At 29.1% G+C, this 45704-nt stretch carries 41 protein-coding genes (1 of these 41 only partly in view); 37 read left to right on the forward strand and 4 right to left on the reverse strand.

The features are described 5' to 3' along the window. From ACY1IQ_RS14280 to ACY1IQ_RS14380, 21 genes are all read left to right on the forward strand, one after another. On the forward strand, positions 1-745 hold the 3' end of the coding sequence (locus ACY1IQ_RS14280) for a phage tail protein (protein ID WP_461614580.1). Its footprint begins 2612 nt before the window's first position; the window shows 745 of its 3357 coding nt (coding positions 2613-3357); its start codon lies off the left edge, out of view; it ends in the stop codon at positions 743-745. A 14-nt stretch (positions 746-759) separates the two neighbouring features. Beyond that, complete coding sequence (locus ACY1IQ_RS14285; protein WP_461614581.1) at positions 760-1158, forward strand: hypothetical protein; 399 nt, start codon at positions 760-762, stop codon at positions 1156-1158. A gap of 32 nt (positions 1159-1190) precedes the next feature. After that, positions 1191-1367, forward strand: coding sequence for a hypothetical protein (locus ACY1IQ_RS14290; RefSeq protein ID WP_461614582.1), 177 nt, complete (start codon positions 1191-1193; stop codon positions 1365-1367). Between the two features lie 76 nt (positions 1368-1443). Further along, positions 1444-2946 (forward strand): hypothetical protein, encoded by a 1503-nt coding sequence (locus tag ACY1IQ_RS14295; protein ID WP_461614583.1) that lies wholly within the window; start codon positions 1444-1446, stop codon positions 2944-2946. A 34-nt stretch (positions 2947-2980) separates the two neighbouring features. Beyond that, a complete protein-coding gene (locus ACY1IQ_RS14300; RefSeq protein WP_461614584.1) occupies positions 2981-3628 on the forward strand; it encodes a hypothetical protein in 648 nt (215 codons plus the stop codon). Positions 3629-3695: 67 nt separating this feature from the next. Continuing rightward, positions 3696-4280 carry a hypothetical protein gene (locus ACY1IQ_RS14305; protein WP_461614585.1) on the forward strand — a complete coding sequence of 195 codons (585 nt, stop codon included), beginning with the start codon at positions 3696-3698 and terminating at the stop codon, positions 4278-4280. A gap of 31 nt (positions 4281-4311) precedes the next feature. Continuing rightward, on the forward strand, positions 4312-4584 hold the full coding sequence (locus ACY1IQ_RS14310) for a hypothetical protein (protein ID WP_461614586.1): 273 nt from the start codon (positions 4312-4314) through the stop codon (positions 4582-4584). Positions 4585-4603: 19 nt separating this feature from the next. After that, positions 4604-5686 carry a hypothetical protein gene (locus tag ACY1IQ_RS14315; protein WP_461614587.1) on the forward strand — a complete coding sequence of 361 codons (1083 nt, stop codon included), beginning with the start codon at positions 4604-4606 and terminating at the stop codon, positions 5684-5686. 160 nt (positions 5687-5846) lie between these two features. Then, positions 5847-7301, forward strand: coding sequence for a hypothetical protein (locus ACY1IQ_RS14320; protein ID WP_461614588.1), 1455 nt, complete (start codon positions 5847-5849; stop codon positions 7299-7301). Between the two features lie 261 nt (positions 7302-7562). Beyond that, on the forward strand, positions 7563-8234 hold the full coding sequence (locus tag ACY1IQ_RS14325) for a discoidin domain-containing protein (RefSeq protein WP_461614589.1): 672 nt from the start codon (positions 7563-7565) through the stop codon (positions 8232-8234). A 43-nt stretch (positions 8235-8277) separates the two neighbouring features. After that, positions 8278-8988, forward strand: a complete 711-nt coding sequence (locus ACY1IQ_RS14330; RefSeq protein ID WP_461614590.1) for a discoidin domain-containing protein — start codon at positions 8278-8280, stop codon at positions 8986-8988. Between the two features lie 215 nt (positions 8989-9203). After that, on the forward strand, positions 9204-10979 hold the full coding sequence (locus ACY1IQ_RS14335; RefSeq protein WP_461614591.1) for a discoidin domain-containing protein: 1776 nt from the start codon (positions 9204-9206) through the stop codon (positions 10977-10979). Between the two features lie 14 nt (positions 10980-10993). Further along, positions 10994-11575 (forward strand): LamG domain-containing protein, encoded by a 582-nt coding sequence (locus ACY1IQ_RS14340; protein ID WP_461614592.1) that lies wholly within the window; start codon positions 10994-10996, stop codon positions 11573-11575. Between the two features lie 57 nt (positions 11576-11632). Continuing rightward, positions 11633-11896 (forward strand): hypothetical protein, encoded by a 264-nt coding sequence (locus ACY1IQ_RS14345; RefSeq protein ID WP_461614593.1) that lies wholly within the window; start codon positions 11633-11635, stop codon positions 11894-11896. After that, positions 11889-14168, forward strand: a complete 2280-nt coding sequence (locus tag ACY1IQ_RS14350; RefSeq protein WP_461614594.1) for a hypothetical protein — start codon at positions 11889-11891, stop codon at positions 14166-14168. Before ACY1IQ_RS14345 ends, ACY1IQ_RS14350 begins: the two co-directional genes overlap by 8 nt. Before the next feature lie 15 nt (positions 14169-14183). Beyond that, positions 14184-16034, forward strand: coding sequence for a DNRLRE domain-containing protein (locus ACY1IQ_RS14355; RefSeq protein ID WP_461614595.1), 1851 nt, complete (start codon positions 14184-14186; stop codon positions 16032-16034). A gap of 94 nt (positions 16035-16128) precedes the next feature. Then, positions 16129-16353, forward strand: coding sequence for a BhlA/UviB family holin-like peptide (locus ACY1IQ_RS14360; protein WP_461614596.1), 225 nt, complete (start codon positions 16129-16131; stop codon positions 16351-16353). 11 nt (positions 16354-16364) lie between these two features. Continuing rightward, a complete protein-coding gene (locus ACY1IQ_RS14365; protein WP_461614597.1) occupies positions 16365-16634 on the forward strand; it encodes a phage holin family protein in 270 nt (89 codons plus the stop codon). Beyond that, a complete protein-coding gene (locus ACY1IQ_RS14370; protein WP_461614598.1) occupies positions 16631-17371 on the forward strand; it encodes an N-acetylmuramoyl-L-alanine amidase in 741 nt (246 codons plus the stop codon). Before ACY1IQ_RS14365 ends, ACY1IQ_RS14370 begins: the two co-directional genes overlap by 4 nt. A 538-nt stretch (positions 17372-17909) precedes the next feature. Next, positions 17910-18104, forward strand: a complete 195-nt coding sequence (locus ACY1IQ_RS14375; RefSeq protein WP_461614599.1) for an antitoxin VbhA family protein — start codon at positions 17910-17912, stop codon at positions 18102-18104. A 10-nt stretch (positions 18105-18114) separates the two neighbouring features. Beyond that, positions 18115-18765, forward strand: a complete 651-nt coding sequence (locus tag ACY1IQ_RS14380) for a Fic/DOC family protein (protein ID WP_461614600.1) — start codon at positions 18115-18117, stop codon at positions 18763-18765. A gap of 214 nt (positions 18766-18979) precedes the next feature. Here ACY1IQ_RS14380 and ACY1IQ_RS14385 read toward each other — a convergent pair whose 3' ends face one another. Next, a complete protein-coding gene (locus tag ACY1IQ_RS14385; RefSeq protein ID WP_461614601.1) occupies positions 18980-20704 on the reverse strand; it encodes a glycerophosphoryl diester phosphodiesterase membrane domain-containing protein in 1725 nt (574 codons plus the stop codon). A 372-nt stretch (positions 20705-21076) separates the two neighbouring features. Between ACY1IQ_RS14385 and ACY1IQ_RS14390 the strand changes: the two genes are divergently transcribed. The 7 genes from ACY1IQ_RS14390 to ACY1IQ_RS14420 all read left to right on the forward strand — a co-directional run bounded on the left by ACY1IQ_RS14390 (position 21077) and on the right by ACY1IQ_RS14420 (position 29867). Further along, complete coding sequence (locus ACY1IQ_RS14390) at positions 21077-22612, forward strand: FAD-dependent oxidoreductase (protein WP_461614602.1); 1536 nt, start codon at positions 21077-21079, stop codon at positions 22610-22612. Between the two features lie 159 nt (positions 22613-22771). Beyond that, positions 22772-23338, forward strand: a complete 567-nt coding sequence (locus tag ACY1IQ_RS14395; protein WP_461614603.1) for a glycerol-3-phosphate responsive antiterminator — start codon at positions 22772-22774, stop codon at positions 23336-23338. 239 nt (positions 23339-23577) lie between these two features. After that, positions 23578-25080 carry a glycerol kinase GlpK gene (glpK, locus tag ACY1IQ_RS14400; RefSeq protein ID WP_461614604.1) on the forward strand — a complete coding sequence of 501 codons (1503 nt, stop codon included), beginning with the start codon at positions 23578-23580 and terminating at the stop codon, positions 25078-25080. Between the two features lie 231 nt (positions 25081-25311). Next, positions 25312-26751, forward strand: coding sequence for an FAD-dependent oxidoreductase (locus tag ACY1IQ_RS14405; RefSeq protein ID WP_461614605.1), 1440 nt, complete (start codon positions 25312-25314; stop codon positions 26749-26751). 14 nt (positions 26752-26765) lie between these two features. Continuing rightward, positions 26766-28025, forward strand: a complete 1260-nt coding sequence (locus ACY1IQ_RS14410; RefSeq protein ID WP_461614606.1) for an NAD(P)/FAD-dependent oxidoreductase — start codon at positions 26766-26768, stop codon at positions 28023-28025. Positions 28026-28027: 2 nt separating this feature from the next. Continuing rightward, positions 28028-28375, forward strand: coding sequence for a DUF1667 domain-containing protein (locus tag ACY1IQ_RS14415; protein ID WP_461614607.1), 348 nt, complete (start codon positions 28028-28030; stop codon positions 28373-28375). A gap of 16 nt (positions 28376-28391) precedes the next feature. Continuing rightward, positions 28392-29867 (forward strand): FAD-dependent oxidoreductase, encoded by a 1476-nt coding sequence (locus ACY1IQ_RS14420; RefSeq protein ID WP_461614608.1) that lies wholly within the window; start codon positions 28392-28394, stop codon positions 29865-29867. A 48-nt stretch (positions 29868-29915) separates the two neighbouring features. Here ACY1IQ_RS14420 and ACY1IQ_RS14425 read toward each other — a convergent pair whose 3' ends face one another. Beyond that, positions 29916-30653, reverse strand: coding sequence for an AAA family ATPase (locus tag ACY1IQ_RS14425; protein WP_461614609.1), 738 nt, complete (start codon positions 30651-30653; stop codon positions 29916-29918). 590 nt (positions 30654-31243) lie between these two features. On the opposite strand from ACY1IQ_RS14425, the gene ACY1IQ_RS14430 reads away from it, so the two are divergent. Both ACY1IQ_RS14430 and ACY1IQ_RS14435 read left to right on the forward strand, forming a co-directional pair. Then, the gene (locus ACY1IQ_RS14430; protein WP_461614610.1) at positions 31244-33976 is read left to right on the forward strand and encodes a heavy metal translocating P-type ATPase; all 2733 of its coding nucleotides are present in this window, start codon (positions 31244-31246) and stop codon (positions 33974-33976) included. Between the two features lie 300 nt (positions 33977-34276). Continuing rightward, positions 34277-34468, forward strand: a complete 192-nt coding sequence (locus ACY1IQ_RS14435; protein ID WP_461614611.1) for a ferredoxin — start codon at positions 34277-34279, stop codon at positions 34466-34468. A gap of 535 nt (positions 34469-35003) precedes the next feature. Here the strand turns inward: ACY1IQ_RS14435 and ACY1IQ_RS14440 are convergent. Further along, the gene (locus tag ACY1IQ_RS14440; RefSeq protein ID WP_461614612.1) at positions 35004-36110 is read right to left on the reverse strand and encodes a Na+/H+ antiporter NhaC family protein; all 1107 of its coding nucleotides are present in this window, start codon (positions 36108-36110) and stop codon (positions 35004-35006) included. A gap of 142 nt (positions 36111-36252) precedes the next feature. Next, positions 36253-36432 carry a hypothetical protein gene (locus ACY1IQ_RS14445; protein WP_461614613.1) on the reverse strand — a complete coding sequence of 60 codons (180 nt, stop codon included), beginning with the start codon at positions 36430-36432 and terminating at the stop codon, positions 36253-36255. 285 nt (positions 36433-36717) lie between these two features. Here ACY1IQ_RS14445 and ACY1IQ_RS14450 point away from each other — a divergent pair, with 285 nt between their 5' ends. The 7 genes from ACY1IQ_RS14450 to ACY1IQ_RS14480 all read left to right on the forward strand — a co-directional run bounded on the left by ACY1IQ_RS14450 (position 36718) and on the right by ACY1IQ_RS14480 (position 45479). Then, entirely contained in the window at positions 36718-36948 is a 231-nt protein-coding gene (locus tag ACY1IQ_RS14450) for a DUF1450 domain-containing protein (RefSeq protein WP_461614614.1), read from the forward strand. A 177-nt stretch (positions 36949-37125) separates the two neighbouring features. Further along, complete coding sequence (locus ACY1IQ_RS14455; RefSeq protein ID WP_461614615.1) at positions 37126-38604, forward strand: SEL1-like repeat protein; 1479 nt, start codon at positions 37126-37128, stop codon at positions 38602-38604. A gap of 310 nt (positions 38605-38914) precedes the next feature. Beyond that, positions 38915-40105: a DUF3798 domain-containing protein gene (locus ACY1IQ_RS14460; protein ID WP_461614616.1), complete on the forward strand. Its 1191-nt coding sequence runs from the start codon at positions 38915-38917 to the stop codon at positions 40103-40105. 80 nt (positions 40106-40185) lie between these two features. Beyond that, positions 40186-41781 (forward strand): sugar ABC transporter ATP-binding protein, encoded by a 1596-nt coding sequence (locus ACY1IQ_RS14465; protein WP_461614617.1) that lies wholly within the window; start codon positions 40186-40188, stop codon positions 41779-41781. Next, a complete protein-coding gene (locus tag ACY1IQ_RS14470) occupies positions 41782-42831 on the forward strand; it encodes an ABC transporter permease subunit (protein WP_461614618.1) in 1050 nt (349 codons plus the stop codon). Continuing rightward, the gene (locus ACY1IQ_RS14475; protein ID WP_461614619.1) at positions 42824-44101 is read left to right on the forward strand and encodes an ABC transporter permease subunit; all 1278 of its coding nucleotides are present in this window, start codon (positions 42824-42826) and stop codon (positions 44099-44101) included. The genes ACY1IQ_RS14470 and ACY1IQ_RS14475 overlap by 8 nt, the downstream gene beginning before the upstream one ends. 631 nt (positions 44102-44732) lie before the next feature. Continuing rightward, positions 44733-45479, forward strand: coding sequence for a Bax inhibitor-1/YccA family protein (locus tag ACY1IQ_RS14480; RefSeq protein ID WP_461614620.1), 747 nt, complete (start codon positions 44733-44735; stop codon positions 45477-45479). Positions 45480-45704: the final 225 nt, after the last annotated feature.

The raw sequence follows: 45704 nt of genomic DNA on the forward strand, positions 1-45704 counted from the left end.
TAGATTTAGAGTACTGAAAGATGCAGCCTTAGGTAATAAGGATGGAAATATATTATGTGATATGTATAAGGACAATAGCAAAGGTGGAAAATTACTTATCAATGATTGGAATGGTAAAAATAACGTATTCTTAGGGTCATCACCAAATGCACAGTATAATGGCGGCTTTTTAAAATTATATAATAATCAAGGTGAAGAGCGAGCAGAACTTGGTGTATTTACTGGAGATGATGCAGGAACTTTAAACTTAAAAGGAAAAGATAAAGTTTCAAGAGCTATATTATCAGCAAAACATGGTAAAGGAGATTTTGGAGTTCTAAAATTAACTAATGAAAAGGGCGAAAATAGAATGTTGATAACGGCTCAGTCCGATCATGACAATGTTGCTAGTAGTAATAGAAAAGTAGGTGGACAAGTTGAGTTAACTAGCTTTGATGGAAGCACAAAGGGGTGGTTAACTGTAAATGAAGAAAATGCCTTTGGAATATATAACGAGGTAGGAGCAGTAGAGTTAAATAAGAGGACAAATACTGTAAGATTAGCAGGTAAATCCTTTAAACGTTACATGGCATTAGGAAGTAGTGCAATAATTATTTCCTATGATAGCAATGCTAATGGAGATCCAGCAAATGCCAATATAAAAATTGAAAATGGTAAAATTTTATTAAAGGCAAATGATAATAATTATATAGAGATATCAAGTAGTGGAATAAGACTAAAAGGAAGTAAAATTGACCTTAACTAAAAGGAGGTGATTTTATGCCGCAGGTTGCTAGAGTAGGTGATAGTATAGAAGGGATTGCACATTGGCAAGGTAGAAGATGGTATAGTCCATGGAAAGATGAAGACGGATATTGGGGAGATTGGGAAAGTAATACTAGCATTGCCACAGGAAAAATTGAAAATGGTAGTAATAATATCTCTGTTAATGGGAATCCTGTTGCTTATGTCGGTAGTACAGCTACACTAAGTTGGACGATGAGAGGATATCATGAGTATTATCCATCTAATACTTCTACTGTTGCGACTATAGTAGATGGAAAAGAAACAGTACTTGTTAATGGTAAAAAAGCTGCTTATGTAGGAGGCAGCTTAAGTGCAAGTGGCTGTACTGGTATAAAAATTACTAGTGGAAGCTCTAATGTTTCCACAGGATAAAGATAAGAAAAATAATTAATGGAGGATTTTCTATGCAAAATTCACAGAAAAAAGCAGTTAGATATGAATTTACAGAGGAAATGGTGAATAATTTATTTACCTTATTAGATAGAGTAGAAATTAAAGGCTTTAAAGAATTACAAGTAATGAATAATATTTTAGATACTTTAAATAGTCCTATATTAGAAGATAATAAAGATCATAAATAAATCACTAAGTTCTAATTTAATTAGTTCTTAGTGGTTTTTTATTATAAAAATCTAAGTGAAAGGAGGTGAAAAGTATATGTTAAAATTTAAGTATTTTCATACTATAAGGTGGAAACTAAGAAGTGGCCAAGATGATGATCCCTATGAAAAAAAAGTTGAGCAAATTAAAATAATAAACAATAAATCTCAGTTGCAAGAAACTCCAGACGCTTCATATCATGTTAGAATTGAAAATTTTTATGAAATCTATAAAGAGGAATATAGTGAAATTCCTAAATTAGAAGAAAATCAATTCTATGTAGACTATGAAACAGGTATGATTGCATTCCATCCAAGCCAAGAAGGCAAAACATTAAATGTAGAATACATGGGACGTGGAATAGTACAATATCCTGCAGATAGAATATGGGTTCATAGTCCTAACCCCTATGCTGTAGATAATCTTCAAGAGTTGATTGATGCTATGCATTTAAAAACTGAAGAATTTATTAAGTGGTGCGATGAGAAAATAAAAGAATTTACAGATCATTTAAAATCCGAATACGATAGATTTGAAAAGTTTGTAGAAGGAAAAATAGCTTATGCCGATGAGAAAGTAAAAGATTTTACTAAGTTTGTATCTCAAAAATACAATGAATTTAAAGAATATGTAGATAGCTACATCAAAAAAGCAGATGAAAAAATTTCTGAAATAGATAATCATATAGGACTTGCTGAAATTGCTACAAGGGAAGCTAAGGCTGCTACAGAAAGTGCTAAAGCTGCCGCAGAAAATGCAGAATTTGCAACAGAAAAAGCAGAAAGTGCAACATATGAAGCTAAAAATGTCATTGATATAATGAGAGAAAAAATAAAAGAATGTATAGAAGCTATAAAAAATGCTGTTAAAGAAACTGAATTAGCTCATATAGACAGATTAAACACTAGATTAATTTGGCAAGAACCTGTTGAGACTTATGTGGATATTTTACAAGTTTATAATAAACCAGAAATAGGCTGGACTGTTCAAACAAAATTAGATGGCAAATGTTATAGATGGAATGGAGCAGAATGGAAATATATTTCTAATTTAACAGGGGCAATACCAGAAGTTACATCGGAGCACTCAGGCTTAATGAGAGCTAAAGATTATGTTAAGTTAAATGGTATAGAAGAAAAGGCACAAAGAAATCTTGAAGGTGAAGATGCAAAGAATGTACTTCCTGAATACTTTAAAACAAAAACAATGGTATTTTACTTAGGGGAAAAACCAAAGGAAGGATTACAACCTATATTACTTCAATTCCCTTGTAATGGTAAAATTGAAGATATAAGTGCCTTTTGTAGATTGGCAGGAGATGACCCTACATCATTATACTTAGAAAAAATTGATAAATATTCTTTTGAAAATAATTTGGAGAATTGGGACTTAGTAACAGATACTAACTATCCAATTCTCTTTAATTATGGAAAGAAGAGAGCTGAAATTACATCAATAATTAATAATAGAGTTAGAGAAGGGGATTATTTTAGACTTAGGATAGCTTCTTTAAGTAAAAATATAAAAAATATAACTATTGAAGTCACGATAAAAATATAAGATAAAAGTTATAAATTTAATGGAGGAATTTAATATGGCAATGAGTAAACCAGATGTAAAATGGTACTGGGATTATATAGATCAGGATAGCAAGATATTAAAATACGATAAAGTTGGACTTAAAGATGGTAAAGGTGAACTAAATATGTGGGATTTAGGAGTTATAAAAGCTGGTAATGAAGCAACTTCTGATGATACCATTCAAACTTTCTATATTTGGAATAACAAAGGTGGAAGAGAAGCATCACAAACTATGACTAATTGTGAGCTAACAGTTAGAGATGGAAGGTATACTGATGGCTCTTATAATGAAGGTAATGCAGATAGTCCACTTGTAAGGGGAGGTAATGAAGAAAAACCTTGGATGAGAGCAAGAGCTTTTAAATCAATAAAAGGTGAAGAGAGAGAACAAATTAGCGGATGGACAACAGTAGGGTTAGATAAAGATACTGGTGAAATTTTAAAACTAAATTTTGAAGCATTAGGTAGAAAAGACAAAGATACAACAGATACTTTTGGTACACAAGAAATTAGTGGAGGAATTAATACAGGTAATTTTGAAGATGATATTTGTAGAAATAATTATGCTAAGGTTCAATTAAAGATGATTGTACCAACCACTGCTGATGCTGGAGAAGTAGCATTTATAGTAAGAATTTATTATTCATCAAGAACAGTATAGATTTATAAATAAATATACTTAAGGAAGTGAGAAATTTCACTTCCTTTTATTTTAAGGAGGTAAATCAATGAATACAATCAAAGATATTAAGCTCTATAGTATAAATGGAGATAATGGCTTTATGTGGGTTGCAGAATTCACAAATGGTAGGTTAATTAATGAATTAGAAAATAATAGTTTTGATATAGATAGAAAAAGATTATTAAATTTTGGAATTGTAGGTTGTGGTGTAAATCTGCACTATCAAATACCTACAGGAATATTTGATTTAAATGGAAGAATAGTAGAGTTTTTTTTAGTTGATGATGAAGGAAAGGAATATGAATTAACTAATACTTTTAATTTATATAATGACTGTATATGTTACCACAATTACTATGCAGATATAAATACGGAAGATTCAAGCAGTCATTTATGTGGATATAGTTTTGGATATAAGACTAAGTTAGATTTAATGGACTTAAAATTAAATTTTCAACCACTGCTATCAGTTAATCATGATGATGTTCCAGTGTTTAAATTTAAATTAGTAAGCAATAAAGATATAGATAATGGTAAGTTATTAATAAAAGTAGACAGGAAATATATTAAATCTATACCTATAAAATTAGTTAATAACATTAGAGCTGAGGTTCAGTATAAATTGAAGTAACGTTAATATTAATAGTAGAGAAGGTGTGTAAATGAGGTATGGAATACAATGGGATAGTAAAGATAATGGTAGCATTCAGTACTTAAAATATTCAAATATATCCATACATGATACAACAATATACAAAAATATTTATATAAAAGAGCATAAGGTTCCATATAAAATATCAAATTCAAAACACAGTGAAAAAGTAACACAATATAATGAATTTGAAATTTTAGAAGATGGAAAGGTGTTTACTATGAAAATTAGTGATTTAGGAAAAACGGACAAGTTTAAAATTAGAAAAATTGAAATGGAATAATTAATGGAGGGATTTTATTATGTCTTTAATTTTAACTGACAATAGACCTTTTGATCCAGATAAATGCTTACCTTGGAAAGGAATGAAAAGATGCGCTTTAAGACAAGATGGAACAGTATATAAATATCATCACCCAGAAGATACAAATAAATGGGAAGATGGTTCTAATGTGGATTGGAATCAATATGAAAAAGATGGACTAAATTGTATGGTTGAAATACCTAAGTTTTATTACACTAAATATCCTTATAATATGGATGGAACATATGATCAAGGTCACATATGGGTAATATCTGATACTTTAGAAGAAGGTTTTGAATTACATCCAGCCTTTTACAGATGTAGAGATAAAAGATGTGATGACTCAACAGGTATAGCAAAAGAAGTTGATTATAGATATAGAGCTGCTTTTTTAGGATGGAAAGATAATAATAACATGTTAAGAAGTCTACCAAATAAGCTACCACTAACTCAAATACAAATTGGCGATAGTAGAAATTATGCTAAGAATAACGGTTTTGGTTGGGGAATTTTAGACTATAACTTATTTTATGCTTGCCAATTGCTATTTGTGGTAGAATATGGTAATTATGATAGTCAAACTATCTTAGGAAGAGGATATGTGGATGGCAATAGTGACAAAGCAAATACTGGTGCTACATTAATTAAAGGTAATTATAGCTATGGCGAAACTACAGGAAAGAAGCAAATGTCTTATAGAGGAATAGAAGATATGTGGGGGAATTGTTCTTATTGGGTGGATGGAATTTTAGGTGATGGTAGTACGAATATAAAGATAGGTAATAAAGGCTTTAATGATAGTGGTAATGAGTATTCTATATATTCTACGGGCTTAAGTAGTACTGTAAGTGGATATATAAGTGAAATACATTCAGCAAAAAGCTTGGGGTTTATAATTAAATCTAGTGGTGTCTCAGGTACATCCAAGTTTTATGATAGTGGAATTTTAAATCCAAGTTATAAGCTGGCGTCTGGAGGAGCGGCTTACAATGATGGAGATGCAGGTGGTGTTTTTACATTTAGAAAATATTACAACATTCAAGAAAGACCGTCTTCTATTAGTTGCGTAGTTACTTTCTAATTAAAAAACTAAGAATATATGCACTAATACAAATATAACTTATATAATATTTTTAGTTATATACATTATTTATTTAAATATATAAAAGATTTTAGCATACAAAGCTTGTATTATACCATAAATTTTTGCAATAACTCAGATATAGAGGGAGGTGGTATAAATGAAATATGGAGTGCAATGGAGTAGTAATGGTTATGGTAGTATCAAATATTTAAGTTTTTCTAAAATTATACTTAAACAAGACCTTAAATACTATACACTACAAAAGGTAGCTAATAGTGAAACTTTTGAGGTTTTAGAAATTAAAACTCAAGTTTTAACGAAGAGACATTTTGAAACTCATGGATTTGAAGATATCCTATTTATTAATAATAGTAACTTAGGAAAACTAGCTGAAAATGAATTTGAAATTTTATTTTATACGCCTTATAAAGATATAAATACAATATCATTGTGGTTAGAAAAAGCTAAAGGTGATAGACAAAAATATGGAATACAGTGGAATGGAAATGGCCGTGGTGATACTAAGTATTTAAGTTTTTCTGAATTTATTCTTAAACAAGGATCCAAGTACTATACAATAAAAAAAGGAATCAATAATGATAAGTTTTTTGAGATACCAGAAATTGAAAGAGAAATTTTAGCAAAGAAGCATTTTGAAGACTACGGATTTAAAGATATTTCACTTATTAATACTAGTAATTTAGGAAAGTTAAGTAAAAATGAAATTGAAGTTCTATTATATATCCCTTATGAGCATTTTAATAAAGTATCATTATGGTCAGAAGAGTTTAAAGGTGAAGATTTTAAATATCAAATAAAACTAGACAATGAAATTATAAAGGATTACAGCCTATTCGATTATAAGGAAGTTAATGAAGAAATTACAATACCACAGGAAATTATTGATGTGGTTAAAAAAGGTGATAAAACACATACTCTAACTGTGAGTATACAGGATAGACAAGGTAGTGAGGCATCTGAAACTTGCAATGTTAATATAAAAAATCAACGGAGCTTTAGTAGATATTTTAAGCCTAATGTAGATTATGTATATATTTCTGGCTTTCCTAAAACTCTATCAGAAATAACTATACAAATAATAAAAAGAGCTAAAAATGAAAGAGAATTTACTTGCATGACTAATAATACTTTAGTAAGTATGCAAGGTAATGAACTAAAGATATGTGGTAATTCCTTTGAAGGTTGGATTTATGAAGTAAGAGTATGGGAAAAAGATAAAGAACGACAATGGACAGGCATTCCTCTAAAAGGTGATGAGGAAGGCTTAATTGTGCTTTATAGAATGAATGAACTAGAAGGAAATATCTGTTTTGATAGTACAGATAATAAATTACATGGAACATACTTAGGCACTGAATGGAGTGAAATAGTACCAACAGGTGTTAAAGAAGGAATAAACAGAGAAATCCTAATAAAAGATGAAAATGCTATTGTCCCGCAAGGAAAAGATTATCCCTATGAATATAAAATAACAGCCCCATATATGACGGTTAATGAGATACATGAAAACGATATTGAAAATGATATTGTTGAATTCAAAGTTGATAATGATGAATACAAAGATATAGAGAGTATAAATTTAATAGGGTAATAGATATAGAAATGAATATAATTTGCCATATAAAAACAGATTAGATTTGAAGGGTTTTAAATTCTTAGATGACTTTAATTGTTAATCAAAGATCATTATTTAAATATAAAATTAAATTCATTTATATTATAAACATTAAAGGACGGCTGTTAACAAAAATTTATGGAGTCTATATTAATGATATAGATATAAATATGAAATGAAGTATAAATTAATATAAAATCAGTATTCTGAAAGTAAAAGAAGGTGACATATAGAATTATGAAAAGTTTAATACCAAAAATGAACTCTGATACTCAAGATGGATTTGAAATACTTACAAGCAGTATTTTCTCTAATGATTATAAAGGTTATAAAGCATTTAACAAACAACCATGTAGTAGTAATGGAAATAGTTGGGCATGTGCTGATAATGTAAAAAAAGGATGGATACAAATTAATCTGCCTAAATGTGCATTTGTCAACAGATACTCTATACAAAGTAGAAATTTATATGATGCACCAACCACAGCACCTAGAGAATGGATTTTCGAAGGAAGTAATGACGGTTTTAATTGGCAGGTATTAGACAATAAAATCGAACAAAGTTTTACACAGGCAGAAAATAAAATATTTAATATAAAAGGTGGATATTTTAAATGCTTTAGAATTAATATAAGTAAAAATAATGGAAGTAGATATTTAGTTATTGATGAAATTGAATTGTTTGGTAATTATGCAATAGATATTCCAATTAAAAATAATATTTATAAAAATATTTATATAAATAAAAATTATAAAATACCATATAAAATATCAAATATACAAGATAAAAAAGAACAATTACAAAATAGTAACACATTAGAAATGTCAGAAGGAAAAATGTTTAACATTTCCATAAGTGAATTAAAAAGATATAGTGAATTTAAGATAAAGAGTTTAGCTTTAGATTAAATAAAATAATCATTGTAAAAAGCTTAGTAAAGAAGGTGAGATAATGGCAAATTGGAAGAGTGTAATGCCTACAATGAATGGATATACAGATGAAAAAACTGATACTGTTGTAAGTGCCAGTAGTGAGTATGATACTACTAATTCAGCATGGAAAGCATTTGATGGTATTTATGGGGGAGGCAATTATTGGTGTACGAAGACTGGCGAAAATACAGGTTGGTTAAAGGTAGGGTTCAATTTTAATAGATATATAATTAAAAGATATGGAATACTTTCGCATGCCTCATTCTATCCTGTAGATTGGAATTTTGAAGGAAGTAATGATGGAGAAACATGGGTTGTACTTCATAGTATTGTAGGAGGGAAAGATGGGAGTAAATGGAGTTATTATGAATTCGATAATAAAAGACCATATAGATATTACAGGATTAATGTAACAAAAGGGGCTGGTGCTTTACTATATATATTTGAAATGCAGTTATTCGTAGATTTAGATGCTCCATCAGTTAAAACATTATTTTTAATTGGTGGTGGAGAAAAAGTCTATGACGATGATGGGCAAGTAGGAGCTTATCCTCCTAGTGAAGATATATTTAAAGAATATGGACTAGAGGATATTGAAGATTTATTTAATGAAGAGAGCTCAAATATTAAACTAAAAAAAAATCAGATATTAGAAAATGGTATTGTTTATAATACAAAAATAAATAAGAAAAATTGGGAGAACATAGAGTTTATTAAGAGTTCTATATAACAAAAGATAATAATTTTTAAAATAAAGGTTTTTATAATTTATTTTTATTAATTGAGAAAGTAACTTTATAAAAAGTATTTAAACTTTATAGATACTAATAAATAGATTTAAATTAATAAATAATAGTAAATTTGAGGCATTAATAAGAGAATTTTAATATTAAATAACTTTAACCTCTTAAAATATTCATTTTTATATGATTGGAGAGTGAGAATATGATAAGATGGTCGGATGATTTGACGGATAATTTAAATAAAGAAAATTTTACAGCTTCTAAATGGCATAATGGTGCCAAAGAATATTATCCTTATCTAGCATTTGACAATCATCAAGAATTAGGGGGACAAACCGGTTTTCAGGTCAGATATCCTTCTTTCAATGATTGGCTAAAAATAGACTTTATTACTAAAGTAAGCCCCTCTAAAGTAACAATACAAGGAAACAAAACAGATAGTCCTAATTTACCTAAAAAAATAAAAATATTAATGAGTAATGATGATACTAACTATGATGAAATAGATATTATAGATAATATAAAAAGAGATACAAATATAAATGAATATACTTATAAAAGACCAGGCAAAAAATATAGATATTTAAAAATTGAATTTATGGAATTTTATGATAGTGAATGGTGCACAATAGGTCAAATGCAATTCCTTGAAAAAGTATTTATTAATAAATATTTAATTAAACAAGATAAAGACTACTATTCTATCAAACATAACTTTTATAATCTTGGACAACCTGTTGATAATATTCAATTAGAGCAATGGTATGAAAAATACGGTGCAGATGATATAAGTATTTTAACTACATTATTAAATAGTAAAGAAATGGTCATGAATTTAGATGATACTTCTAAAGTATGGAAAACTAATAAACCTATAGATTTTAATGATATTAAAGATAATATTGATTTAATAGACTGTGAAGAGAGTAAAAGTATTAAATATAGTATAGAAACCTATAAAATTTATGATTTACTTGAAGATGAATTTGAAATAATGATGTATGAACCTAATGGAGAAAATATTGATAATACTAAACTAGAAATTAAAGGTAAAAGAAAAAATATATTTGATAGATTTAATCTTCAAAACCCAGAATTGTTAGTTTATACTGATAACAAATATGTAGAAGGTGCTTCATTAGAGATTGAAGGTATTAAGCAAGAGGATTTTAAATATCAAATTAAACTGGACGATGAAATTATACAAGATTATGGTCAATTTGACTATAGAGAAATTAATAAAGAATTTATGATACCAAAAGAAAAAATTGATGCAGCTAAAAAAGGAGATAAGACGCATATTTTAACTGTTACAATGCAAGATAAAGAAGATAATGAAACAGTTGCAAATTGTGATATTAATATAAAAACTCAACGGAGCTTTAGTAGATATTTTAAACCTAATGTGGATTATGTGCATATTTCTGGTTTTCCTAAAGTTCTATCAGAAATTACTATACAAATAATAAAAAGAGCTAAAAATGAAAGTGAATTTACGTGTATAACTAATAACACTCTAGTAAGTATGTTAGGTAATGAACTAAAGATATGTGGTAATTCCTTTGAAGGTTGGATTTATGAAGTAAGAGTATGGGAAAAAGATAAAGAACGACAATGGACAGGCGTTCCTCTAAAAGGTGATGAGGAAGGCTTAATTGCGCTTTATAGAATGAATGAACTAGAAGGAAATATTTGCTTTGACAGTACAGATAATAAATTACATGGAATATACTTAGGTACTCAATGGAGTGATATAATACCTAAAGATATCAAAGAGGGTATTAATGCTGAAATTACAATAAAAGATGAAGATATTATTGTACAACAAGGAAAAGATTACCCTTATGGATATGAAATAACAACCCCATATATAATGGTTGATGAGATACATGAAAACAATATAAATAATAATATTGTTGAGTTTGAGATTGACAATGAGGAATACAATGATATAAAGAATGTAAGCTTGATAGGGTAAAGAAGGTGATAAATGTGATTGAACAGTACAACCATAAAGAAGATTATAGTAATAATTTAGTAGGTAAATACAATTTTAATGATAATGATAATACATGTAGAGATATAAGCAGAAGTGCAAATAATGGTACTTATATTGGCGTTAATAAACTAAATGAAAATAATTTAAGATTCGTTAAATTTAATGGTACTGCTGGTAGTTGTATTAAATTTAATAACCATATAATTCCTAAATTTAATAAAAGTATATATTTTGAAATTAGAAAGAATTCTAAACCAAATAAATATGAATGGATATTTGCTCAGCATACTACCAATCCAGGAACATCTGGGTATGATTGCAATATTAGAGCTGATGGCACATTATCATTTAATATAAGAAATAAAGACGAAAAAATGTCTTTAAGTGCACCTACTTCAATATGCGATGGTAAATGGCATAGAGTATTAATAACAATTGATTCAGATAACTTGATACTAAAAATTTTCATAGATAATTTAACTATTTCTAAAGATGAAATTAAAATAAATATGTCTTTAGATTTTACACCAACAAATTTTCTTCTTATAGGTAAAATACATGATAATGATAATTAAAATTTAATTGGCGATTTATCTAATTTAGAAATATATAATAGAGTTATTGAATTCAATATGTATGAGTTTTCCTTAATTGATGGACAATTTAAATATGTATATGAAGATAATTTATTAAAAAGAAATACAAATTTGGGCACAATAGATGGAACAAATTTAAATTTTCTAACAGAAAAACAATTAACCCTAGAACAAGATTACGCTAATATCATAACAACAGAAGATAACAAAAAAATATATAGTTTTAAGTTAAAAGATAAATCTTATAAAAGTGTATTAGAAGGGAAATGTATAGAGAGTGGGGGTGAAAGTGATGTTTAAGGAATTAAAAAGAATAGAATATAGTAATTGGAAAAAGGTTGATGAAAATTTGAGTTATAATGAAAATAACTACATTCATGATCTTAATAGTATTATATTTAATAATATACTGTATTTATTTTGGAGAGAAAGAAATGGAACTGTTGAGCAATTAAGATATAGATATTATGATGGAGTCAAATGGAATAACGATAATGATTCACTAAATTATGATGCAGGTAAGCATGCTGAAAGTCCTAATAGTATAATATATAATAATAAATTATATGTATTTTGGCATGAGCGTAATGAATTTGTGCATCAACTAAGATATAAATATTATGATGGATATAAATGGAGCAATGATGTTGATAGTTTGAACTATGATAAAAGCAAATCTGCTCAGTATCCTAATAGTATAATTTATAATAATAAATTATATGTATTTTGGATAGAACCTAATGGAAGCATATATCAATTAAGGTATAAACATTATGATGGAGAGAAATGGCATAATGATAATGGTAGCTTGAATTATAAAAACTCTGCAGCTTATCCTAATAGTATAATATATAATAATAATCTATATGTATTTTGGTATGAATGGAATGGAACTAATGATCAAATAAGATATAAATACTATAATGGAGAGAGATGGAATGATGATTTAGGTAATTTGAATTATAACGTTAATAAAAGTGCTAAATATCCTAATAGTATAATTTATAATAATAAATTATATGTATTTTGGAATGAATATAATGATAAAAATTTTCTTCAAGTAAGATATAAATATTGCGATGGCAGTAAGTGGTATAGTGACAATGGTAGTTTAAATTATGATACAGGTAGACCTATTTATTATACTTCTAATAGCAAAATATATAATAATAAATTATATATATTTTGGTATGAATATAATGGAAATGACTATCAAATAAGATATAAATATTATGATGAAAATAAGTGGAATAGTGATGATAATGGCTTAAATTATAATAATAGTAAAGGTGCTTATACTTCTAATAGTGTTATATATAATAATAAATTGTATGTATTTTGGTATAAATGGAATGGAACTAATGACCAATTAATTTTTTCTCAATTAAACTTTAAAAATTACCTTATAAGTGACAATAACTTTATATATCAGATGAACCCACTATCAAAGCTAAAAGGAATAACACAATCAAATTTAACATCAGAAACATTTATGGAATATGGAAGTAATAAACTCACATTAAACGAAAATGAATATAATGAATTATCAGAGGATGCAGAGGTTTTAGTTTATAATTCATCCCAAGAAGAATTAAAACTTCATAAAAACATAACATATGATAAAAGATTTATTATGACCTTAGATAAACCTAAGATAAGGATAAAGCCAAATAATCCTGATTCAAAGCCTAAGCTAATGTTAAATGCTCATAGGCTTATGGAATATAAATATGATGTAAAAATTAATACTTTAGAAAAGCCTATTAAAGAAGTAATTGAAATTAAATATGATATTGATGATGAAGCTGTTATAAGAAAAGATACCTTTAAAACATCAGAAAATCCATATGTTGCAACTATTACAGTTGAGCAGGAAAATGGAGATATAGTTAAAAATAGTGGAAACTTAACTCTTTATAATAGAGAGCCTAAGCTATTAATTACAATGACAGGAATGTTAATGAGGTTAGAAATAGGCGATGATGATAAAAATAAAATTAAATACAGAATGTTACTAAATGGCAAGCAGATATATCCATTAGATGGAGATTGGTCAAATTACTTTGATACCCCTTATTCTATAGCTAGAAAATTTAAAAGTAATGAAATCAGTGTAGGACGTAATAATGTCATTCAAGTATTTGTTAAAGATGAATATGAAAAGCAAAGTTCACTTACTTACAATTTTATTGGAGAGTATAGTGGACTATTATTTTGTGATGAATTAGGTGGATATTATTCTGATGACTTAGGAAATATTGTTAAGAGGTTAAACTTTGGAAATATATTAGCAGGAAAAACAAGTGAAGTAAAGACTGTTTATTTAAAAAATGCTTGTGGATATAATATAAAAGATGTTGTTATTAAAGTAACAGAAAATTTAATACCTAGTGGTTCAGATATATTAATTGATAGTGAAAAAGATAATTTTATAGGTTCTCATGAAATTAAAATTGACAAATTACCTAATGAAGAAGTAATTCCTTTTTATATTAGAGTAAAAACTGATATAGAGCAAGAGCAGGGTGGAAGATTTGAGATTACTGTAAATTCCACTTCAAGTAAAATTTAGAAGGGAAGTGGGGTTGTGAGTAATCAATGCAATGATGAAACAGCTAAAATAAAAACTAGGCAAACAATGCAGGATTTTAATAAAATGGAAGGTAGCTATAATCTTGCATGGTTTAATTATGGGGTAAGTGGTAAGAGTAATATATGGTCTGCTACCACTTTTTTAGACGGGTTTACCGGTAAAGTGGAAATAGGAACTTTAATAAGTGATGGAGTTAAAGGTAAGTTGTTTATTAAAGGCTATCCATCAAATAAAATGGAAGGTTCATTTGGAATACAGGCTTACCCTAGAGAAAGTTTTAAATTTTCACCAGTTGAAGATACTTTTGTTAGTGAAAAGCAAAAGTCACTATCCTTTGGTGAATATCCTTATATAAGAGTAGGAAGAGATAAAGAAGGATTTAGATATAGAAGTTTTATTAAATTTGATATATCCAAAATGCCATTAAATTGTCATATTACAAGAGCTAGCTTAACCTTGTACTCACAGGATAAAAAGGCTTTTGAAGGGTTAGAAATTAATAGTGCAGATAGAAATTGGATAGAAAACAGTATTACATGGAATGGACATCCGCAAAGAAAGAAATTAATAAGTATAGAGCAAGTCGAAGAGGGACTATTTAAATATACTTTTGATGTTAAGTCCATAGCAAAAGATTGGTATTATAATATTGAACGCAACTATGGATTTTTACTGAAGGCTTTTGATGAAGAACAGGTGCAATTTAAAAGCTTTTTATCAAAAGAATACTATAATAGATTGTATGCTCCAGAGCTAGAAATAGAAGTATTTGACCCTGATACATTTATACTGCCAGCAGATAGAATAGATGGTAAAGTAAGCATTGAATCTATACAAAAAGCTTATAAAGGTATTGAGGGTAAAGCATATATTGATAAAGATGAAATGTATAGCAAAATCCGTGCAAAAGCTAGAATATATCCAGATATGATTGAGGGTATTGTTAAAATTAGTAAAGCTAATGACTCCTTAAGAGCTAAATCTGTTATAAGGAACTTTGATGAGAAATTGCAAGGAAAAGTAGAAATAATACATGATATAATTGATGAGCAATTAAGAGGTAAGGCAATTATTAGTCAAACTGCTATTAAAGGTAGGGTAAGAATAGCTTATACTAGACGTATTAAAGGCAAAGCAAATATACAAACTTTTAATGATAGTTTGCAAGGTATATCTAATATTATAGGTGGTTGGAAATATAGAATAAATGGTAAAGCAAGTATACGAAATATCGATGATATTTATGGAAAAGTAAAAATTACAAGTTTAGATAAAGATGATAACTTAAAAGGTACTGCTAGTATTATTAAATTTAATGATACACTTAGGGGTATAGTTAAAGTTAGATATGCCAATGAAAAATTAGGAGGTAAAGCATTTGTAGCTAAATCCAGCAAAATAGATGGAAAAGTAAGAGTAAAAGTAAGAAAAGAAATATTCAATGGTAAAGCATTAATTAGATATACTAATGAAAAATTGCATGGTGGGGCTAACATAATAGCATTTAAAACGATAGATGGTAAAGCTATTATTCAAATTAAGAAACAGTTATTTAAAGGTAAGGCGCATATTGCAAAACAAAGAAATATATTTGAAGGTAAGGCGATTATAAGCCAAATTCAAATTGGTGGAAAAGCTTTAATACTAGTAAAAGATGATAACTTAAGAGGTAAGGCAATTATACCAATCCAAAAGGATTTGAAAGGTAAAGCTACTATTAGAGAGTTTAGTTATATAAAAGGTAAAGCTTCCATAACTTCATTAGAGTTTAGCGAAATTTATGGTGCTGCTATTATTAAAAATGAGAATTTAGATGAAAATACTGCTTATGGATTTATAATGTAAAAGTAATGTTATATATTAATGGATTATATAAACAAAGCTAAAAGATTTAGAAAAATCTTTTGGCTTTGTTTTATTTTGAAAGCGAGGCGTTGAGATGGAGGCAGAAATAATAAAAGTAGCAATTAGTCAAGGACTAGGGTATACAATGTTTGTATTTCTTTTAATTTATGTGCTTAAGACTACACAGGAGAGAGAAAATAGACTAAATCAAGCTATAGAGAAGAATCAAGCTATAATACAAAACTTAGCAGAGAATAATAAAAAATTTGAAAAAGTAGAAAAAGATGTAGAAGAAATAAAGATTATATTGAAAAAGTAGAGGTGTTTTTTATGGAATTTAAAGATTTTATAGTAGAGCAGGCATTAATATTAATACCAGTTTTATATATTATAGGGATATTTTTAAAACAATCTAATGCTGTAAAAGATGAAATAATACCTCTAGTGTTATTATCTTTAGGGATTTTATCCTCTAATTTGCTTTTAGGTTTTGGCATACAGTCAATTATACAAGGAGTTTTGGTAACAGGAACTACTGTATTAACTAACCAAGTAGTTAAACAAGCTGATAAAACAGGCGGAGGGAGATTAAGTAAATGAGAATAGGCAATAGATATGGTCATACAAAAGCTTCACCTGGCGCGAGGGGAATTATTGATGAGTTAACAGAAGGAAAAAAAATTATTAAGGAATTGAACTCTTTGTTAAGTGTTCAGCACAATTTAACTGACTGTCAACCACCAGAGGATAGTTTTTATCCACAGGAGTTAAACTATGGTATTAACAAAGCCAACTCAAGTAATTTAGATATATATTTTTCTATCCATTTTAACAATGCATATGAAAGATATGATGGAGCGCTAGGCAGTGAAATTTGGGTATATGATAGAAATTCAAAATTAGCTATTGAAAAGGCTACTACAATATTGAAAAATCTAGAAAACCTAGGTTTTAAGAATCGTGGTATTAAATATTTAGTTGACAGTGGTAGATCACTAGGAGAGCTAGAAAATACTAGTTGTGAAGCTATGATAATTGAGGTATGCTTTGTTGAAGCTACAAAGGATGTAGAGATATATAAAAGAGCAGGGGTTAAAAATGTAGCTAAAGCAATAGCAGATGGATTTGAAAATAAAGTTAATAAGAATCTTAAATATGGAACTGTAACAGCAGATATCCTAAATGTAAGAAATGGTAGAAGCATAAACCATGATATAATTGGGGAACTAAAATATGGAGATAAGGTTAGACTATGCTATTTATTAAACGGTTGGTGGAGCATAGATTATGGAAAAGGTGTTGGATATATAAGTGGAGATTTTATTAAATTATTATAATGTATAAGAAGCATATAGTTGCATAACTACAGGAGTATAATATTAGAACTCAAAATAGAGATTCATACAAAATAGCTTAATTTCTTGAAAATTAAGGATTAATAGTTAAGAATAGAGAATTTAGGATAAAATTCATTTTAATGAATTTCTTTAAATAAAATATACTCTAGAAAACTCCAAAGGTTTTGGCGTGGAGTTTTAACCATAATTCTTCATTTTTCATTCTTAATTTTTAATTCATGGATAAGAATTTTTTTATTGGAAATAAAAATATTTTACTAAGTTACTCCCTAAATTTATAAAAGTACATTCTAAATATATATAAAGTCCTTATATTATTTAGAATGTGTTAAAATTATAATATAATAAAGATAATCTATTTAGATTATTAAAATTACATAAATTTTCAGAATAAACTGTCAACATTGAAGCGAAAAATAAATCTTTTATATTTTTAAACAGTGAGGTATATGATTTTATATTTTTATTTTGTAGAAAGTATATGAGTAAATATATTATGAAGTTGGAGTGATAGAAATTGAGTACAAGTAAAGATGAAAGAAAAGAAAGATTAAAAAAAGTACGATCAGCAATTGCAATTAATTCGCTAGATGGAGTTGAGCCTTCAGAGGAATGTAAAGTGATGCTAGAAGACTATATAAAGGGCAAAACTGAGATTGAAGATAATATCAAGAAACTAATTCAAAAGTATAAAGTACCTGAAAGCGAATAGAGGTGATACTATGGCAGATTCATATTTGTATAAAGGTACAAACGTACTTATTAATAAGTTAAACATAAGAGATTTAGAAACATTGAATCAAGCAGAGGCAGATTTTACAGTACAGAGATTAGTTACTGTTGATGATGAGGTAGATATCAAGGAATTTGACTTTGAACATATGAAAAAAATCCATAAGCATATTTTTCAAGATTTATATCATTGGGCAGGGGAAATACGAACTATAAATATGAGAAAAGCAGAATTTGTTTTAGATGGGATGTCAGTAGAGTATTCAGATTTTACTTTAATTAAAACTGATATAGAGAAAGCAATAAATAAATTAAATCGTATCAATTGGGGTGAAATGCCATTAGATCAAAAAGCAAAAGAATTTACAGAAATAATAGCTGAAATTTGGAAAGTTCATCCTTTTAGAGAAGGCAACACAAGAACAACAATGAAATTTGCTTGTCAGTATGCAGAACATCATGGCTTTCCAATGAAAGAGACATTATTTGAAAAAAATAGTAAGTATTTAAGAGACTCTTTAGTATTAGCTTCAATAGGACAGTATTCAGAAAATGATTATTTAGAGAAAATAGTAAAAAGATCTATGGAAATAGGAGCGAAAGAGAGTAAAAGAACTCTAGAATATGATTATGATAGATAAATAATTAATCTTGATTCTTTAAAATAATATATAACGAATTTTTAGTATATTTTTAATATTAAAAATATAATTTGGTTTCTTAATGCCATTTTATAAAAACTCAGTTATAATTAAATTTATACTAGTATGAATTTAATTTTGTGGCTATCCATTTTGGATAGCCCAAAATTATTTTAGTAAGAACCTAGTTTCTACCTTCATATATAGTAAAAAATCATTTTTCTTTCATTTCAGCTACTACTTCTTTAGCAGTAGGAACATCATCCGTAACTATTCCATCTACACCTAGTAGATAAAAGCCTTCCATAGAACTCTTACTATTTACAGTCCACACATATATAGGTTTATTTAGTAATCTAGAAGCATGTATAATTTTATCTGTTACTAAGGATTCTTCTATTGTTAAAAAGTCAACTTCGATAAATTCAACTTTAGGAAGTCCAGCATATATTATATATCCTACTTTAAGCTTAGGTTCAGCTTTTTTTATTTCTTTTAAAATAGGAAAATCTGTAGATTGAACTACACATTGGTCTATGAAATCATTATCTTTAATAATTCCTATAAATTTATTAACAAAGTCTTCTTCTTCTCCATGTAACTTTACTTCTATATTTAGCTTTATTTTTCCCTTAGAAAATTTAATAATTTCATCCAAGGTGCTAATTTTACCTGTAAAATCACCTTGCTTTAATGTTATTTCTCTTATTTCATCTAAGGTAAGTTCGTAGATATTAGCATTAACTTTCCCAAGCCTTTTTAAATTAAAATCATGTATTACTACAAGTTCATTATCTTTAGTTTGAATCACATCTATTTCAGCATAATCAGCTTTTTCATTTATAGCTCCTTCTATTGCTTCTAGAGTATTTTCCACACCATGTAAAGAACTTCCTCTATGTGCCATAATTACTAAATCTGTATAGCCACCTTCAAAAGGATCTATAACTATAGGTAGAACAAAAGAAATAATTACAAATGGCAATAAAAGAAAAACAACAAAGGATTTTTTATATTTAACTAAAAAGCTTTTTGTATTGTCATCAGCAGTTTTTATATTCTTCTTTTCAATATTGATTTTATTTTTATCACATCTATCTAAATACAATTTAGTTATAAGATTTATATAGAAAGGAGTAATTATTGATGTAGAAATATAAAAAGCAATAACCACTAATGCAAAGAAAATGGACGTTATCACGGAAGAAATAATACTTTCTTCTGCAATTATATTACTTAGTAAAAGGTAAATTAATATTAATACAAAGGCTAATAGAGATATTAATAAAAGCATAAATAATACATATATAAATATACTTACTAACACTCTTAGCGCAATTTTAAAGTAACTCCCTTTAACCATTTTACTGCTTTTTTTAGCAGCAGCTCTAAAATTGTTATTTCCTTCAAGTACTATAATATGAAGAGAATAAATCCATCTAATATTTAAATATATAATAATAGCAAAAGTTATTGTATAAGATATTATCCCAGTTGTAGTTTTAAATAACTCTCCTGATATAAAATTAGGTATTTCTATAGAAGGTAAAAGAGTAGAACCTATGCCTATATTTAATAATGGAACTAAAAGAAGAAGGTATGTTGCTATTCCTAAAATTCCATATTTAAATATAGAAGGTAAATATCCAAGAGATTTTATAAAAGCATCCCCTATGAGAACCCTTTTTCCTTTATTACTATAATAAGAAATTATAATTAGTATAGAAAATTCTAAGAAAATAAGAATTATAGCTATAGGAAGTAGTATTAAAACACTTAAAAAGCCATATCTACTAAAACCAAATCTTAAAAGTTCATTATTAGTGATTGCTTTAAAACCTGCAATAGATAATAGTCCATTAAATATCATAGAAATCATAGGAATAAATACTATCATAGCTAAAAGCTTATATATCGTTTCAAAATAAGATTTTCCCAATAGGTAAACATCAATCTATTGTAAGAATGTAAAAATAATTTAAATGCAGAAGTTTCTCTTATGTTTTTTTGATTTTTCATCTGATACCCCACTATATAAATATTTTAATTCATATTTCATAATTTATAATTATAGTTGAAATTAATTCAAAACTTCTCCGTTATAGGAGAAGCCTCCACAATTGTGAAGTGTGAATTATTAAAAGAATATCTTTAATTATAACATTAAAAATGTAAATTATTTTAAGATATTCATCAACTTTAAAGCTAGCATCATCATATTATAATTATAAACATATAATAATTATAAAATTAGCATTTTGTAAATAATAATCCTCTTATTTGTAAAAATTAATATATAGGAGGGAATATTATGATAAATATAAATAAATCTCTATGGTTAGACACTACAAAAACCACGAATTATGAAAAACTAAATGGTAACTTTGAAATTGATATTGCAATAATAGGTGGTGGACTTGCAGGGATTAGCACTGCTTATATGCTAAAGAAAAGTGGATTTAATGTTGCCGTATTTGAAGGAAATAGAATTGGTGAAAATACTACAGGAAATACTACTGCAAAAATAACTTCTCAGCATGATTTAATTTATGATAAACTCATTAACGATTTTGGAAAAGAAAAAGCTAGACAATATGCAGATGCAAACCAATCAGCAATTAAAAAGATAAAGGAGATTATTGAAGAAAATAATATTGATTGTGATTTTGAAGAAAAAATAGCTTGTGTTTACACAGAATCTGAGAAATACATAGATAAAATAGAAAGGGAAGTAAAGGCTGCTGAAAGTTTAGGAATATCTGCTGAGTTTGCTAAGAAAGTAGCTCTTCCTTTTGATATAAAGGCAGGAGTGGTTTTTCATAATCAAGCACAGTTTCACCCTAGAAAATATCTTTTAGCTTTAGCAGAAAAGGTAAATGGTGATGGATCGTACATATTTGAGCATACTAGAATTTTAGATGTGGATAAAGAGGATAAAAAACTAATTCTTTCAACTAAAGATGAAAAGATAACTGCAAATAAGGTTATAGTTGCAACTCATTTCCCTATTTTAAATAGTCATGGTCTTTATTTTGTAAGAATGCATGGAGAGCGTTCCTATGTATTAGGATTAGATACTAAAAACATAAATGTAGATGGAATGTATATAAGTGCAGAGAAGCCTAAAAGATCTTTTAGAACACAAAAACTAGGTGACAGAGATGTATTGTTATTAGGTGGAGAATCTCATAGAACTGGAGAGTTTTACAATACTGAGAAATGCTATGAGGCATTAAAGAAATACGGAGAAAAACTTTATGAAAGTATGGAGATTATATATAAATGGTCAACACAGGATATGACACCATTAGATGGAGTACCTTATATAGGCCAATACTCTGCTAATACAGAAAATTTATATGTTGCTACAGGATTTCAAAAGTGGGGAATGACTAGCTCAACTGTTGCAGCAATGATTATTACTGATTTAATAAGTACTGGTAAAAGCCCTTGGATAGATGTTTATACTCCTTCAAGATTTAATGTAGCATCATCAATTAAGGAACTGGGAGGGAATGCTTCCAAGTTCACACAAAGATATACTAAAGGAAAATTAGATTATCCTGAAAAATCTATTAAGAATGTAGGTAAAGGTGAAGGTAAGGTAGTTGAATATGAGGGAAGAAAAATAGGTGTATATAGAGATGAGCAAGGTAATTATTATGGTGTTGAGATAATATGTACTCATATGCAATGTGAGCTTCAATGGAATAATAGTGAAAAAAGCTGGGATTGTCCTTGCCACGCTTCAAGATTTACTATAAAAGGTGAAATAATAGAAGGACCAACAGTAAAACCTTTAAGGGTGGTAGACATAGATAAAGAGAAAATTAAAAATAATGGTTAATAGCATAAATATATAAGTAAAAATTAACAGTGCTATTGAGAAAAATTGCATAAATTCACAATAATTTATGCAATTTTTTAAAAATATGAGGAAAAACCTTTTCATTTACTTTATTTTATGTAACAATTATATTATAATAAATAGTAAGAAGGTATTAAGATGGGAAAGTTGTTTTATGAAGCTTTAGAGGATGTACCTGTAGTATCTGCTGTTAAGGATATGGAAGGACTTGAAAAAGCATTAGAAGCGGATTCGAAGGTTGTGTTTATTCTATTTGGTGATATATGCAACATTAGAAACATAGTTAAGAAAGTTAAAGATAGTGATAAAATAGCCATTGTTCACATTGATCTAATTGACGGACTTTCAAATCGAGATATTATAATAAATTTTCTAAAAGAAAATACAGAAGCTGATGGAATTATAAGCACTAAAGCTAGTATGATAAAAAATGCTAAGGAACAAGGGCTTATAACAGTACAGCGATGTTTTATACTAGATTCATTGTCCCTTGAGGGAAGTAAAAAACATATGAATTCTGGATATGCGGATGCTATTGAAATTTTACCTGGTGTTATGCCAAAGATTATAAAAAGAATAGTTAGTTTTTCTAATCTACCAGTTATTGCTGGAGGATTAATTGAAGATAAAGAGGATATAATGATGGCACTTCAAGCAGGAGCCACGGCAGTATCTTCAACAAAAAATGAAATATGGTTTATGTAGTAAGAGATTAAGAGATAAACTACAAAAACAAAACGCCTTTTTAGGTGTGTTGTTTTTGTAGTTTTTTGTTTTCTATTTATTGAATAATTGGTGAAAAATAAAAGGATTATTTTGTGACATAATTGTCCATTGTCAATTCTCAATTATTTCAGGTTGCAAATTAAAATACATAAGACCGCAGTTATATTTATCTATACATTAACTTTGTAAATTTAACATATATGATGGGGGAGTATCACATGGAAAAGTATATTGTAGCACTAGACCAAGGGACGACTAGTTCAAGAGCAATAATTTTTGATAAGGAGCAAAATATTCTCGAAATTGCTCAAAAGGAAATTACACCTATGTATCCTCAAAAAGGATGGGTGGAGCAAGATCCTATGGAGATTTATGCATCTCAATATGGAGTTTTAACAGAGGTTTTAGCAAAGACAGGATTACTAGCAGAGAATATAGCCGCTATAGGAATTACAAATCAAAGAGAAACTACAATTTTATGGGATAAAGAGACAGGAAGACCGGTTTATAATGCTATAGGTTGGCAATGCAGAAGAACAGCAGAAATATGTGACAAACTAAAAGCAGATGGCTGGGAATCATATATTAGAGAAAATACAGGCCTTGTTGTAGATGCATATTTTTCTGCCACAAAAATTAAATGGATTCTAGATAATGTTGAAGGAGTTAGAGAAAAAGCTGAAAAAGGAGAAATATTATTTGGAACAGTAGATACTTGGCTTGTTTGGAAACTAACTAATGGAAAAGTTCATGTAACAGATTATACTAATGCATCAAGAACAATGCTTTTTAACATTAGAACATTAAAATGGGATGAAAAAATATTAAAAGCTTTAAATATACCTGAAAGTATGCTTCCAGAGGTTAAAAATAGTAGTGAAATTTATGGAAGAACTAACCTTGGTGGAAAAGGTGGTACAAGAGTACCTATAGCAGGTATAGCAGGAGACCAGCAAGCAGCACTATTTGGTCAAGCTTGCTTTGAAAAGGGATCTGCAAAAAATACATATGGCACAGGATGTTTCTTACTAATGAACACTGGTGACGAAATAATACAAAGTAAAAATGGACTTATAACAACAATTGCAATTGGAATTGACAATAAAGTCCATTATGCTCTTGAAGGAAGTGTGTTTGTTGGAGGTGCAGTTATTCAGTGGCTTAGAGACGAGCTTAGAATAGTAAATGAATCAAATGATACAGAGTACTTCGCTCAAAAGGTTAAAGACAATGGCGGAGTTTACATAGTTCCTGCATTTACTGGACTTGGAGCACCTTATTGGGATATGTATGCTAGAGGGGCTATTTTTGGATTAACAAGGGGAGCAAATAGAAACCACATAATAAGAGCTGCTCTTGAATCTATAGCTTATCAAACTAAGGACGTAATTGATGCAATGATAGAGGATACAGGGCTTGAACTTGAAGATCTAAAGGTTGATGGAGGAGCAAGTTCAAATGGATTTTTACTTCAATTCCAATCAGATATTTTGGGGAAAATCGTAAGAAGACCACTTATAAGAGAAACTACTGCTTTAGGTGCAGCTTATTTAGCAGGGCTTGCTGTAGGCTTTTGGAAAGATAAAGAAGAAATTATGGATAAATGGAATATAGATAACGAATACACACCAAATCTTGATGATGAAACAAGACAAAAGCTTTACAAAAGCTGGAGAAAGGCAGTTATAAGAGCACAAGAATGGGAAGAACATGATGCTTAGAAATTAAGAATTAAGGATGAAGAATTTAAAATTATGGTTAATTTTTAACCTATATTGAAGATTCAAAAACAAATGTTATTTAAAGATGAAAAATTAGGTTAAATATTATTTTGAGAAAATTAGTTTATAAAATATAGTTATTAATTTCTCAGTTATGCTGAGAAATGTCCACAATTGTCCATTGTTAATCCTCAATTGTCAATTGAAATAACGCTTTGGGAGGAATTGTTTATGTATGATGTAGTAGTAATAGGAGCGGGAATAATAGGAGCTTCTGTAGCAAGAGAACTTGCAAAGTATGACTTAAATGTAAAGGTATTAGAAAAAGAAAATGATGTTGCAAATGGGACAACGAAAGCAAATAGCGCTATTGTTCATGCAGGTTATGACCCTAAAAATGGGACTATGATGGCTAAAGTTAATGTTAAGGGAAATGAAATGTTTGAAGGGATTTGTAATGAACTAGATATTCCTTTTGAAAGAATAGGTTCACTAGTATTAGCTTTTAATGATGAGGATTTAAAAACAATAAATGCACTTTATGAGAATGGTATAAAAAATGGAGTGCCAAATCTTCAAATATTAACTAAGGAAGAAACTTTGAAATTGGAACCGAATATAAGTGCAGAAATAGCAGGGGCATTACATGCACCTACAGGAGGAATAGTAGGACCATGGGAATATACAATTGCACTTATGGAAAATGCAGTTGTTAATGGGGTAAGACTTCAACTAAATGCCGAGGTTACTTCAATAGAAAAATTAGAAGATGGATATAAAATAATTATTAATGATTCAGATATGCCAATTTATACAAAATGTATAGTGAATGCTGCAGGGATTTATGCAGATAAAGTTCACAATATGGTAGCTAAGCCTGCCTACACTATTAGCCCTAGAAAAGGACAATATTTTGTAATGGATAAAACACAGGGAGAATTAGTAAAGAAAACAATTTTCCAATGTCCAAATGAACATGGTAAGGGAGTACTTGTTACACCTACAGTTCATGGAAATCTTCTTGTAGGACCAGACTCAGAAAGCATAATAAGTAGAGAAGACTTTTCAACCACAAGTGAACAATTAGACTTCGTTAAAGGAAAGGCTACACTATCAGTTAAAAATATTACTTTTAGAGATAGTATAAGAAATTTTGCTGGGCTTAGAGCTTATTCTGAAAGAACTGATTTTATTATTGAAGAAGCAGAGGATGCAAAAGGATTTATAGATTTAGCAGGTATGAAATCTCCAGCATTATCCTCAGCACCAGCAATAGCTTTAGAAGCTATTAAACTTCTAAAAGATGGCGGCTTAGAATTTAAGGAAAATAAAAATTTTATAAAAGAACGTAAGCAAATAGTATTTATGGAGCTTTCAGCAGAGAGAAAGGCTGAAATAATCAAGGAAAATCCGAGCTATGGAAGAATCATCTGTAGATGTGAAAACATAACAGAAGGAGAAATAATAGACAGTATAAGAAGACCGGTAGGGGCAACTACTCTAGATGGAGTTAAAAAGAGATGCAGACCAGGAATGGGAAGATGTCAAGGTGGTTTCTGTGGCCCAAGAGTTCAAGAAATTTTATCAAAGGAACTTGGAAAAAATCTTGAGGAAATACTTCTAGATAAAAATAATTCTTATATTTTAACAGGTGAAACTAAAAAGAAATAGCAGGAGGCGTAAAAATGAATTACGATTTAGTAGTTATTGGTGGAGGTCCAGCAGGGCTTGCAGCAGCATTAGAAGCACATAATAATGGAGTAGAAAATATATTAATCATTGAAAGAGATAAGGAACTTGGAGGAATATTAGAGCAATGTATTCACAATGGTTTTGGGCTTCATACTTTTAAAGAAGAACTTACAGGACCTGAATATGCTCAAAGGTTTATAGACTTATTAGATAAAACTACTATTGATGTTAAGTTAGATACAATGGTTTTAGATGTAAGATCAAACAAAGAAATTCATGCTATAAATTCAGAAGATGGATATATGATAATTAACACTAAGGCTATAATTTTAGCAATGGGATGTAGAGAGAGAACAAGAGGGGCTATAGCAATTCCAGGAGATAGACCTGCAGGAGTATTTACAGCAGGAGCAGCTCAAAGATACGTTAATATGGAAGGTTATATGGTAGGAAAAGATGTTGTTATATTAGGTTCTGGAGATATAGGGCTTATAATGGCAAGAAGGATGACACTTGAAGGAGCTAAGGTTCATGCTGTAGTTGAACTAATGCCTTATTCAAATGGATTAAATAGAAATATTGTTCAATGCTTAAATGATTATAATATTCCATTATATCTTTCACATACTGTAACCAATGTAAAGGGTGATGGTAGAGTTCAATCTGTTGTCATTTCAAAAGTTGACGAAAATAGAAGTCCTATAAAGGGATCAGAAATAGAATTTAAATGCGATACACTCTTACTATCAGTAGGATTAATACCAGAAAATGAAATATCTAAAAAAGCAGGCGTTGAAATAGATAGAAGAACTAGTGGCCCTGTAGTAAATGAAAGTATGGAAACTAGTGTTGAAGGTATTTTTGCTTGTGGAAATGTAGTTCATGTGCATGACTTAGTTGATTTTGTTACTTCTGAAAGCCAAAGAGCAGGACGTAATGCAGCAAAATATATAAAAGGGGAAATTAAAAATAGCGAAGACTATATTTATATTAAAAATGGTAATGCTATAAATTACACAGTACCACAAAAAGTAAGAGTAGAAAATCTTGATAAGGGAATAGATGTATTTATGAGAGTAAATAATGTCTATCAAGATGTTGTTATCAAGGTAAAAGCTGATAATAAAGATCTTTTAAGCTTTAAGAGAAAGCATATGGCACCAGGAGAAATGGAAAAAATAATGATTCCTAAGAGTATTCTCGAAAGTGTTAATAAAGATGAAATAATAATTTCTGTGGAGAAGGAGAGTTAATTATGACTAAAGAATTAATATGTATAGTATGCCCAAGAGGGTGTCATCTAGAAATAGATGTAGACAATGATTATAAAGTTAGTGGTAATTTATGTCCAAGAGGTGCAGAATACGCGGTTAAAGAATTAACTTCTCCAACAAGAGTAGTAACTTCAACTGTTAGAATAAAGGGAGGAATTCATAATAGACTTCCTGTAAAAACTAATGGTGCAATACCTAAAGATTTAAACTTTCAATGTATGAAACTTTTAGATGATATTGAAGTATTTTCACCAATTAAAGTTGGAGATGTAATAATTAAAAATGTACTAGGAACAGGGATAGATTTGATAGCAACAAGAAATATGTAGCTTAGGGGAGAAGAGTATGATTTATGATGTAGCAATTATAGGGGCAGGAATTGTAGGCACAGCAATTGCAAGAGAGCTTTCTAAATATGATCTTTCTATTGCACTAATAGAAAAAGATGTGGATGTTTCTATGGGTGCTACAAAGGCAAATAGTGCTATAGTTCATGGAGGATATGCAGAAAAACACAGTACTCTAAAAGGGCAGCTCTGTTACAAAGGCAGAATGATGTATGAAGAGCTTGATAAAGAATTGAATTTTGGATTTAGAAAAACAGGCTCATTAGTAATAAGCTTTGAAGAAGATATAAAACCACTAGTAGGTCTTATGGCAAATGGAATTATGAATGGATGCCATGATTTAAGCATTATAAATAAAGAAGAAATATTAAAAATTGAACCTAATATTAATCCTAATGTAAAATATGCTCTTTATTGTAAAGGAGCAGGAATATGTTCTCCTTATGAGATGGCAATTGCACTTGCTGAAAATGCTATAACAAACGGTGTGGAGTTATTCTTAAATAGTATGGTTTTATCCATAGAAAAAGAAGATAATATTTTTAATATAAAGACCAATAATGGAAATTTTTCTTCTCGATTTGTAATAAATGGAGCAGGCCTTTATAGTGATGAGATTTCTTCTATGGTAGGGGAGGATTATTTTAAAATTCTTCCTAGAAGTGGTGAGTATCTACTATTTGCTAGAGATACGGGAAAAGTTCTTAATACAGTAGTGTTTCAAATGCCTACCGCTTATGGCAAAGGTGTTTTGGCAACAAGCACTTATCATGGCAATTTATTAATAGGACCAGATGCTTCCGATGATTCAGAAAAAGATGATACTTCTACTCATATAGAGAGAATGAATAAAATATTGGAACTTGCTAAAGAAACTACAGATAAAATTGATATTAATAAATTTATTAGAAGTTTCACAGGGGTGAGAGCTAGAAGTAGTACGGATGATTTTATAATTGAAGAAACTTCTACAAAGGGATTTATAAATGTGGCAGGAATTCAATCACCAGGACTTACCTCATCACCTGCTATAGCCTTAATGGTTAAAGACATATTAGAAAATGCAGGATGTATTCTTAAGAAGAAAGATAATTTTATAGCTTATAGAAAACCTATAATTACTAAAAAAGATCTTGTGCCTTTTAAGGAAATAAAGGATAAGATAGATATAGATTCTTGCCCAGAAAAGATTATTTGTAGATGTGAGCAGGTAACAGAAGGAGAAATTGTAGATTCACTTCATAGGGGTATTAAAGTAACTACTATCGATGGAGTAAAAAGAAGAACTAGAGCATCCATGGGATGGTGCCAAGGAACCTTTTGCAGACCTAGAATAAAAGAAATAATTGAGAGAGAATATAATATTAAAATTGATGATAAAGAGGATATTGAATATAGTGGAGTAAATAGGGTAGGCAAATCAGAAGTATTAAAACAGTTAGGAATACAAGATAATACAGACAATAATTTATAAAATAGAAGCCGTGAGATGTCACGGCTTTTTTATTTATTAAGTTGTATATTAAAACAAATATTTAAAATATCTTTCTCTATTATCTAAAAAGTCTTTAGTAAGTTTAAAATGTTCAGTATCTTCATAGGCTATCTTCTTTATAAAATCACCATTAAAATCGTATATAATTGCATTTGGATAAGACATTATTATTGGTGAATGAGTAGCAATTATAAATTGAGATTTTGTTTCATTTACGGTATCATGAAGTATTTTCAAAAAAGCTATTTGTTTTTCAGGTGACAATGCAGCTTCGGGCTCATCTAAAAGATAAATTCCTTTTCTAGAGAATCTATTTGTTATTACACTTAAAAAAGATTCACCGTGGGATTGAGCATAAAGCTCTTTATTTCCATAAGCGGCATATACTTCATCTCTAGTTATATAAGGATCATCTGTCAAATCCTCAAGATATTCAGCATAATTAAATAAGGTTTCTGCTCTTAAAAAGAAGCCATTATTAATTTTAGGTAGCCATGATAAAGTCATAATAGAACTCAAAGATAAATCATCTAAAGTACTATTAAGTATGGAATTTTGGCTTCCACTTTTTGTTGAAAATCCAATTTTATGAGCAAGAGACTCTAATAATGTTGATTTCCCAGACCCATTTTCCCCTACTAAAAAAATAACATTATGTTCTGTATCTATAAAATCAGTATTCATTAACGATTTTATATTAAAAGGATAGATATTCTTATCTTTTACTTTATTCCAATGAAAGGTTATTCTTTTTAAGCAACTCAATTTTTACACCCCAATAAAATTTCATAATTAAATATTATTATAAGTGTTAAGATGAATTTAATAAAGGTATTCAAATTAATAATTAATTCTAAGATGAGATAATTAACTACAGTTCTTTAGAAGAGGCAAAAATTATAATTTTAGATGTGCTTTATTCTTCTAGTATTTCTATTTCTTTCAGTACATTATAAATTCTTTTATCACCTATTAATTTGTTAGTATTAGTATTATCATTGTTGATAATACTAATAGTGGTTTTAAAAAGTATTAAAAAACATGATTTTTAGGGAAGATGTGAATAATGATATTTTAATTATAAACTATTTTTTAACTGTAATAGCTAAAAAATAAGAAATTTATCAATATAAGTATTAAAGAAATAAAAATTAGAAATATCACTAAAGTAAAGACATAAATAAATATTGTTACATTTTTAAAATATTTGAATTAATTACAAGCAACAAAAACTTGTTAAAAATCTATTAAAAATATACTTTTTATCTATATTGACAGTAACAAAAAACAAGAGTATGATTATAATATAACATATGAATGATTGTTCATATGTTCAGATTAAAGGGGGTAGTAATATGGGTAAAAAGCAATTAATACTTGAAAATCTTGATTGTGCTAATTGCGCCTCAAAAATAGAGAACAAAGTAAAAGATAATAAGGACATAAAAGAAGTAACAGTAAATTTTATGACTAAAACTCTTACTTTTGAACCACATGATGAGGCTAATGTAAATAAAATAATAAATGAAATTAAAAATACAGTTAATAAGTTCGAACCAGACGTAGTTGTAAAAGAAAAAGCTAAGAAAAATAATATCAAAGCTAAAAAAGAATTTATATTAGAAAATTTAGATTGTGCAAACTGTGCATCTAAAATAGAAAATAAGATTAGAGAAATAAAAGGGATAGAAGAAGTAACAGTAAACTTTATGACTAAAACTTTACTCTTTAAACCTAAAGGCGAAGAAAACTTAAATGAAATTGAAGAAGAAATAAAAGCTATAGTTAAAAAATTGGAGCCAGATGTAATTGTAAAAGAAAAAGCAAAGAAAAGTAATATTAAAGCTAAAAAAGAGCTTATATTAGAAAACTTAGATTGTGCAAACTGTGCTTCTAAAATAGAAAATAAAGTTAGAGAGATAAAAGGCATAGAAGAAGTAACAGTAAATTTTATGACTAAAACTTTAGTTTTTAAACCTAAAGAAGGTGAAAACTTAAATAATATTAAAGAAGAAATAAAAGCTATAGTTAAAAAGTTAGAACCGGATGTTGTTGTTAAAGATAAGATAGGAAAAAAATCTATAGCAACTTTACAAACTAGGGGAACTAGCTGTTGTAGTGGTCACGATCACGACCATAGTCATGATCATAGTCATGAACATCATCATGAGGAAGCTGCACATCGTCATGATGAAGAAGAGGAAGAACATGGACATAGCCATGGGGATGGAAGCACTAAAAAAGCCATACTAAAGCTTGCATTAGGTGGTGTAATATTTGCTGCTGGAATGATTGGTAAATTTGATACAAATATAGAGCTTGCAATATTCTTAATTGCTTATCTTATAGTAGGAGGAGAAATTGTTCTTAGAGCATTAAAAAATATTACTCGTGGACAAATTTTTGATGAAAACTTTTTAATGACTATTGCAACTGTTGGTGCATTTGCTATTGGAGAATTCCCAGAAGGTGTAGCAGTTATGTTGTTTTATCAAGTAGGAGAATTATTCCAAGATATAGCTGTAAATAAATCTCGTAAATCTATAAGTTCATTAATGGATATTAGACCAGACTTTGCAAACTTAAAGACAGACGGAGAAATAGTCAAAGTATCACCAGAAGAAGTTTCAGTGGATGACATTATAATTATAAAACCAGGAGAAAAGGTTCCATTAGATGGAGTAGTCATTGAAGGAAAATCAATGTTAGATACATCAGCACTTACAGGAGAATCAATGCCACGTAATGTTGAAGAAGGAAATGATGTACTCAGTGGATTTATAAATCAAAATGGAGTAATTACTGTAAGAGTAACTAAAGAATTTGGAGAATCTACAGTTTCTAAGATATTAGATCTTGTACAAAACGCAAGTAACCGTAAAGCAAAAGCAGAGAACTTTATTACAAAGTTTGCAAAATATTATACTCCAGCAGTAGTAATTATAGCAGCTGCACTAGCTATACTACCTCCAATAATTATAAGCAATGCAACTTTTGGAGAGTGGGTATATAGAGCATTAGTATTTTTAGTTATTTCTTGTCCTTGTGCGCTTGTAATATCTATTCCTTTAGGATTTTTCGGTGGAATAGGAACAGCTTCAAAGCATGGCATTTTAATTAAAGGAAGTAACTATCTAGAAGCTCTTAACAACGTAGAGACAGTAGTATTTGACAAAACAGGAACACTTACTCAAGGTGTATTTAATGTTACTGAAATAAATTCATTAAATGGATTTAATAAAGATGAAGTTTTAAAATATGCTGCTTATGCAGAAAGCTACTCTAATCACCCTATTGCAGTTTCAATTGTTAAAGCATATAAAAATGAAATTAATAAAGATGATGTAAACAATTATGAAGAAATTGCAGGTCATGGAATAGTTGTAGAAGTTGAAGGAAAAAGAGTTGCAGCAGGTAACAATAAGCTCATGAATGCTGAAAAGGTAAAATTTGAAGAAACTGATTCAGTAGGAACAGTAGTATATGTGGCAATAGATAAAGTTTATGCAGGAAGCATAGTAATTGAAGATACATTAAAAGAAGATGCTATACAAGCTATTAGAGAGTTAAAGGATAATGAAGTTAAAAATACTGTTATGTTAACAGGAGATAATAAAAAAGTAGCAAATAAGGTGGCAAATCAACTAAAGGTTGATGAAGTTTATTCTGAATTACTACCACATGAAAAGGTAGAAAAACTTGAGAATATTGATAGTAAAAAATCATCAGGAAAGAATATTGCCTTCGTAGGTGATGGAATAAATGATGCCCCAGTTCTTGCAAGAGCAGACGTAGGTATTGCAATGGGCGGTTTAGGATCTGATGCAGCTATTGAAGCAGCAGATGTGGTTATCATGACAGATGAACCTTCTAAAATAGCTACTGCAATAAAAATATCAAAAAGAACTAGAAAAATAGTTATTCAAAACATTGTATTTGCCTTAGGAGTTAAAGCCTTGGTATTAATTTTAGGTGCCTTTGGAATAGCAACAATGTGGGAAGCAGTTTTTGCTGATGTAGGAGTGTCTGTACTTGCTATATTAAATGCTATGAGAATAATGAGATTTAAGGCATCTTCAAAAAAATAATATATCAGTATGTTAGCCTATTTTCCATCATAATACGTTGTTAGAACCTGCCCATAGCATCACTATGAACAGAATCTAACGCCTTGTCTAATAAAAAATATACTACATCTTTGGGCTATTATTTTCTTTCATATGCCTAAAAAGTAATAAAAGACGTGAGAAAACTCACGTCTTTTGTTTATCATAAAGTTGATATTAATGCACCTTTGATTAGTTATTTTTCTTTTTTATCTATTAGTATAGAAATCAATGTTTAGAGGAATTCTATATTATAATCAAAAATATAGGAGGATTCTTAAGATGATAGCAATAGTTAATAAAGATGAATGTATATCTTGTGGATTATGTCCAAGTGTGTGTCCAGAAGTCTTTGAATTTGAAGATGATGGAAAAGCAGGAGTTACAGTTGATGAAATACCAGAAGAAGTTTTAGACTCTGCTAAAGAAGCAGAAGAAGGTTGTCCAACTAATGCAATTTCAGTACTAGAATAATTTTAAATTTCTATTTAATTTCAAAAAATCATGACATCTAGTCATGATTTTTTATTCTATAGTAAATTATAAAAAGTTAAATTTGTGGATAACATTAAACAATTCTCAATTGTTGAATGTGAATTTTGCATTGAACCATCCCTGGGAAACAGCGGGAAGCCCTTTAGGGTTCCCCTGGGGTGCAGTATAGTTTGGAGCTAAAGCTAGTGAGTTTATACTAATATTATGGAGATAATCAATATATTCTAAATATTGTTCAATATCGCAGATATTGTGTCGTATCCCACTGCACCCCAGGGGCTTCACCAATGGAGAATTAAAAATTGACAATTCAAAATTAAGGATGAAATTATTTTTTAGCAAAATAATTTCTTTGAATATGTTTTTAACTAGCAATTATATTGCTAGTTATGTGGAGAACATTGTTCAACGTTACAGATAAATAATTGTAAATTTCTCAATGATAGCTGAGAAATATCCACAATTGTGAATTGTACATTGTGAATTAGAAAAAGGAGTCCGATGAACTCCTTTTTTACACTATAAATCCAAATATTATATAAAGAATAAAGCTTATTAAACCATTTAATAATGCGTAAGGCAACTGAGTCTTTACATGGTCTATATGATCACAAGCTGTTGCCATTGATGATACTATTGTTGTATCTGAAATTGGTGAACAATGATCTCCCATAACTCCACCAGAAATTACTGCACCTATGCAAAGATATAGATTAGCATTAAGCCCCGCATGCATGGATACGGCAATAGGTGTCATTATAGCAAAAGTACCAAAGCTTGTCCCTGTTGAGAATGCTATTATTGAAGAAAAGATAAATATTAAAGCAGGTACAAAACTAGGGTTAATTTTCCCAGATAATGTGCTTGCTATAAAATCGCCTGTTTTTAAGTCTCCAATTACATTACCAATAGCAAATGCAAATACAAGAATTGAAGCTACTTGTAACATTCCACTAGCACCTTTAAAGGTATAGTTCATAAATTCATTTAGATTCATTATGCCTTTAATTTTGTATAGTATTCCACAGAAAACTATAGTTGTAAATACAGCCCAAAATACTGCAGTTGAACCTGAACCATTTAATGTATTACCATTCCCAGTGATATAAAGACCTAAAGGAATCATGCCTATTAATACTATTAATGGAAGTATCATATTCCACATGTTAGGTTTAATACCATTTTTAGTTGAAATTTCTGTTACATCATCAGAGATAAGAGGAGTTGAACCTTCTCTTATAACTGAACCTGTAGTTTTTGCCCTAATTTCTGCACTTTTCATGGGACCAAAATCTTTATCAGTAAGTATATAAAAAGCTACAGAAAGTATAGTTATAACTGAATAAAAGTTAAATAATAAACTTTTACCTAATATTTGAACTGGATTTCCAGATATAACTCCAGCTGTTATCTGTGCAGAAATCACTCCTAATAAGGTGGCACCCCATGAATTAAAAGGGAGAATAGAACACATAGGTGCAGATGTAGAATCAACTATATAAGCTAATTTTTCTCTTGAAACATTATATTTATCGGTAACAGGTCTAGCTATAGCTCCTGAAACAAGACAGGTTATAGTAGATTCTATAAAAATTACTATTCCAACAATATATCCAAGCATCATTGATGCTTTTCTACTTTTTATAGTTTGTGTTTTTGTAGTTAAGTAATCGACAAAACCTTCAACTCCACCGGAAACCTGAATTAAAGTTATTATTGAACCTACAAATATACAAAATATAATTGTTTTAGTTGTCCAACCTTCAGAAAACAGATATTATTCTTTCTAAAGATGCATTTAGTGAAGGCAATAATGCTCCACCAGATAATATTAATTCACCAATATATATTCCAGCAAATAAAGAAATTATAACCTGCTTAGTTATAAGTGCTAGTATTATTGATATCAGTGATGGTAATAAAGTAAAAATACCATAACTCATTTTTATGCTCCTTTTTATTCCATATTGATTTAAAATATATTTTTAAATAATCAACAACATATTTATTATTTAATTTGGTTATTATATAAAAACAAAATTGAACAATATATTTTTAAAAGTGGTACATTTATAAGTATAATGGTAAAGTGATGATTTTTAAAGATAATAATTATTAATTAATATCCTTAATATAAAGAGACAATTTTAAAACAATTCTGAGAATAACTTTAAATAAATATAAATAATAATTTTATAAATTTTTATTTTTTAGAAGGGATTAAGGTTATGGAAAAAGAGATTTTCTTTTGTGAAAACAATGTAAGCAAGGGATTAGAAGAAATTATAGAAAAGTTAGAAGAAAAGTATAAAGACTTAGATGTTTACATTGAACCTTGTCAAGGGCAATGCAGCGTATGTTCAGAGAAATTTTTTGTTGTTATAGACTCAGAAGTTATTGAAGCAGAAACTCCTGAAGAATTGTATGAAACTATAATTGATATTCAAAATAATAACTAATTAGAGCATATTATATTTTTAATAACAGATAAATAAGACCATTTTTGTGATTAATTATAATAGAGAAAGTTTTTAAATAATGCAAACTTTTTTATATTATTTATAATTACATTTTTTAGTTGTTATAATATAATTAATGATGTATATTAGATTTTTAATAAATAAGGGGGACATTAAATGTTATCTATACCTAGATGGCTAGCAATTACTATAATAATTGTTGGTAGTAGTATTTTATTAATTAAAGCTATTAGTAAGTTTAGAATAAAAAGAAAAGAGTGCATGAATAAAAAAATTATTGAAGCTGCTGAGGAAGGAGACTTAGTAGCACAAGTTATATTAGCCGATATGTATTATCACGGTGATAAAATAGAAAAAAACTACGAAAAAGCATTAGAATTATATAAATTGGCATCGGAGCAAGGTGATGAATATGCACAAATGTCAGTAGCTTATATGTATTGTAACGGTGAAGGTACTGAAGTGGATTATGAAAAAGCTTTTCTGTGGTATAAAATTGTAGCAGAAAGAGAAAATGAACATGCACAATTAAATATAGGCTATATGTATCATAATGGAGAAGGTATAGAGATAAACGAAGAGGAAGCCTTAAATTGGTATAAAAAATCTGCTGAAAAGGGGAATGCCATTGCAAAATATAATATAGGTTCTATGTATTATAGTGGTCATGGCATGGAAATTGATTATAAAGAAGCTTTTAAATGGTATTTATCATCAGCAGAAGGAGGATATATCGCTGCTATACTTAGAGTTTCAGATATGTATTTTGAAGGACAGGGAGTAGAAAAAAATTGTGAAAAAGCCCTATATTGGTCATTAAAAGCTGCAGAAAAAGGAAATGTAGATGCAAAATACAATTTAGGATTTTCTTATTATAATGGTTTAGGAGCAGAAACAAATTATAGAGAGGCTTTTAAATGGTATAAGGAAGCAGCGAAAGATGGAGACGAAGAAGCTCAAATGGCTATTGGAAGTATGTATAGAGATGGTTGTTATGTGAGAAAAAACGTAAAGAAGGCATTAAAGTGGTATAAGATGGCTGGAAATCAAGGATGTTTAGAGGTACAAAAAGTAATTGCAGATTCTTACTTTTACGGTTCAGATGCGAAACAAAACTATAAAGAAGCTTTTAAATGGTATAAAAAAATGGCAGAACAAGAAGATGCTTATGGAGAGGTAAGCTTAGGAGATATGTATTATAATGGATTCGGAGTAAAGCAGGACTATAGTAAAGCATTAGAATATTTTATCAGAGCTGCAGAAAAAGAAAATCCAAGTGCACAGCATAATATGGGAGTAATGTATGAGAAAGGACAGGCAGTTTCTCAAAGCTATGAAAAAGCATTATATTATTACAAATTGTCTTCTGAAAATGGAAATGGTGAAGCAGCTTTTAATGTAGGAGTATATTATTGTAAAGGAACTGCAGTTCCTAAGGACTACAATGAAGCGAAAAAATGGTTTGAAAAAGCTGCAGAAAGTCATATTGGCGTTGCATATTTCAATCTAGCATATATGTATGAACATGGAGAGGGTGTAGATATAAATTTACAAAAGGCTAGAGAACTTTATGAAAAGGCAGCAAACTTAGGATATGGACATGCGTTGGAGGCTTTAAAAGAGTTACATAATTAACATCGAATTTTAAAATAACTGATTGATATTTTGCGTATCAATCAGTTTTATTTTTTTGCAAATTAGCTTTTGTAAAAAATATTGAAAAATAATAAATATAATTTAATAAAGATTAGAATATGTATAAATATTAAATAAAAAATTAACATATGATGAAAATTTTACATTAAATTCAAATTATTATAATTAATTCACAATTAGTTTAAAGAATGTAAACACTTTTTGTAGCATAATGTAGTAATATTTAGAATAAAAATTAATATTCTATATTATTAGCTAAATTTATAGAATATAAAGGGGAGGATGGATTATGTTAAAGAAAAGGATATTAGCAGCCCTTTTATCAATGGCAATGCTAGTTGGAACTGTGGGATGTTCTAAGCCTAGTACTGGTGAAAAAGATAATGAAAATGCCAGCAATCAAGAGCAAAAACAAGAGAATACAGAAGAGAAAAAGGATTTTAAAATTGGGGTTATAACCGGTACAGTTTCTCAAGGAGAAGAAGAGTACAGAGCAGCAGAAAAAGTAAAGGCTAAATATGGAGATATGATAGTACTACAAACATATCCAGATAATTTTACTAAAGAGCAGGAAACAACCATAGCTAATACATTAAGTTTGGCTGCTGATCCTGATGTAAAAGCTATAGTATTCGTTCAAGCAGTACCGGGAGCCAGCGCTGCAATTGATAAAGTTAGAGAAAATAGACCAGATATGTTATTTATAGCAGGGGTTCCAGGAGAAGATCCAGCTATGATATCATCAAAAGCTGATGTAGTATTGCAAATTGACGATGTGGGAATAGGAACAAAAATGGTTGAACAAGGTAAAAAAATGGGAGCAAAAACTTTTGTTCACTATTCTTTTCCAAGACATATGTCTTATGAAATGCTAGCTAAAAGAAGAGACAATATGAAAGCTGCATGTGAAAAAGAGGGGATAAAGTTTATTGATGCTACAGCACCAGATCCAACAGGTGATGCAGGAGTTCCAGGAGCTCAACAATTTATATTAGAAGATGTTCCAAGAAAAATTAAGGAGTTTGGAAAAGATACAGCATTTTTCTCAACTAACTGTGCAATGCAAGAACCTTTAATTAAATCTACACTTCAAGAAGGAGGTATATTCCCACAACAATGTTGCCCGTCTCCATATCATGCATATCCAGGTGCATTGGGAATAGAAATTCCAGAAGATAAAAAAGGTGATGTTAGTTATATAGTTGAACAAATAGGTACCAAAATTGGTGAAAAAGGTGGAAAGGATAAATTTTCAACTTGGCCAGTACCTGTAAACATGTTATTTGTTGAAGCTGGAGTAGAATATGCTAAAGCTGTATTAGAAGGAAAGACTGAAGGAAACAATGATCAAGGTCAAATAGAAGAAAGTTTAAAAGCTTTAACAGATAAATCTTTTGAACTTTATAAATATGAGGATGAAGCATCAGGAAAAGTTTATGATAATTATTATCTACTATTATCAGATTATATAAATTTCTAATAACAATCTATAATTCCAAAGGAGGGTTCTCCTTTGGAATTAATAAAATATATTATTTCAACAGTTAGGGGGGACGCTGGATGAATGAAAAATATGTTTTAAAAATGAAAAATATAGGTAAAGAATACTTCGGAAATAATGTATTAAAAGGGGTAAATCTAAAAATAAAACCAGGCGAAATACATGCTCTGCTTGGTGAAAATGGAGCAGGAAAATCTACCCTTATGAATATACTTTTTGGAATGCCAGTTATACATTCAACAGGAGGTTTTAAAGGAGAGGTTTATTTAAATGAAGAGAAGATAAATATTAAGTCTCCTAAAGACGCAATGGGACTAGGTATAGGAATGGTACATCAAGAGTTTATGCTTATACCAGGATTTACTATTACAGAAAATATAAAACTAAACAGAGAAATAACTAAAAGTAACATTATAAGCAAAATTTTTGGTAAAAGATTGAGAACTCTTGATATAGACACTATGAATGCACATGCTAATAAAGCTTTAAAAACTACAGGGATTGATATAGACGAAAGGACAGTTGTTGGAGGATTACCAGTGGGATATATGCAATTTGTTGAAATTGCACGGGAAATTGATAAGGAAAATGTAAAACTTATGGTATTTGATGAACCAACGGCGGTTTTAACTGAAAGTGAAGCAGAAACCTTGATGGAGTCCATGAAAAAAATAGCTGAAAGTGGTATAGCTATTATATTTATAACTCATAGGTTGGATGAAGTTATTAACACTGCAGATAATATCACAATACTTAGAGATGGTGAACTTGTTGCTAGCAGAGAAGTTTCTAAGACCAATGTGGTTGAACTTGCTGAACTTATGGTAGGTAGAAAACTAGATATATCATCTAAAGAATTTAAGGACCATGAAAATAATGAAACAATAATTTCTATAAAAAATCTTAAAGTAGAAATGCCTGGTGAGAGAGTAAAAGATGTAAATTTAGAGATTAAAAAAGGTGAAATTTTAGGTATAGGAGGTCTCGCTGGTCAAGGTAAGATTGGTATAGCAAATGGAATTATGGGTTTATATCCAAGCACTGGAAAAATTCAATATAAATCTGAAGAGCTTTCATTAAACGATGCAGAAAAAGCCTTAAAAAGTAAACTTGCATTTGTTTCTGAAGATAGAAGAGGAGTGGGATTATTATTAGATGATTCAATAGAAACTAATATAGTAGTAACTTCTATGCAAATCAATAATAATTACTTTCACAAAATAGGGCCTATGAAAATAATGAATAGCAGGGAAGTAAGAGAACATGCTCTTAAGATGATAAAAGATTTAGATATTAGATGTACAGGCCCTACTCAACCTACAAGAAGATTAAGTGGAGGAAATCAGCAAAAGGTTTGTATAGCTAGAGCACTTACTTTAAACCCTGAGGTTATATTTGTATCTGAACCTACTAGAGGAATAGATATAGGAGCTAAAAAATTGGTACTGGATTTATTGGTTAAGCTGAATAAAGAAGAAGGAATGACAGTAGTAATTACATCAAGTGAATTAAATGAATTAAGATCTATATGCGATAGAATTGCTATAGTAACGGAAGGTAAAATATCTGGGATATTAAAACCAAATGCCTCTGATGCAGAGTTTGGATTATTAATGTCAGGTCTAAATTCTAATTTAAAAGAGGGGGAAAAATAAATGAAGGAAAAGCTTAAAAATATTGTAGATAAGTTTGGGCTCCCTAGAATTATAATAACTGCCTTTTTTATACTTCTTTGTATACTTGCAGTAGTACTTAAATTACCGATAAGTATGTTGATATCTGATATGCTTGTAAGATTTGGTATGAATGGAGTTCTAGTTTTAGCTATGGTACCGGGAATATTATGTGGTATAGGTCTTAACTTCGGATTGCCTGTGGGGATATTAGCAGGAATATTAGGAGGACTTATAAGTATAGAGCTTAATCTTAGAGGCGGGATAGCATTTTTTGTAGCAATAGCAATAGCCATACCTATTGCCGCATTAGTTGGATATGCCTATGGATTACTTCTTAATAAGGTTAAAGGTTCAGAAATGATGATAGGAACTTACGCAGGATTTTCAGCAGTTTCTCTTATGTGTATAGGATGGTTATTATTGCCTTTCAAGAGTTCTGAGATAAGATGGCCAATAGGGCAAGGACTAAGAACTACTATAACATTAGATGGCAGATATAGTAAGGTATTAGATGAATTTCTAGCATTTAATATAGGAAAGATTAGAATACCTACAGGACTTATACTGATGTTTTTAGTATGCTGCTTGTTAGTTTGGATATTCTTAAAAAGTAAAACAGGAATTATGATGGCAGCAGGAGGAAGTAATAATAAGTTTGCACGAGCGTCGGCAATAAATGTGGATAGAACTAGAATTATAGGAACTGTATTATCAACAATACTAGGAGCAGTGGGAATACTTATGTATGCTCAAAGCTATGGATTTTACCAGCTTTATCAAGCACCTATGATGATGGGATTTGCAGCAGTTGCAGCAGTTTTAATAGGTGGAGCATCTACAACCAGTGCAAAGATATCTCATGTTATAATAGGAACATTTTTATTTCAAGGATTATTAACCTTAGGTCTTCCTGTTGTAAATCAAATGGTTTCAGAAGGAAATCTATCAGAGGTCGTAAGAATAATTATAAGTAATGGAATAATCCTTTATGCATTAACAAAGGCAAGAGGGGGTGGCTCTGGTGAGTAATAACAATAACAGTTTTATTGATAAAGTAAAAGGTGGAATTTTTAATAATATGGTGACAATACTATTTGTGGTGTTATGTATTATAGGAATAAAATTATCAGGCCAGTCAATTTCCTTTGTGCTAACAGAACTTGTAATAAGAATAGCTAGAAATTCATTTTTAGTATTGTCATTAATAATACCCGTAATGGCTGGTATGGGGTTAAACTTTGGTATAGTAATTGGTGCTATGGCAGCACAAATTGCTATAATTGCAGTTACTCATTGGGAAATATCTGGACTGGGAGGCTTTATGCTTTGTGTACTTTTAAGTACTCCACTTGCAATCATATTTGGATATTTAACAGGGGTTTTATTAAATAAAACAAAAGGTCAAGAGATGATCACAAGTATGATATTGGGATATTTTGCTAATGGACTTTACCAACTTCTATTTCTATTTTTAGTAGGAACTTTAATACCTATGAAAAACGCTAAGCTTATGATTCCTGGTGGAGTGGGTATTAAAAATACAGTAGATTTAAATGGTGGAATAAAATATGCCTTAGATGATATATGGAAAAAGAATGGATTAGATGTGCTTTACTATGGGGTAATAATAGCCATTGTTATGATATTATTATGGTCTATTTTTAAATATGTTAAATATAAGAATAGAACAACAAGTTTTTATAAAAGAGAGATTATATTAATTGTAGTATGTGCTCTTTTATATGCTTCATTGTATATACCTTATATAACAAAAACTTTATCTGTAGTATCTGTGCCTATAGTAACTATGATAATAATTTTAGTATTATGTCTATTTAATGTATTAATTTTTAAAACTAAGTTAGGCCAAGATTTCAGAACTGTAGGACAGAGTTTAAATGTTGCTAATGCTTCAGGTATAAATGTAAATAAAACAAGAGTTATAGCTATAATAATTTCAACAGTACTTGCTGCTTGGGGGCAATTAATATTCCTACAAAATATAGGAACATTAAATACTTATGGAAGCCATGAACAGGTAGGTATGTTTGCGATAGCTGCTATTTTAATAGGTGGTGCTACTGTATCTAAAGCTACTAACAAGCAGGCAATATTAGGAGTTGTGCTATTCCATACTTTATTCATAGTTTCCCCTATGGCAGGTAAAAACCTATTTGATAATGCCCAAATAGGAGAGTATTTTAGAGTATTTGTAGCATATGGAGTAATTTGTGTATCCTTAGCACTATATGCTTGGAAAAAACTTGTGGAAAGTAAACGTCATTTAAAGTCTGAATAAAGTATAAATATGCAAGACTAGCTTAATAATATTAAGCTAAATCTTGCATATTTTTTAATGTACGAAAAATCTACACTATGAAGTAGATATGATTGCATCTTTACATAATATTTTATTCATTGAATCAGGCTCTTATAAAGTAATATATGGGGTAAGTGCAAATATGTGATTAAAAGTAATGGATTTTAAAATAAATTCTATAAAAAGATAATAATATTCGTTTATTATATATTATTAAAAATGATACCTTTATTATATAAAATAGTTTTACACATAATACATGATACTTTGTTAATAACTTAGCTTTTAAAATTAAAGCTGTGGATATTTTATATAAAATTAGAGATAAGTTAATGTGAAAGTAAAAAATAAAATTATTCTTTATATTAATAATAATTTTATTATTATGTTTCACTAAGTTTATTTACTTAGATCAAGCAAATTTAACACATACGAATAGCTTGTAATTATCTTTCAGATAGTAGCTTTTATAAGCTTTACTATATTACTATTTTGATATAAGAAAAAACTAGAAAATTTAATTAATTTTTAATCTCTTTATATATATTTACTAATTTTAGGATGATAAATTGTCAATATAGTAATTAGTTATCTAGGGAGGAAAAGTATTATGAGAATCAAGTCTCCTAAGGTTAATGGATTTTTATTCTCGGGCTTTGAAAAGGTAGGAGATTATTCCTATGAGGAGCGAATGACAGTTTTAGGGGCAAGAAATAAGACTTTGATTTTATTATTAGTTATGATAGCATCTAGTGCAATATCATGGTACTTAATGAATGGTAAATATATAGGTTCACCTATATGGCTTATATTATTAGGTGTAGGGATGATACTACCACTTGCTATAGTAACAACCATAAGTCCTAAATCTTCTTCTTTTGTTGCTCCATTCTATGCTATAGGAGAAGGATTTCTATTAGCTGGTGTATCATTGCAAGTTGAAAAATATTATCCAGGAATAGTTATGCCTGACATATTATTAAGTATAGCAGTAGCAATTTCTGTATTGCTTATTTATCAAGAAGTAGGGAGATTGCCTTCAAAATTCATAAAAGGAGTATTTATAGCTACTTTTGGAATAGCCATAAGTTATTTAATTACATTTGTGATTTCCTTATTTGGAGTTAATATACCTTTTATTCATACAAGTGGACCTGTTGGGATACTGTTATCTGTAGTAGTGATAGTAATTGCGGTATCTAACTTATTAATAGATTTTGACTTTGTATGCAGAGGAGCAGAAAATGGTGCACCAAAGTATATGGAATGGTATAGTGCAATATCAATAATGGTTACTCTAGTTTGGATGTATCTAGAGGTATTGGAGTTACTTCAAAAAATAAAAGATGGGGATTAAAATTTATATTAAGTTTTATAAAAACATATTCTAAAAAACCAACATATTTGCTGTTGGTTTTTTGTATTAGATTAATGAATTATAACTTAGAAAGTATTATAATGTATATAAATAAAAAAATATAATAATATACACGAACTAAAGGGGAGAGCTATGAACATAGATTATATAGGAGCTTTACAGCTCATGTTATTAGTACTCTCCATAACGGCTATATTTCTATAT

The organism is Clostridium sp. Marseille-QA1073 (assembly GCF_054863625.1).

What these genes read in the sequence shown, in the direction of transcription:
- ACY1IQ_RS14365 (WP_461614597.1), top strand. Translation starts at nt 16,365, where the DNA reads ATGGAATTTAAAGATTTTATAGTAGAGCAGGCATTAATATTAATACCA.
- ACY1IQ_RS14305 (WP_461614585.1), top strand. Translation starts at nt 3,696, where the DNA reads ATGAATACAATCAAAGATATTAAGCTCTATAGTATAAATGGAGATAAT.
- ACY1IQ_RS14420 (WP_461614608.1), top strand. Translation starts at nt 28,392, where the DNA reads ATGATTTATGATGTAGCAATTATAGGGGCAGGAATTGTAGGCACAGCA.
- ACY1IQ_RS14335 (WP_461614591.1), top strand. Translation starts at nt 9,204, where the DNA reads ATGATAAGATGGTCGGATGATTTGACGGATAATTTAAATAAAGAAAAT.
- ACY1IQ_RS14295 (WP_461614583.1), top strand. Translation starts at nt 1,444, where the DNA reads ATGTTAAAATTTAAGTATTTTCATACTATAAGGTGGAAACTAAGAAGT.
- ACY1IQ_RS14345 (WP_461614593.1), top strand. Translation starts at nt 11,633, where the DNA reads ATGTATGAGTTTTCCTTAATTGATGGACAATTTAAATATGTATATGAA.
- ACY1IQ_RS14430 (WP_461614610.1), top strand. Translation starts at nt 31,244, where the DNA reads ATGGGTAAAAAGCAATTAATACTTGAAAATCTTGATTGTGCTAATTGC.
- ACY1IQ_RS14435 (WP_461614611.1), top strand. Translation starts at nt 34,277, where the DNA reads ATGATAGCAATAGTTAATAAAGATGAATGTATATCTTGTGGATTATGT.
- ACY1IQ_RS14390 (WP_461614602.1), top strand. Translation starts at nt 21,077, where the DNA reads ATGATAAATATAAATAAATCTCTATGGTTAGACACTACAAAAACCACG.
- ACY1IQ_RS14325 (WP_461614589.1), top strand. Translation starts at nt 7,563, where the DNA reads ATGAAAAGTTTAATACCAAAAATGAACTCTGATACTCAAGATGGATTT.
- ACY1IQ_RS14410 (WP_461614606.1), top strand. Translation starts at nt 26,766, where the DNA reads ATGAATTACGATTTAGTAGTTATTGGTGGAGGTCCAGCAGGGCTTGCA.
- ACY1IQ_RS14290 (WP_461614582.1), top strand. Translation starts at nt 1,191, where the DNA reads ATGCAAAATTCACAGAAAAAAGCAGTTAGATATGAATTTACAGAGGAA.
- ACY1IQ_RS14465 (WP_461614617.1), top strand. Translation starts at nt 40,186, where the DNA reads ATGAATGAAAAATATGTTTTAAAAATGAAAAATATAGGTAAAGAATAC.
- ACY1IQ_RS14285 (WP_461614581.1), top strand. Translation starts at nt 760, where the DNA reads ATGCCGCAGGTTGCTAGAGTAGGTGATAGTATAGAAGGGATTGCACAT.
- ACY1IQ_RS14360 (WP_461614596.1), top strand. Translation starts at nt 16,129, where the DNA reads ATGGAGGCAGAAATAATAAAAGTAGCAATTAGTCAAGGACTAGGGTAT.
- ACY1IQ_RS14320 (WP_461614588.1), top strand. Translation starts at nt 5,847, where the DNA reads ATGAAATATGGAGTGCAATGGAGTAGTAATGGTTATGGTAGTATCAAA.
- glpK (WP_461614604.1), top strand. Translation starts at nt 23,578, where the DNA reads ATGGAAAAGTATATTGTAGCACTAGACCAAGGGACGACTAGTTCAAGA.
- ACY1IQ_RS14380 (WP_461614600.1), top strand. Translation starts at nt 18,115, where the DNA reads ATGGCAGATTCATATTTGTATAAAGGTACAAACGTACTTATTAATAAG.
- ACY1IQ_RS14395 (WP_461614603.1), top strand. Translation starts at nt 22,772, where the DNA reads ATGGGAAAGTTGTTTTATGAAGCTTTAGAGGATGTACCTGTAGTATCT.
- ACY1IQ_RS14315 (WP_461614587.1), top strand. Translation starts at nt 4,604, where the DNA reads ATGTCTTTAATTTTAACTGACAATAGACCTTTTGATCCAGATAAATGC.
- ACY1IQ_RS14440 (WP_461614612.1), bottom strand. Translation starts at nt 36,110, where the DNA reads ATGCTTGGATATATTGTTGGAATAGTAATTTTTATAGAATCTACTATA.
- ACY1IQ_RS14300 (WP_461614584.1), top strand. Translation starts at nt 2,981, where the DNA reads ATGGCAATGAGTAAACCAGATGTAAAATGGTACTGGGATTATATAGAT.
- ACY1IQ_RS14370 (WP_461614598.1), top strand. Translation starts at nt 16,631, where the DNA reads ATGAGAATAGGCAATAGATATGGTCATACAAAAGCTTCACCTGGCGCG.
- ACY1IQ_RS14480 (WP_461614620.1), top strand. Translation starts at nt 44,733, where the DNA reads ATGAGAATCAAGTCTCCTAAGGTTAATGGATTTTTATTCTCGGGCTTT.
- ACY1IQ_RS14445 (WP_461614613.1), bottom strand. Translation starts at nt 36,432, where the DNA reads ATGAGTTATGGTATTTTTACTTTATTACCATCACTGATATCAATAATA.
- ACY1IQ_RS14455 (WP_461614615.1), top strand. Translation starts at nt 37,126, where the DNA reads ATGTTATCTATACCTAGATGGCTAGCAATTACTATAATAATTGTTGGT.
- ACY1IQ_RS14405 (WP_461614605.1), top strand. Translation starts at nt 25,312, where the DNA reads ATGTATGATGTAGTAGTAATAGGAGCGGGAATAATAGGAGCTTCTGTA.
- ACY1IQ_RS14330 (WP_461614590.1), top strand. Translation starts at nt 8,278, where the DNA reads ATGGCAAATTGGAAGAGTGTAATGCCTACAATGAATGGATATACAGAT.
- ACY1IQ_RS14460 (WP_461614616.1), top strand. Translation starts at nt 38,915, where the DNA reads ATGTTAAAGAAAAGGATATTAGCAGCCCTTTTATCAATGGCAATGCTA.
- ACY1IQ_RS14350 (WP_461614594.1), top strand. Translation starts at nt 11,889, where the DNA reads ATGTTTAAGGAATTAAAAAGAATAGAATATAGTAATTGGAAAAAGGTT.
- ACY1IQ_RS14470 (WP_461614618.1), top strand. Translation starts at nt 41,782, where the DNA reads ATGAAGGAAAAGCTTAAAAATATTGTAGATAAGTTTGGGCTCCCTAGA.
- ACY1IQ_RS14415 (WP_461614607.1), top strand. Translation starts at nt 28,028, where the DNA reads ATGACTAAAGAATTAATATGTATAGTATGCCCAAGAGGGTGTCATCTA.
- ACY1IQ_RS14450 (WP_461614614.1), top strand. Translation starts at nt 36,718, where the DNA reads ATGGAAAAAGAGATTTTCTTTTGTGAAAACAATGTAAGCAAGGGATTA.
- ACY1IQ_RS14310 (WP_461614586.1), top strand. Translation starts at nt 4,312, where the DNA reads ATGAGGTATGGAATACAATGGGATAGTAAAGATAATGGTAGCATTCAG.